This is a genomic window from Kitasatospora sp. NPDC006697, from assembly GCF_042869935.1.
In the GTDB taxonomy this organism is placed as follows: Bacteria; Actinomycetota; Actinomycetes; order Streptomycetales; family Streptomycetaceae; genus Kitasatospora.
The window spans coordinates 1-55,282 of record NZ_JBIAGU010000042.1 but is presented as its reverse complement, the minus strand read 5'-3'; the positions used below and the strand labels follow the sequence as shown (position 1 = coordinate 55,282).

Here is a 55,282-nt window from a genome sequence, read left to right as displayed (position 1 = left end):
CAGGAAGAGCGAGAAGCTCTGGTCCCGCCCGCCGCCCGCGAAGCGGCGCAACTCCGGTCCGCCGAAGGTGATCCGGCGCAGCGTCGGGCCCAGGCGCACGGCCCGCAGGACGGAGGCGCGGTAGAAGCGGTACTGGCCGTAGAGCAGATCGGTGGTGCCGGTGGTGCTCAACTGACCTTCCTCGCATTCTGGATGGCCTGGGCCAGCCGCTCCAGCAGCGGCGCCGCGCCCGCGTAGGAGAAGCGGGGGACCGAGCTCCACGGGGTGATCTGGCCGGCCCGGACGGCGGGCAGCTGGGACCAGGTCGGCTTGGCGGCCAGGTCCTTGGGCTGCAGGGCGGTGGACCGGTCGTCGAGCAGGATCAGGTCGGCGCCGTACTTGGCGGCGTTCTCCCAGCTCAGGCTCTCGAAGTAGTCGCCGGTGTCCAGCTTCTGCGGCTGGACGAACTCCACGCCCAGCTGGGCGAAGTAGATCAGGTCGGTGCTGATCTTCGGGTTGGAGACGTAGAACAGGTCGGGGCTGCCGGAGGCGGCCATCACCTTGAGCCCGCCGGCCGCCTTGGCGGCCTGGCGCACCGACTCGGCGGCGGCCTCGAACCGGGCCCTGGCGTCGGTCACCTTCTTGGCCGTCAGGTCGGCGCCGAGCGAGGCGGCCAGCGCGGCGTAGCGCTCGATCGGCTGGGTGATCGGGACCCGGGCCACCGTGATGCCCGCGACCGCGGGGTTGAGCTGGAGGATCTTCTCCTTGCTCTCCTCGGGCAGGTACCAGAAGGCGCCCGGGTCGTACATGTGGGTGACCAGCAGGTCAGGCCGCAGCGCCGCGTACTTCTCGAGGTCGAACTCGCCGTAGGCGTTGCCGATCACGGTGACCTTGTCGACGTCGAGGGCGCCCGCCTGCGGGTCGGCCTTGCCGTCGGCGGTCCTGGTCTCGCCGAAGACGCCGACGATCTGGCGGTCCAGGCCGAAGTCCACCAGGGCAGCGGCGGTGCCGGTGAAGGCGACGATCCGGCTGGGCGCGCTCGCGGCGGAGAGCTGCTTGGGCTGGTCGTCGGTGAAGGTCCACGGGCCCTTGCCCGCGGCATCGGCCGCGGCCGCGCCGCCCGTCTTCCCGGAGCTGCCGCAGGCGGTCAGCAGGGCGCCGAGGCCGACGGCGCCGCCCGCGGCGAGCAGGCCGCGGCGGGAGAGGCGGCCGGTGTTGGTGGTGTGCATGACGAAGCGTCTCTTTCGCAGAGAAAAGGGGAGGAAAAGCGGAGGCAAAGGGGGCGGTGATCAACCCGTCGCTTAGCTTAGGCTAACCTAACCTCAGTTCGAACTTAGGTAAACCTCACCTAAGTTTTCGCCCCGGGGTACCGCCCCGACGACAGCCCGGAGAGCACCCGTGTCCGTCGCCAACACCTCGCCACCGAGCGGCAGTTCACTGCCGCAGCGGCGCCGCCCGGCCGTCCCGGGCGGGCGCCCGGCCCACCGCTGGCGGGCCCCGCTGGCGGCCGCGGCGCTGCTCCTGCTGGTCGTCCTGGTGCTCAGCCTCGGCATCGGCGCCAAGGCGCTGAGCCCGGGTCAGGTCTGGCACGGGCTGTTCGACCCCGCCGCCCCCGACTACACCGTGGTGCACCGGCTGCGCCTGCCCCGCACCCTGCTCGGACTGCTGGTCGGCGCCGCCCTCGGCCTGGCCGGCGGCCTGATGCAGGCGCTCACCCGCAACCCGCTCGCCGACCCCGGCCTGCTCGGCATCAACGCGGGCGCCTCCGCCGCGGTGGTCACCGCCACCGCGCTGCTCGGCATCGGCAGCTTCGACGGCTACGTCTGGTTCGCGCTCGCCGGCGCCGCCGCCGTCGCCGTGCTGGTCTACGCCGTCGGCGGCGGCCGCACCGCCACCCCCGCCCGGCTGGCGCTGGCCGGCGCCGCGCTCAACGCCACCCTCTACTCCTACGTCAGCGCGCTGATGCTGCTCAACGCCGCCTCGCTGGAGCGGATGCGGGTCTGGACGGTCGGCTCGCTCGCCGACGCCCGGCCCGGGACGGTGCTGAAGGTGCTGCCGTTCGTGCTCGCCGGGCTGCTGGTCGCGCTCGCGCTGGCCCGGCCGCTGAACGCGCTCGCCCTCGGCGAGGAGACCGCCCGCGCCCAGGGCGCCCGGCCCGCGCGGGTCCGCGCGCTCACCGTCGTGGCCATCACCCTGCTCTGCGGCGCGGCCACCGCCGCCTGCGGACCGATCGTCTTCGTCGGCCTGATGGTGCCGCACCTGGCCCGGGCCGCCGTCGGCCCCGACCTGCGCCGGCTGCTGCCCTGCTGCGCGCTGCTCGCACCCGCGCTGCTGCTCGGCTCCGACGTGCTCGGGCGGCTGCTCGGCCGGCCGGGGGAGGTGCAGGTGGGCGTGGTGACCGCCGTGGTCGGCGGGCCGTTCTTCCTGCTGCACGCCCGGCGCGGGAAGACGGTGCGCGGATGACCGGCCTGCTGCGGGTCCGGCCGCGCGGCGCGGCCGCCGGGGCCGCCTGCGCCATGCTGGCGCTGGCCGTCGGCGTGCTGGCGCTCGGCAGCGGCAGCTACCCGATCGGCCCCGGCGAGGTGCTGCGAGTGCTCTTCGGCGGCGGCACACCCGCCGAACGGTTCGTCATCGAGCAGCTGCGGCTGCCCCGGGTGGCCACCGCCCTCGCCGTCGGCGCGGCGCTCGCGCTGGCCGGCGCGCTCTTCCAGTCGCTCACCCGCAACCCGCTCGGCAGCCCCGACATCCTCGGCTTCACCCAGGGCGCCGGCACCGGCGCGCTCGCCGTGGTGCTCGCCGGCGGCGGCAGCGCGGCGCTGGCCGGCGGAGCGCTGCTCGGCGGGGTGCTCACCGGCGCGGGCGTACTGGCGCTCACCTGGCGCGGGGGGCTGCAGAGCGGGCGCCTGGTCCTGGTCGGGATCGGCACGGCGGCGATCCTCGGCGGGGTCAACGGCTACCTGCTGACCCGCGCCCAGCTCACCGAAGCCGCCCGGGCGCTGCTCTGGCTGACGGGCAGTCTGGACGGCCGCGGCTGGGAGCAGGCGGTGCCCGTGCTGCTCGGGCTGCTGGTCATCGCCCCGCCCGTGCTGCTCGCCTGCGGCCCGGCGCTGCGCATCCTGGAGCTCGGCGACGACACCGCGGCCGGGCTCGGCGTGCGGGTCGAGCCGGTGCGGATCGCGCTGCTCGCCGCCGCCACCGTGCTGGCCGCGCTCGCCGCCTCCGCCGCCGGACCGGTCTCCTTCGTGGCGCTCACCGCGCCCCAGCTCGCCCGCCGCCTCACCCGCACCCCGGGACCCAACCTGCTCGCCGCCATGCCAGTCGGCGCCGCGTTGCTGGTGGGCGCCGACTGGCTCGCCCAGCACCTGGTGAGCGACCGCCAGCTGCCCGTCGGCGTGGTCACCGGGGTGATCGGCGGCGGCTACCTGATCTGGCTGCTGGTGACGCAACGTCGGGCGGGCCGACTTTGAGCGCCGCAGCCCCAGTCCCCACCTCCCTACGACGAGAGAGTCCCGTGTCCGAACCACGCCTCCGAGCGCGCGCCCTCACCCTCGCCTACGAGCGCCGCACCATCGCCCGCGACCTGGACGTCGACATACCCGACGCCTCGTTCACCGTCATCGTCGGCCCCAACGCCTGCGGCAAGTCCACCCTGCTGCGCGCCCTCGCCCGCACCCTGCGGCCCGCCGCCGGCGCCGTGCTGCTGGACGGCCAGGACATCGCCACCCGGCCCGCCAAGCAGCTCGCCCGCACCCTCGGACTGCTGCCGCAGGCCCCGATCGCCCCCGAGGGCATCACCGTCGCCGACCTGGTCGGCCGCGGCCGCTACCCGCACCAGGGGCTGCTGCGCCAGTGGTCCGAGCGGGACGAGCAGGTGGTCCGGGAGTCGATGGCCGCCACCGGCGTCGCCGAGCTCGCCGAGCGCACCGTCGACGAGCTCTCCGGCGGCCAGCGCCAGCGCGCCTGGATCGCCATGGCGCTCGCCCAGGAGACCCCGCTGCTGCTGCTCGACGAACCCACCACCTATCTGGACATCACCCACCAGGTGGAACTGCTCGACCTCTGCGCCCGGCTGCACGAGGAGCAGGGGCGCACCCTGGTCGCCGTGCTGCACGACCTCAACCAGGCGGCCCGCTACGCCAGTCACCTGATCGCGATGCGCGAGGGGGAGGTGGTCGCGGCCGGGCCGCCGGGTGAGGTGGTCACCGCGGAGCTGGTCGAAGAGGTCTTCCGGCTGCCCTGCCGGGTGATCGCCGACCCCGAGACCGGCACCCCGCTGGTCGTCCCCAAGGCCCGCAGGGCCCCCGAGGTGCGCGAGGCCCGCCGATGAACACCTCCCACACCCGCCGCGACTGCTGGGGCATCCCGCACCTCACCGCCGGCTCCCACCTCGAACTCGCCCGCGCCCAGGGCCGCAACGCCGCCACCGACCGCGCCTGGCAGCTCGAGGTCGAGCGCCACCGCGCCCAGGGCAGCTCCGCCGCCTTCCTCGGCCCCGACGCGCTCGACTGGGACCGCTTCGCCCGCCAGGCCCGCCTCGCCGACACCGCCCGGCGCTGCTTCGACCGCCTCGACCCGGCGACCGCCGAGTGGGTCCGCGCCTACGTCGCCGGAGTGAACGAGGCGCTGCCGCAAGCCGCCTGCGACGTAACCGAGTTCGCGGCAGTGGGGCTGGCCGCCGGGAGCTGGGAGGAGTGGACGCCGCTGGCACTCTGGCTCTCCCACCACATCCTCTTCGCCGGCTTCCCCGCCAAGCTCTGGCGCGAACGGGTCGAACACCAGCTCGGCGCGGAGGCGGTGCCGCTCTTCGCCACCGACGGGCCGGCCGGCTCGGGCAGCAACGGCTGGCTGATCACCGGCGAACGCACCGCCACCGGCGCCGCGCTGATCGCCGGAGACCCGCACCGCTTCATCGAGGACCCCGGCATCTACCAGCAGATCCGGCTCGGCTGCCCCGAGTACGAGGTGACCGGCCTCGCCGTCCCCGGCGTCCCCGGCATCGCCCACTTCGGCCACACCGGCGGTGTCGCCTGGGCCATCACCAACGCCATGGCCGACTACCAGGACCTCTACCGCGAACGCCTGCGCCGCACCCCGGAGGGCGTCGAAGCCCTCGGCCCGGACGGCTGGCAGCGCGCGCACGCGCACACCGAGCGGATCGAGGTCGCGGGCCAGCCGGCGGTCGAGATCGAGGTGATCGAGACGGCGCGCGGCCCGGTGGCGGTCGGCGGGGACCTCAGCCTGCGCTACCCGCCGCGCGTCACCGGCGAGTTGGGATTCGCCGCACTGCCCGCACTGCTGCGCGCCCGGACCGTCGCCGACATCGACGCGGCGATGGACCACTGGGCCGAACCCGTCAACGTGGTGCTCGCCGCCGACACCCACGGCGGCACCCTGCACCGCGTCGCGGGCGCCGTCCCCCGCCGGGACCGCGCCAACCTGCTGCACCCCGTGCCCGCCTGGCTCGCCGAGCACGACTGGACGGGCTGGCAGCCGATGCCCCGCGCCGAAGTGAGCGGCTACGCCGTGATGGCCAATGCCCACGGACTGGCCACCCCGCTCGGCATCGAGTTCGCCGCGCCCCACCGGGCCGGGCGGATCTCCCGGCTGCTCGCCGAACGGACCGACTGGACCGCCGAGTCGATGGCCGCGATCCACCAGGACACCCACCTCGGCTCCGCCGCCGTCCTGCTCGACCTGGCCGCCGAAGCCACCGGCCTCAGCCCGGCCGCCGACCGGCTGCGCCGCGAACTGCTCGACTGGGACCGGCGGATGGACGTCGACTCGGTCGCCGCCGGACGGTACGCGGCGCTGCGCTCCGCCGTCGTGCGGGCCGTCGCCGCGCTCCCCGTGCTCGCGCCGCTGGCCCGGCCGAGCGGCCACCCGGCGCTGTTCGCACCGTGGCTCGCGCTCACCACCCGGGTCGGGCTCGCGCTGGAACACCTGCTGGTGCCGGGGAGCCTGCCCGGACTCGACCCCGCCGGCCTGGTCCGCGACGCCCTCGAGGAGACCGCCCCGCAGCCCCCGCGGGCCTGGGGCGAGACCCACCGCCTGACACCCTGGCGGGCGTTGACCGGGCCCGACCCGGCGACCGAGCCCGCGCTCGGCGGCGACCACGACTGCGTGCTGGCCACCACCTCGCTGCCCGGCGTCACCGACCGGTGCGGCCGGGCCGGCGCCGCCCGCTACGTCTGGGACCTCGCCGACCGGACCGCCAGCCGCTGGATCGTCCCGCTCGGCGCAGGCGGCCACGACCACCGGCACGACCAACTCCCGCTCTGGGTCAGCGGACAGCTCCTCCCCACCGATCCTCCCCCGCGCACCGGAGAGACCCGATGAACCCGCACCACCGGCAGACCGTCCCCGGCTTCGGCACCCTGCTGCTGCGCCCGCTCGACCCGGCCGGCGACGCCGCCCTGCTGCACGGCTGGGTGAACGACGAACGCGCCCGATTCTGGGGCATGCTGGGCCACACCCGCGAACAGGTCCGCGACATCTACGCCCACGTCGACTCGCTGACCACCCACCACGCCTACCTGCTGCTGCGCGACGGCGAACCGGCGGCGCTGTTCCAGACCTACCAGCCCGAGCACGACCCGCTCGGCGACCACTACCCGGTCCAGCCGGGCGACGTGGGCGTACACCTGCTGGTCGCACCCGCCGCCGGCGAACCGTCGCCCCACCACACCGCCGTACTGGTCGCGGTGCTGCTCTCCGCCGTCCTCACCGACCCCGCCGTGCGCCGGATCGTCGCCGAGCCCGACACCCGCAACGCGGCGTCGATCGAGCGGCTCCGGCGCACCGGGTTCGCGTTCGGGCCGGAGGTGCAACTGGAGGACAAGCTCGCGCGGTTGATGGTCCTGGAGCGGGCGGTGGCTGAGCGGTTCTGCCGCACTGTCACTGATTGCACGTCAGGATGACTCGCCCACAGGTTTGCTGATGCAATGTCAGCCTCATAGGTCCCGCCGCGACGCGTTCCTCGCCGAACTGGAAGCCGCCGCATCCTGACCCGTCACCGCGCCAAGTCCGCGCAGACCAGCCGGAACGCCGCCGGTGGATCGGCCGCCCGGGCCACGCCGCGGCCCACCACCAGGTGCGAGGCGCCCGCCGCGAACGCGGCCTGCGGGGTGGCGGCGCGGGCGTGGTCGGTGGCCGTCACCCCGGGTTGCGCGACGCCCGGGGTGACGATCAGCGCCGCCTCGCCCAACTCCGCGCGCAGCAGCGCCGCTTCCTGCGGCGAGGCGACCACCCCGGCGCAGCCCGCGGCCCGGGCCAGGCGGGCCAGCCGCAGCACCTGGGTCTCGGTGGAGCCCGCGATCCCGAGCTCGGCGAGGTCGGCGTCCGTCATGCTGGTCACCACCGTGAGCGCGAGCACCCGCAGTTCGGGGAACTCCTTCGCCGCGCCGACCGCCGCCGCCAGGATGCCCCTGCCGCCCATCGCGTGCACGGTGACCATCGAGACGCCCAGCGCCCCGGCCGCCCGCACGGCGCCGGCCACCGAGTTCGGGATCTCGAAGAGCTTCAGATCGAGGAAGACCCGCTTCTCCCGCCCGACCAGCCACCGGACGAACTCCGGCCCGGCCGCGGTGAGGAGTTCCAGGCCGACCTTGTAGAAGCCGCACTCCCGGCCCAGGCGCTCGACGAGGGCTTCGGCAGCCGCCCGGTTGTCGAAGTCCAGCGCGACGATGACCCGTTGCGCAGCGGTCACGCCTGCTGCCCGTCGTACGGCCAGACGTCGTCCGGGAAGACCCGCGCGAACCAGTGCGGCTGCACGTCCCGCAGCCGCAGGGTCTGCCATTGGCGCGGGTCCTCCGGCAGCGGCACGCCCACCGCGACGTCCGGCCCGTAGGCGAACAGGCGCTCCTGGCAGACCCCGCAGGGCGCCAGCACCCAGTAGCCGCGGCCGCCGTCGGCCGCCGTCACGCAGACCGAGGCGACCACGCGGCGGCCGCGCTTGTAGGCCTCGCAGATCGCGCCCGTCTCGTGGCAGAGCCGCACCGCGTTGTTCGGCGGCTCGGGCGCCGTGCTCGTGAGCACCGTGCCGTCGTCCAGCCGCAGCGCCGCCGCACCGGCCCAGTCCTGCCCCGGGAAGCGGGTGCGTGCCAGCTCGATCGCGGCATCGACCAGCCCCCGGTCCACCACCTCGTGATCAGTCATGCGGTGCAGCGTACAAGCACGATAAATCCGGTGCGGATCGGACGCGGCGCCCGCAGACTGGGGGCGCAACGCAGCGATCCAGAAGGAGTTCCGTGCAGGCTGCCGTCACCGTCTCGCCGTCCGAAGTGCCCGAGCTGCTGCTCGGCCTGGCCACTGTCCGGCCGGTCTTCCTCTGGGGCGCACCCGGTATCGGAAAGTCCTCGCTGGTGCGGGAGTTCGCCGACTCCCTGGGGCTGGACTGCGTCAGCCTGATCGGCACCCAGCTGGCCCCGGAGGACTTGGTCGGCGTCCCGCAGATCACCCCCGACGGCCGCTCGCGGTTCTGCCCGCCGGAGTCCATCGCCCGGGAGAAGCCCTACTGCCTCTTCCTCGACGAGCTCAACGCCGCCACCCCGGACGTGCAGAAGGCCTTCTACTCGCTGATCCTGGACCGCCGGATCGGCTCCTACGAACTGCCGCCCGGCTCCCTCGTGATCGGCGCCGGAAACCGGGCCACCGACGGCGCGCTGGCCCGCCCAATGGCCTCCGCGCTGGTCAACCGGCTGGTCCACGTGCACCTGCGGGCCAGCAGCACCGACTGGCTCAACTGGGCAGCGGGCAAAGGCATCCACCCCTGGGTGCTGGACCACCTGACGGACCGCCCGGACCACCTCTGGTCGGCGCCGCCGAAGACCGAGGAGCCGTTCTCCACCCCGCGCGCCTGGCACATGCTCTCCGACGCGCTGCACTCCTTCGGCCCCGCGCTCACCGAGCCGACCCTCAAGGTGCTGGCGCACGGCCTGCTCACCCCGCAGCACGCGGTCGCCTTCTGCGGCTACGCCAAGATCGTCCGCAACTCCTACGGCCTGGACGCCATCCTCAAGGGCGATGCCCGCTGGCCGCACCGCATCGAGGACCGCGACCTGCTCTACTACCTCGCCGACGCCTTCCGTACCCGCCTGGCCAAGGAGCTGCCCGCCCGCAAGGAGCACGTCTCCGACGCCCGCCGGCAGACCGCCTACCGGGCCAAGAGCCTGCTGGTGCAGCTCGCCGAGATCTCCGTGGAGGTCGCCCAGACCGTGATCGCCGACGGCCCGGACGGCAATCCGGTGCTCCCCGCCTGGTTCCTGATCGAGGCGGCCCGCGACATGCCCCGGCTGGTCGAGGCCCGCCGGTGAGCGGCACCAGTGGCACCAGCGGCGCCAAGCGCGGCAACGCCGCCGCCGCCGCGGCCAAGCCCGACCCCGGCGTCGAGGCCGTGCAGGAGGGCCTGCGGCTGCTGAACCGCAACCACGCGCTGGCCGCGATCCCCGCCACCATCTGCCTGGACCGCAGGTGCGCGCCCGAGTACGGCTGGTGCACCGTCAGCTCCAACGGCACCGTGCACGCCAACACCGGCCGCCGGGCCGAACCCGCCGCCTGGGCCTGGCTGCTGGCGCACGCCCTGCTGCACCTGGGGTTCGGCCACGTGCCCGCCGGGCGCGGGCGCCGCGAGCCGCTGGACCAGTACCGGCAGGCCGCCAACTGCGCGGTGGTCAACCGCTTCCTCACCACCTTCCCGGTCGGCCGGGCCCCCGCCGAGCTGCCCGCGGACCTGCCGGGCGGCGACGAGGAGGAACTGGCCGCCCGCTGGCGCCGCGACGGCCTGCCGCGGATCCCCGGCAGCTGCGACGCCGGCGAACCCGACCAACTCGTCGTCCCCTGGGTCGGCCACCAGCAGCCCGAGGACTGGACGACGGCCTTCGCCGCCGCCCTCACCCGCACCATGTCCGCCGCCATGGACGTGGCCGGCGGCCGCCGCGACGCGCTCACCGGCGCCCGGGCCCCCGAGCGCCCCTGGACCAGGGCGCTCAACTGGTTCATCTCCAGCTACCCCCTGCTCGGCGGCATCGCGGCCGGCCTGACCCTGGTCGCCGACGCCGAACTCGCCCGCGCCCAGGGCATTTCCATCGCCGCCGTGAACACCGAGGCGGGCGAGATCTACCTCAACCCGCTGCGGCACCAGAGCGAGGAGGAGTGGCGGTTCATCCTCGGCCACGAGATGCTGCACGCCGCCCTGCGCCACGGCGAGCGCTGCGGCGCCCGCGACCCGTTCCTCTTCAACGTCGCCGCCGACTACGTGATCAACGGGTGGCTGTTGGCGATGGGCGTCGGCGAGATGCCCGAAGGGCTGCTGCACGACCCCCGGTTGGCCGACCTGTCGGCGGAGGAGGTGTACGACCGGATCGTCCGCGACCAGCGCCGGATCCGCCGGCTGGCCACCATGGCGGGCAAGGGGCGGCCCGATGTGCTCGGCGAGCCGCTGGGGCCGGCCCGCGACTACGTCGACCTGGACGACTTCTACCGCCGCGGCCTGCAGCAGGGGTTCGAGCTGTACCAGCGTGAACGCGGGCTGCTGCCCTCCGGATTGGTGGAGGAGATCCGGGCGCTCTCCCAGCCGCCGCTGCCCTGGGACGCCCGGCTCGCCCGCTGGTTCGACGAGTTCGTGCCCTCCCCGACCGACGTGCGCAGCTACGCCCGGCCGTCCCGCCGGCAGGCCGCCACCCCGTCGATCCCGCGGGCCGGCCGCTACCGCCCGCCGGAGGAGACCGCCCGGTGCACGTTCGGCGTGGTGCTGGACACCTCGGGCTCGATGAGCCGGGTGCTGCTCGGCAAGGCGCTCGGTGCGATCGCCTCCTACGCGGCGGCCCGCGAAGTCCCCGCCGCCCGGGTGGTCTACTGCGACGCGGCCGCCTACGACGCGGGCTTCCTGCCGCCCGAGCAGATCGCCGAACGGGCCCGGGTGCGCGGGCGCGGCGGCACCGTGCTGCAGCCCGGCGTCGACCTGCTGGAGCGCGCCGAGGACTTCCCGGCCACCGCGCCGATCCTGCTGATCACCGACGGCGAGTGCGACGTGCTCCGGGTCCGCCGCGAGCACGCCTACCTGGTCCCGCAGGGCGCGGGCCTGCCGTTCACGCCCCGCGGGCCGGTCTTCCGGCTGCGCTGAGCAGGCCGGGCCGCACGTCCTCGCCGGGGTCGCCGTCGCCCGGCTCGCCACTCCCCGGCGCAGGCGACCAGGCCGTACCAGGCGTGCAGGATCCCGGCAGTGCGGTCCAGCCGGTCCCGCACCGGCTACGGGGTCAGCCATGGTGGCACTGGTGCCACCATGGATGCGGGTGCCAGGCTCATGGCAGCCCGCCGTCGAGGTGTCCTAGTGTCTGATCATGATGATTCCACCCGCGCTCAGGCGCTCGGCGCTCCGGGTGCGGCGGGACACCGGCTTCCTGGCCACCGGTGTCCCGCCGCACCTGGCCCTGGTCCCCGTGTGGTCCTGGGCCGCGACGGTCCCCGCCGAGACGGGAGACTGGGCTATGGCGCTCACCGCGCCGGTCGCCCTCATCCTGCTCGCTGTCCCGGTGCTGACGGCCGTCCAGCGGTACCGCCACCGGGCGCTCCTCGGAGTGGACATCCCTCGGCCGACGCCCGCGCCGCAGGGGTGGTCGTGGGCGGCGGTCGCCCGGCGGTTCTCCTTGAGGCGGATCTGGCGCCAGCTCGGTTACCACCTCCTCCTGGGCCCGCTGGCGGCCGTGGTGGAGCTGTCGGTGCTCGCGATGGCGGCCGCCGGCCTGGCGGGCGCCACCACCCTCGGCTGGGTGTGGGCGCTGCCGGTGGAGGTCCGCCAGGACTGGTTCGACTACGCGACGCGGACGCCGTGCTACACGGTGGCCGGCATCGCCCTCCTGTGTGCCGTGCCCTGGGCGGCGGGGGCGGCGGCCCGGGCGGAGTCGCGGGTGGCGCCGGCGCTGCTCGGGCCCAGCCGGGCCCAGCGGCTCCAGGAGCGGGTGGAGTACCTGGCCGGCAGCCGCACCGACCTGATCGAGGCGGTCGACGCCGAGCGCCGCCGGATCGAGCGCGACCTGCACGACGGCACCCAGCAGCGGCTGGTCTCCCTCGCGGTCAACCTGGGCCTGGCCATGGCCACCCGACCCGACCTGCCGGGTGAAGCCCGCCAGGCGCTCGCGGAGGCGCACCTGGAGGCGAAGGAGGCGATCGCCGAGCTCAATGACCTGGTCCGCGGGTTGCACCCGGCCGTGCTCGAAGACCGAGGGCTGGACGCGGCGCTGTCCGGGTTGGCCGCCCGGGTGCCGGTGCCGGTGCGCCTGCGGGTCGATCTCGAGGAGCGGGTGGTGCCCGCCGTGGAGTCGGTCGCGTACTTCGTGATCTCCGAGGCGCTGGCCAACGTGACCAAGCACGCCGGTGCGACGCGTGCCGAGGTGACCGTCAGGCGGGTCGGGAAGGTGTTGCGGCTGAATGTCACCGACGACGGACTCGGTGGTGCCGACGCCTCCGCCGGCACGGGGCTGAGCGGGCTGGCCAAGCGGGTCGGCTCCGTCGACGGGACCTTCCGCGTCAGCAGCCCCGTCGGGGGACCGACGATCATCGCTGCGGAGCTGCCGTGCGAGCGGTGATCGCCGAGGACTCGGTGCTGTTGCGGATCGGCCTGGTCAAGGTGCTGGAGATGGGTGGTTTCCAGGTCGCCGCGGAAGTCGGTGACGGGGAGGCGCTGCTGGCGGCAGTGGAGGAGCACCGGCCCGAACTCGCCCTGGTCGACGTCCGGATGCCGCCCGGCTTCACCGACGAGGGGGTGCGCGCCGCGATGGCGATCCGTCGGCGGTGGCCGCAGACGGCGGTGGTGCTGCTCTCGCAGTACGTGGAGGAGCGGTACGCGGCCGACCTGTTGGCGACCAACACCAGCGGCGTCGGCTATCTGCTCAAGCAACGCGTCGCCGATGTGCGGGAGTTCGTGGAGGCGGTGCAGCGGGTCGCGGGCGGGGGCACGGCGCTGGATCCGCAGGTCGTCGCCCAGCTGCTGCTGCGGCGGGACAGCGACCCGCTGGACCGGCTGACCCCTCGTGAACGGGACGTGCTGGGCCTGATGGCCGAGGGGCGCTCCAACGCCGGCATCGCCGAGGCGCTGACGGTCAGCGAGAGCGCGGTGGCGAAGCACATCAACAACATCTTCGCCAAGCTCGACCTGCCGGTGACCGACACGGACCACCGCCGCGTGCTCGCCGTGCTGCGCTTCCTCGGAGCGCCCCAGGGCTGACCGGCCCCGGTGTCAGACCCCGGTGGCCGGGCCTCCGAAGTCCGGTGCCGCTACCGCCTCGATCGCGCTCTCCGCATGCGGATCCGCGGCCGGTGCCGGGTGGGTGGCCCGGATCTCGAAGCCGGCCTCGACCGCCAGCGCGCGGTACTCGGCGTCGGTGCGGTTGCGGCCCTCGACCATGGCGAGCATCAGCAGGTCGAAGACCTTGGCCGCACTCGCGCCGGGACCCTCCGGGATCACCTTCTCCAGGATCACCAGCCGCCCGCCCGGCTCCATCGCCTTGCGCACCGTCCGCAGGATCTCCAGCGCCTTGTCGTCCGCCCAGTTGTGCAGGCAGCGGGCGAGCACGTAGAGGTCGCCGCCGGTCGGTACCTGCTCGAAGAAGCTGCCCTCGACCAGCGTCGCCCGCTCCAGCACGCCCGCCTCCGCCAGGCAGCCGCGGGCCTGCTGCACCGCCTCCGGCAGCTCCAGCAGCACGCCGTGCAGCTCCGGGCGCCCGGCCAGCAGGTCGGCGAGCAGCTTGCCGTTGCCGCCGCCCACGTCGACCACCGTGCGCACGCCCGTCAGGTCGCAGGCCGAGAGGGCCTGCGGCACGGCCCGGTGGCCGCCGAGCGCCTGGTGGAAGGTGCGGGCGGTCTCCGGGTGCGCGGCCAGATAGCCGTACATCGGCTCGCCGTAGGCGTGGTCGAAGGCGGGCGTGCCGGTCCGCGCGGTGTGCAGCAGCTCGCCGAAGGAGCGGTACACCTCCTCGCCGAGCAGCACGGCGGACTGCCGCGCCGACCCGGGCACGTCCGAACGCAGCAGCGTGGCGGAGGCGTTGAGCCCGAAGACGGACTCGCCCTGCTGCTCGAACAGGCCGACGGAGGCCAGCGCGCGCAGGATCCGGTGCAGGGCATCCGGGTCGGCCTCGCAACGGGCGGCCAGCTCGGCGGAGTCGAGCGGCCCGGCGGCCAACTGGTCGGCCACGCCCAGCACGGCGACCACGTGGCAGGCCTGGGCCAGCCAGGCGCCGGACAGCAGTCCCTGCACGAGCCTGCGATCGGTCTCGGACACGAGGGTCCCTTTCTCAGCGGTTTGACGGTGCGTCAGAGGGTGGCGGTGATCGCCTCGGCGAGGGTGGCCATCATCAGGCCGTGGAACTCGGCGTTGGCGCGGCGGTCGGTGACCACCTCGACCAGCCGCGGGCCCGGCTGCTCGACGGCCGAGAGCAGCTCGGCCACGCTCCGGGCCCGGGTGTACGGCCAGCCGGAGGCGGCCGCCAGATGGGCGAAGTCGACCTGGTGCGGGGTGCCGAGGTAGAGCTCGAACCCGTCGATCGGCTCGCCCGGCGGCAGCATCGAGAAGATCCCGCCGCCGTTGTTGTTCACCAGCACCACCACCAGGTCGGGGCGCTCCGTCCCGGGCGCCCCGATCAGCCCGTTCTGGTCGTGCAGCAGCGAGAGGTCGCCGAGCAGCGCGAACGCCCGCCCGCCGCCCGCCGCCTGGTGGGCCAGCGCCGCGCCGACCGCGCTGGAGACGGCGCCGTCGATGCCGCTGAGCCCGCGGTTGGCGAGGATTCGCAGGTCCTGGCGCGGCCGCATCCGCTCGGCGTCCCGGATCGGCATGCTGGAGGCGACGAAGAGCAGCGCGCCGGCGGGCAGGGCGGCCACCAGCTCGCGGGCGACCCGGGGCTCGCTGAGCGGGCCGGTGTCGAGCAGCTGGTCCAGTGCGGTGGCGGCGGCCTTGTCGGCCTGCTGCCAGAGGGGGAGCCAGGCCGGGTCCTCGGCGGTCCTGCGCGCGGCGCCCAGCGCGGGGACGACCCGGGTCGCGGTGCGGACCGGGTCGGCCCAGTCGGGCGAGGGGTCCACCACGACCACCTCAGGCGCGTGCGCGAGGTAGTCCAGCACGGTGAGGCTGATGCCCGGCCGGCCCACGCTGACCACCAGTTCGGGGACGGCCCGCGCCCGGAACCCCGGGTGGCCGAGCAGGTCGACGTAGTTGCTCAGCACGGTGGCGCCGTAGCGCGCACCGCTCTGCGGCTCGGCGATCAGCGGCCAGCCGGCCTCCTCGGCGAAGGCCACGGCCCGGTCCGGGTCCGCGGCCCCGTCGCCCACGATGACCACTCCGCGGGCCGGCAGCTCAAGGTCGACGGGCTGCGGGGCGGGCGCCGTGACGGCCGTCCACGGGGCGCCGCCGGTCCGCGCCACCGGCTGCCAGCCCGCGGGCTCGCCGGTGACGTCCATCGGCTCGGGCAGCCCGACGTTCAGGTGCACCGGCCCGCGCGCCGCGGCCGCCACGCTGCGGGAGACCACCGAGCGCCAGTACCGCACACTCGCCGGGTCCGCCCGGGTGCCGTCGGAGTCCAACTCGGCGAAGTGGCCGACGGCGGTGCCGAAGAGCCGCACCTGGTCGGTGGCCTGGTTGGCGCCGGTGTCGCGCTGCGCGGGCAGTCGGTCGGCGGTGAGCACCAGCAGCGGGACCCGGGAGTGGTGCGCCTCCAGCACGGCCGGGTGCAGGTTGGCCGTCGCGGTGCCGGAGGTGCAGACCACGGCGGCCGGCCGCCGGCTCGCCCGGGCCAGCCCCAGCGCCAGGAACCCGGCCGACCGTTCGTCGATCCGCACGTGCAGCCGGATGCCGGGGTGCCGGTGCAGCGCGTTCGCGAGGAACGCGGAGTGCAGACCGGGGGAGACCACCACCTCGCTGACGCCGCACCGGGCGAGTTCGTCTGCGATGGTCTCGGTCAAAGGAGTTGACAGCTTCACCGCGCCGCCTTTCAGCCTCAGGAACGCCGGAATGCCTCAGGAATGGTCGGACGGAACACGCGTCACGCTACCAGGACTGTCCGAACGATCGTGCAGAAAACTTTCCCGGGCGCGGACCGCCAGGGCAAGATCGGCCAACTTCCCCGCGCGGGATCAGTCCTGACAGGCGCTCCCGGTCGCCAGCACCCGCAGCGCCCGGAGGAAGGCCGCCGCGTCCGCCTCCGGCAGCGGCGCGAGGAAGCGCCGCTCCAGCTCCTCGCGGGCCCGCTCGGCGCCGGCCAGGCAGTCGCGGCCGTGCCCGGTCAGCTGCACGGTGTTGCGCCGGCGGTCCTGCTCGCTGCGGCGGCGCTCGACCAGTCCCTTGCGCTCCAGGGTGTCGACCAGCGCCACCATGGTGGTGCGGTCGACGCCGAGCCGGCCGGCCGCCTCCAGCTGGGAGAGCGGGCGCTCGGCGGCGAGCACCGCGAGGACGGCCAGTTCGCGGCCGTCGAGCCCGAAGGGCGCCAGGGCCTGCGCGGAGGCCTCCGTCAGCCGCGCCTGTGCGTGCTTCATCAGGTAGCCCAGGCGGGCGGTCAGGGGGGCGGGTCCTTGGCCGGTCATGACCGGCATCCTATCCAGTCTCCTGATGGTCAGTCTGACTGACGATCAGTTAGGCTGACGGTTGCTGCGGCCGGGGAGGGCGGCAGTACCAACGGCAGTACCGACGGAAGTACCAACGGCAGTTCCGCAGCAGTTCCAGGGGAGGAGTGCGGCCATGACCGACCACCAGCACCATCCGGTGACCTTCGGGGTCAAGACCACGCCGATGCGGGTCGGCTACCAGGACGTCCTGCGGGTCTGGGAGGAGGCGGACGAGCTGCCCGAGATCGCCGACGCCTGGCTCTGGGACCACCTGATGCCGATCGTCGGGCCCAAGGACGGGCAGATCCTGGAGGGCTGGACCCTGCTGAGCGCACTCGCCGCCCGGACCCGCCGGCTGCGGCTCGGCCTGCTGGTCACCAGCAACCGGGTCCGCGAGCCCGCCGTGCTCGGCAAGATGGCCGGCACCGTGGACGCCGTCTCCGGCGGCCGGCTCATCATGGGCCTCGGCGTCGGCGGCACCCACCAGCCGGCCGGCGCGGGCGGCATCGCGGGCGAGAACCCGGCGCTCGCCGAGTACCAGGCCTACGGGCTGACCCTGGTCCCGCCGGCCGAGGGCATCGCCCGGCTCGCCGAGACGGTGCAGATCCTGCGGCGGATGTGGACCGAGGAGGTCTTCGATTTCCACGGCCGGTACTACCGGCTGACCGGGAACCGGAGCGAGCCCAAGCCGGCCCGGCCCGGCGGTCCGCCGCTGCTGATCGGCGGCTGGGGGAGCCGGACCCTGCGGCTGGTCGCCGAGCACGCCGACATCTGGAACATCCCCGGCCCGCCGCACCACCCGATCGCCTACCTGGCCGAGCGCTCCGCCGTGCTGGACGCGCACTGCGCGGCGATCGGGCGCGACCCGCGCAGCATCACCCGCTCCGTGCAGTACATCGTCTCGTACGAGGACCCGGCCGCCGACCGCCGGGCCGTGCTCGAGCTGGTCGCGGCCGGCTTCGGCCACATCGTGCTCAGCCTGCGCAGCCCGTACCCGCCGCAGGCGGCCCGCTGGCTGGTCGAGCGGATCATCGCCCCGGTGCGTGCGGAGCTGCCCCGCTGAGACCGGCCGACAGTGGGGTGTGCGAGAGTCGGGGCATGCTGGAGATCTCGGTGCAGACGGAGCGTCAGGAACGGCACCCGCGGGTGTCGGTGGGGGAGCTGACGGAGCTGGTGCGCCGGATCGGCGGCCGGGGCGACCGGTTCCTGGTGCTGGAGCGGCTGCCCGGCGAGCCCGAGGTCTACGCCCAGGTCTGGCACGAGGCGGGCGGCGGCTACACCGTGGAGCACCGGGAGGGCGCGGCCGACCGGCACTTCCAGGCCGAGGCCGCCGACCCGGCGGCCGTGGCCGCGGCGCTGGCCGGCTGGGCGCGGCAGGAGCCGGGCTGGGACGCGGAGTTGGCCTGGACCAGGCTGGCCCCCGACGACCCCGCCGGGGCGCCGCCGCTGGAGCTGGACCCGGCCGACCGCGCCGACCTGGAGCAGCAGCTCCGCCGCACCCTGGCCGGCGGCTACGCCTCGCGCGCCGAACTGGCCGAACTCGCCGAGGAGTACCTGGTCACCGCCGACCGCCGACCGGTCTCGCCCGCCCAGGCCGCGGCCCTGGCGGACCGGCTCTGGCAGGACCGGCTGGCCGAACAGGCCGGCTGGCGGGGCGAGACCGACCCCGAACGCCTCACCCGCGCCTTCGAGGCGCTGGAGCAGGCCGGGATCACCGCCCGGGAGCACTTCACCTGCTGCCGCGGCTGCGGCCAGGCCGAGATCGGCGACGAGGCCCGGCCCGGCGCCCGCGGCTTCGTCTACTTCCACGCCCAGTGCACCGAGGGCGCGGCCGACGGCGGCGGACTGACCCTGCTCTACGGCGGCTTCGACGGTTCGGCCGCGACCACGGCCGGGATCGGGCGCGAGGTGGTCGCCGCGCTGGCGGCGGTCGGCCTGCGCTGCAGCTGGGACGAGGACCCGGGCCGGGCGATCACCGTGACCCCGCTGGACTGGCGCCGGCGGATCGCCGGCTGACCGTCAGCAGGCCGCCCGACAGCGGGTCAGCGGGCGAGCAGCTCGTCCAGCGCCGCCTTGATCCGCTCGGCCGGCACCCGCTGCTCCACCGTCAGGTGGCCCACCAGGCTGGGCACGAACGGTGCGAGCAGCAGGTGCGCCAGCACCGGCGCGTCCGCCTCCGGGCGGGCCTGCCGCAGCAGCATCGTGACGTGGGTGTGCTGGGTGGTGTAGAAGCCGCCGCGGTAGCGCGCGGCCGGGGCGGCGGCCTCGGCGCTCGCCATCACGTCCAGCTGCCGGCCGGTGTGGTCGACCAGCGCGTGCAGGAAGGCGCGCAGCCGCTCCCCGGCCGGAGCGCCGGGCCCCAGCGGCGGCGGCCCGCTGAGGAAGGCCTGCTGGAACCGCTGCTCGGCCTCGTCCAGCAGGGCGTAGAGCAGCGCGCTGACGTCGCCGAACCGGCGGTAGACGGTGCCGACGCCCATCTCCGCCGCCGCCGCCACCGCGTTCATGGTGACCGCGCCCGGGCCCTGCTCGGCGAGCAGCCGGGCGGTGGCATCGAGGATCCGGCGCCGGTTGCGCGCCGCGTCGGCCCGCTCGGGAGGGGCCTGACCTGCGATGGGGAGTTCGTTGGTGGCCATGTCACGAGGCTAGCGGATCGCTATCCGTTTTACTCCCCGGCGATCCCTTGTGAATCGGATTCTTATCCGCTTAACTGGAGCCCGTCGAAGCGGATGACTATCCGCTTCAGTGCCGATACCCGTTCTCCACCGTTCGGAAAGGGGCTCTGCCATGGGCGCCAAGGTCGCGGTCATCTACTACTCGTCCACCGGGAACGTGCACCAGCTCGCCAATGCCGTCGCCGAAGGCGCCGAGAAGGCCGGCGCCGAGGTGCGCCTGCGCCGGGTGCCGGAGCTGGCCCCCGAGGCGGCGATCGACGCCAACCCGGCCTGGCGCGCGCACGTCGAGGAGACCAAGGACGTCGAGGTCGCCACCCTGGACGACCTCGTCTGGGCCGACGCCTACGCCCTCGGCTCGCCGACCCGGTTCGGCAACATCGCCGCCCAGCTGAAGCAGTTCATCGACACCACCGGCGGCCTCTGGGCCCAGGGCGTGATGACCGACAAGCCCGCCACCGGCTTCACCGCCTCCTCCAACGCCCACGGCGGCAACGAGTCCACCACCCTCGCCCTCTACAACACCTTCCACCACTGGGGCTCGATCATCGTCGCCCCCGGCTACAGCGACCCGGTCGTCTACGCGGCCGGCGGCAACCCCTACGGCACCTCGCACGCCGGCCGCGAGGCCGTCACCGAGGCCACCCTGGCCGCCGCCCGCTACCAGGGCGAGCGCCTGGCCGGCATCGCGGCCCGGCTGCAGGCCACCAAGTAAAGGCCGGTAGGCCACCACGCAGGGGCCGACCCCGTCAGGCGGCCGCCGGCACTCCGGCGGCCACCTGCCAGGCGGCGGTCACCGCCGCGTGCAGCACCGCCGGGTCCGCCGCGCGCACCGGCGCGCCCAGGTGCACGTGGAAGCCGGGGCGCCGCAGCGGGCCGGTGGCCAGGCCGGCCACCTGCTTGGCGGCCGAGCCGGAGCTGAGGCGGCGCGCACCGGCCTGGCCGAGCGGCAGCACCGGCGCGCCGGTGGCGGCCGCCAGCCGGGCCAGCCCGCTGCGGAACCGCTCCGGCGGCGCCTCGCCCGAGTCCCGGCGGTGCGGCAGCCCGCCCTCGCCGTAGATCAGCACCGAGCGGCCGGCCGCCAGCGCCCGCGCCGCGCCGTCCAGCGCCTCGCCCGCCCGCGCGGTGCCGCGGCGCACCGGGATGTGCCCCTCGCGCACCAGCGCCGCGCCGAGCAGCGGCACCCGCCACAGCCCGGCCGTGGCCAGCACCGCCGGGCGCAGGCCCAGCCGGTCCAGCGCGGCCAGCACGATCGCCGGATCGGCCAGCGAGGTGTGGTTGGCGGCGATGATGCTGCCCGGGGCCAGTTCGGCGGCCGGGTCGGTGGTGACGGTCAGCGGGCCGAAGGCCGGGACCAGGGCGGTGGCGAGGCGGCTGAGCATGGTGCGGCGGATCCTCCGTGCGGGGCGGGCGATGCCCTCATCGTCCCGCGCGCCGGGCGGGCCGCGCCTGAGTACCGGTACTCAACCGCCCATGAGGACCGCCGCCGCCGCGGCGCAGCTCAGCGCGGCCGGTCCGGCACCCAGGACGGGGCGGGCGCGGTCAGCGGCATGTGGCGGGCGGCGCGGGCGTCCAGCTCGGCGGCGGCCCGGTGCGGGTCGCCGCAGGCCAGCTCCACCAGGGCGTCGGCGGCCAGCCGGGCGCAGGCCAGGGCCAGCGCGACGGTGTCCCGGCGGGGGTAGTGCTCGCTGACGTAGGCCTCGCAGCGGTCCTCGATCCGCTGGTCGTGGTCCGCGTCGGCCTCCGGCGCCAGCGCCTGCACGGCGTGCCAGACCACGGCCAGCGCCACCGGCTCGGCCGGGTGCGCCTCGCCGTCCCGGCAGGCCCGCTCGCGCACCTCCGCCGAGCGCAGGCCCAGCCACTCCAGCGCCGCCGGGCCGTCCTCCCCGTGCACCCGCCAGAGCGCCTCCGCGGCCTGCCGCACCAGCGAGCGCAGCACCGGCAGCGCGGGCACCCGCAGGCCGGGCACCGGCGCGTCGCCGAAGACCAGCCAGGACTCGGCGAAGGCGCCCGCGCGCTGCCGCCAGGCCCCGGCGTTCTCGGCACCGTCGCCGTCCAGCCAGGCCGCCACGCCGTGGCGCACCAGGCCGTCGGCGACCAGCAGGACCGCGTCCTGGTCCAGCGCTGCGAGCCGTCCACTCCTCAGCACATCGCACCCCCTGTTGCGACTCACTCTTGACCGTGAGCGCACATCTCACCACACCCAGACGTGCCCGAACCAGAGCAGGGGCCGAGGTCACCCGGCGTAGTCGGGGCCCGGGGACGGCCGTCCGGGCGAGTCCGCGGCGCGCCCGCAAGGGAATGCGCGCCCGGTGGGGCTCAGCTGGAGGCCGGACGACCGAGGAGGGCGAACACGCACCGTGCGGACAACCGTCGAGGAGATTGCCGAGGGCATCCACCGGATCTCCACCGTACCGGAGATCGCGCCGCCGAACGGTTTCACCTTCAACCAGTTCCTGATCACGGGGGAGGAGCCGCTGCTCTTCCACACCGGGATGCGGGCGCTCTTCCCCGCCGTCTCCGCGGCCGTCGCCCGGGTGCTCCCGGTGGAGCGGCTGCGCTGGATCACCTTCGGCCACCTGGAGGCCGACGAGTGCGGGGCGATGAACGAGTTCCTGGCCGCCGCACCGCAGGCCCGGGTGGCGCACAACACCCTCGGCTGCCTGGTCTCGCTCGACGACCTCGCCGACCGACCGCCCCGCCCGCTGGACGACGGCGAGGTGCTGGACCTCGGCGGCAAGCAGGTCCGGCGGGCCGTGCGCAACATCAACACCCCGCACGTGCCGCACAACTGGGAGGCCCGGGTGCTCTTCGAGGAGCACACCCGGACGCTGTTCTGCGGCGACCTGTTCACCCAGCTCGGCGACGGGCCCGCCGTCACGGAGCGGGACCTGGTCGAGGCGGCCCTGGAGTCCGAGGGGCTGTTCCGGCAGACCTCCTGCCTGACCGCCGCCGTCGCCACCCTGCGCTCGCTCGCCGAGCTGGAGCCGGCCACCCTCGCCGTGATGCACGGCTCCTCCTACCGGGGCGACGGCGGGTCCGCGCTGCGGGCGCTGGCCGACGGGATGGAGCAGCGGTTCGGTCCGGAGAGCGAGTTCGCGGCCGCCCCGAGCGTGCTGGCCGGGCCGCACCCCTGAGCGACTCGCGGGCCGCACCCCTGAGCAACTCGCTGGCCGCACCCCTGAGCACGGACACGACGGGTGCCCGCCGCACCGCCGGCCGGCGGTACGGCGGGCACCCGGGCCCACCCTGAGTCAGGAGGCCAGCTTGCCCATGGCGTTGGCCTCGTCGACGACACCGGCGTCGAAGAAGCTCCACGGCAGGTTGGCGAAGCCGCCGTTGCCCCAGCTGCTGCCCCAGCTGTTCTCGATGGTCACGCCCTGCTCGTTGTAGGCCACGATGGTGATCTCGTGGCCGCCGACCACCGGGTCGCTGCCGGTGTCGCCCGGGGTGTAGCTGTAGTCCGAGGCGCTCTGCGAGTTCAGGTCCATGAAGCTCTGCTGGACCGAGAAGCCGATCGGCACCGGCTCGCCCCGGGAGATCGCGTCCTCGATCGCCGAGCGGGCCGAGGTGCCGCTGGTGGGCAGCTCGACGTAGCCGGACAGCTTGTAGTTGGCCGCGTTGGCGCTCTCGTTGGCGTCGGGCTGGGTGGTGTAGTCCTCGGTGCCCTGCCAGTAGTCGGACTGGGTGTCGATGCCCTGCTGCTGCTCCATCGGCAGCGCGACGCTGGCGTAGGTGCCGGTGTCGTTGCCCTGGGCGATCTGCGAGTAGATGAACATCGGGGCCATCGGCGCGCCGCTGATGCCCTGCTCGCTCATCAGGATGCCGTAGCCCGTGTAGCCGGTGGCCCAGGTGACGCAGGCGCCGACCTGGCCCTGGTCGCCGGGGGCCAGCGCGTAGTTGGTCAGGTCCGCGCTGGCCGGGGCGTAGCCGGCCCGGGCGACCGGGGCGATGGCGGCCAGGCGCTGGGCGGTCAGCGCGGCGGCGGCCGGGCGCGCGGCGGCCTGGTGGGCCTTGAGCGCGGCCAGGTTGAGGCCGGTCGCGTAGTGCTTGTGGTGCGCGTGGTGCCCGGCCGGGCGGGCGGTGGCGGCGGTGGCGTCGGTGGCGAGCGCCAGGCTGCCGGAGAGCGCGAGCGCGGCAGTGAGGCCGAGCGCTATGCGGGAACGCATGGATGGGCTCCTTGTGGGGGGTGGCCGGCTGTGGGAAGCCGGCACGCCGCACCGGGCCGCATGTGCGGGCGAGGCCGGTGCGGGGCGTGAAATGTGGGGGGTTGCGCCGGGTTGACGGTGGATCAGGGTGTATCGCCCCGGGGCGCTGCTCACCGTAGGGGCCGCAGACCTGGGCTGTCATGGGCAGAACATGACAATGGCGGGAAGTGGACAGCAATCTTTCAGGAATTGACAGGAAACTCACAGGAAGTCAGACTCGCGGGGCGCGCGGGAACTAGTGGTGGCAATGGGAAGCAACTCACCGGGGCGCAGGGTGGCGGGCTATGCTTCCGGGATCGGACCGGCAGGGCTCCGGTCGACGGGGAGTGGAGGAATCGTGCCGGTCACCGACGAGGCGATCGAGAAGATCAAGGCGATGATCGTCAGCGGTGAGCTGAACGCCGGCTCCAAGCTGCCGCGCGAGGCCGACCTGGCCGAACGGCTCGGCCTCTCCCGCAACTCGCTGCGCGAGGCGGTCAAGGCGCTCTCGCTGATCCGGGTGCTGGACGTGCGGCAGGGCGACGGCACCTACGTCACCAGCCTGGAGCCCGAGCTGCTGATGGAGGCGCTGGGCTTCGTCGTCGACTTCCACCGCGACGACACGGTGCTGCAGTTCCTGGAGGTCCGCCGGATCCTGGAGCCGGCCGCCACCGCGATGGCCGCGCGGACCATGAGCGACGAGGCGGTGGCCGAGCTCGGCGAGGTGCTGGCCGGGCTCGCCGAGGACGCCTCGATGGACGAACTGCTCGCCAACGACGTGGAGTTCCACCGGCGGATCGCGGCCGGTTCGGGCAACACCGTGCTCTGCTCGCTGCTCGACGGCCTGGCCGGGCCGACCGCGCGGGCTCGGCTCTGGCGCGGCCTCACCGAGGAGGGCGCGGTCGAGCGGACCCGCCAGCAGCACCGGGCGATCTACGAGGCGATCGCCTCCCGCCGCGTCGACGTGGCGCAGGCCTGGGCCACCGTGCACATCGCCGGCGTGGAGCAGTGGCTGCGCGAGCGGCTGGGCGCGGCGGGGTCCGCGCTCGGCTGACGGTCCGTCAGTTCACCTGGAAAGCCGCCAGGTTCTCCGCCGCCCAGGTCTCGAAACCGCGGGCCGGCCGGCCGGTGATCCGCTCCACCGCGTTGGTCAGCGGCGCCGGGAGGCCGGCCGCTGCCGCCTCCGCGCGCAGCAGAGCGCGCAGCACCGGCTCCGGCAGCCACGGCGGGCGCCGCTGCAGTGCCGCGTCCTCGTCCAGCCGCTCGATCGGGATCGCGCGGCCCAGCAACGTGCCGAGCACGCCGACCAGTTCGCGCTGCGAGCGGGATTCCGGGCCGGAGAGCACCAGGAGCCGGCCGCGGTGGGTCTCGCTGGTGAGCAGGTCGGCGGCCACCTCCGCGATGTCCGCCGGGTGGATCGGGCTGACCTGCGCCTCGGGGTGGACCAGCGCCACCGCGCCGGCGGCCCGCAGCTGCGGTGCCCAGTCCCGGGCGGCGTTGGTGGCCAACCAGCTCGGGTAGAGCACGGTGTGCGGCAGGCCGCTCTCCTCCACGGCGCGCTCGATCGCGCGGTGGGTCAGGCCGATCGGGCCGTCGTACTCGTGCGGCAGGTAGGAGGCGGGGGAGGAGAGCAGCACGAGGTGCTCCACCCCGGCCGCGACCGCCGCGCCGAGGAACCCGTCGATCCGGCCGCGCGCCGGATAGAGGAAGACGGTCCGCACCCCTTGCAGCGCCCGCTCGGCGGCGGCCGGGTCGGGGGCGGTGAGGTCGAGCGGGACGGTCTCGGTGCCGGGTGGCAGCCCGGGCGCCGCGGTGTCCCGGGCGGAGCCGCGCACCCGGTGGCCCGAGGCAGCGAGCCGGGCGAGCACCCGGCCGCCGATGGTGCCGCGGGCGCCGGTGACGAGGATGGCCATGCCACTCCTTGGAGGGTGGGGCGGGTATCTTTGCTCTGCTGTCAAAATATCTTTGATGTGCAACGTAAGGAGGGAGCCTGCCGGTGTCAACCGAACGCCACGCACCCGAGGCCGGTGCGGAGTCGGGCGTGGACGAGGCCGTCCGCGCACTGCTGCTGCTGATGCCCCGGCTGGTCGGCCGGGCGAAGCGGATCCCCGTCCCCGAGCCGCTGCAGTCGCTCGCCCTCGGCCCGCGCCACCTGTCACTGCTCTCCTACCTGCTCTTCGACGGCGCCCTGACGGTCAATGAGCTGGCCGCCCGCCTGGAGGTCGCGCCGACCACGGCGAGCCTGCTGATCGGCGAACTCAGCCGCAAGGGCGTGCTGGAGCGCCGCGAGGACGAGGCCGACCGCCGCCGCCGCATCGTCACCATCGCCGCATCCATGCGCCCCGCCATCGAGCAGTGGCTCTCCCGTGGAGCCGGCGCCTGGCGCGGCGCACTGCGCGACCTGACGCCGGAACAGCGGCAGCTCTTCGTCGACACCCTGCGCGCCTACGAGCGCGGGGTCGCGGGGGAGGAGCCGGAGGCGTGAACCGGCCGTCGCGCGCCGGAAAATCCCCGGCGCCGGGCACGGGTCCGGGGTAGCGTCCACCCGTGATCGAGGACCACTTCGGCGAAGCCGCGGCAGCGCGGTACGACCATTCCCACGACCCGGAGTTCGAGCCCGCGGAGATCGCCAGGACGGTCGACCTGCTGCAGCGCCTCGCCGGTGACGGGCCGGCCCTGGAGTTCGGCATCGGCACCGGCCGGATCGCCCTGCCGCTCGCCGAGCGGGGTGTGCCGGTGCACGGCATCGACCTCTCCGAGGCGATGGTGCGGCGGCTGCGCGCCAAACCCGGCGGCGACCGGATCGCCACCACCATCGGCGACTTCGCGGCGACGGCGGTGGCGGGCGAGTTCTCGCTGGTCTACCTGGTCTTCAACACCCTGATGAACCTGTCGACCCAGGACGCCCAGGTCGACTGCTTCCGCAACGCCGCCGGCCACCTCGTTCCGGGCGGCAGCTTCCTGGTCGAGGTGATGGTCCCCGAACTGCGGAAGATCCCGCTCGGCCAGAACACCGTCCAGTTCGCCGACGGGCCGGAGCACTGGGCCTACACCGTCTACGACACCGTCACCCAGGATGCCACCTGCCACTACCTCAGGATCACCGGGGACGGCCGCGGCGAGGCCCGCTCGATCCCGTTCCGCTACGTCTGGCCCGCCGAACTCGACCTGATGGCCCGGCTGGCCGGCCTGCGGCTGCGGCACCGCTGGGCCGACTGGACCGGGGCGCCGTTCACCGAGCTGAGCACCCGGCACGTCTCGGTCTGGGAACGACCGATGGGCTGACGGTCCGGCGGATACCCTGGCGGCGAGCCCGATCGATCGGCCCTGAGGAGCGACCCGTGAGCTGGTTCGGCCTGATGAGCGTCACCCCGATGGCGCCCGAGGTGCTGGAGGTGCACCGGCCCCGGCTGCAGCGCGCCGTCGAGCAGTTCCAGGCCATCCCCGCCAACGACGAGACCCTGCGGTTCTGGCGGGCCGGCGGCTTCACCGAGTTCGAGGGCTTCGCCGAGGAGACCGGACCGAGCGCGCTGGACGCCCACATCGAGACCGTCTACCAGGCCTGGAACGCCGGCCGGATCGCCACCCAGCCCTACCTCGCGGTGCTGGCCCGCAAGTCCTACCCGGCCTCCGCCCTGGCCTGGGCCGTCGGCCCCGACCGCTTCGTGCTGCCGGGCTGGTTCGGCGACTTCGTGCTCACCCCGGAGCAGGTCCGGGACACCCTGCCGCAGGTGGAGCACGCCTTCAGCTGGCCCACCGCGACCGAGTACGGCGCGGCCGAACGGGCCGAGGCCGAGCGGCGGCTGCGGATCGCGCTCGGCGGCGAGGAAGAGGAGGAGGACGTCAAGGCGCTGCTCGACGGCCTCCCCGAGGTCTGGCGCGCCGCCGCCGCCAACGGCCTGGCGCTGCTCGGCGCCCATCTGCTGCCCTCCTGACTCCGGCGGTCCGGCAGAATGTCGGGATGACCGTCCTCAGCTGCGCCGCCTGCGGCCACCGCCTGACCGGGGAGCTCCTGGAACGCCGCCACGGGGCCGGCACCTTCCGGCGTGGTCCCGACGGCTACCAGTTGGACCCCGCCGACCACCCCGGCACCGCCCCGCACCCCTCCAGCAGCCGCCGCAACGGCTGCTGCGGACTGGACGGGATGGACGGCCCGAACCTGGTCTGCGGCGGCTGCGGCGCCGAGGTCGGCACCGAGCAGTCCGACTGCTGGACCGGCCGCTCGACCGTGCTGAGCGCCACCGCCACCACCCCGCTGGGAGCGTGACCCCCGTGACCGAGCCGGAGATCCGGATCACCGCCGAGCTGGTCCGCGACCTGCTGCGGGACCAGCACCCCGACCTCGCCGGGCTCCCCATCAGCGAGGTGGACGGCGGCTGGGACAACCAGCAGTGGCGCCTCGGCGAGGAGTTGGCCGTGCGGATGCCGCGCACCGAGGGTGCCCCGGGGCTGCTGCTCCGGGAGCGCCGGTGGCTGCCCGAGCTGGCCCCGCGCCTGCCGCTGCCCGTCCCCGTGCCCGTCCGCCACGGCCAGCCCTCCGAGCGCTTCCCGAAGCCCTGGACCGTGATGAGCTGGGTCCCCGGCCGCCCGCTGGACCACGCGCCGCTCACCCGCGGCGAGCACGCCGCCGTCGCCCTGGCCGGCTTCCTCCGGGCCCTGCACCGGCCGGCCCCCGCCGAGGCACCGGTCGGCACCGACCGCGGCGGGCACCCCGCGGAGAGCACGGCCGGCTTCGAATACTTCCTCCGCCGCCTCGACCCCGCCGCGCTCGCCGGCGACACCGAAGCGGTCCGCGCGGTCTGGGCCGAGGCCGTCGCGACCCCCGCCTGGGCGGGCCCGCCGCTCTGGGTGCACGGCGACCTGCACCCCGCCAACGCGGTGGGCGCGGACGGCACGCTCACCGGCGTGATCGACTTCGGCGACGTGTCCGCCGGCGACCCGGCCTGGGACCTCGCCGCCGCCTGGGTCCTGCTCCCGCCCGGCGCCGCCGCCCCGTTCTTCGACGCCTACGCGATCGCCGACCGGGCGACGGTCCGCCGCGCCCGCGGCCTGGCGGCGCTGAAGTGCCTCTTCCTGCTGCAGATGGGCCAGAACGGCGACCGCGGCCTGCCCGGCGGCAAGCCGGGCTGGGGCCCGGCCGGCCGGGCAGCGCTCGACCGGGTGCTGAACGGCTGACCGGACGACGGCGGCCGGGGCGCCTTGCCTGGAGCGCGCAACCCACCTCCTGGCAAACGGCCAGGCCGCCGTGCTGACCGAACTGCCCGACGGTGCGTGCCCGTCGAGCAGGACTGCTGACGGACCGTCAGGGCTGGCTCAGCAGCGCCGCGGTGACCACCGAGGGGCGGGCGGTCGGGCTGGTCGGGATCGGGGTGAAGGTGACCTGGGCGGTCCCCGTGCAGGGCAGCACCAGGGAGGTCGGGATCGCCAGCGGGGCGAAGAAGCTGCCCAGCTTGCCGACCAGCTGGATGCTGCCGGCGCTGGAGGTGGTGATGGTGACCTCGATGGCGGTGCCCGCGCTGCCGGTGTAGCCGGCCACGGTGGAGACCGGGGTGACGGCGTCGGCCTCGACGGTCTGGCCGGCCAGCGGGTGGCCGGTCTGGCCCGGGGTGATCGGGCCGAAGCAGCCCAGCTGGATGGCGGCGTTGGCGGCCGCGCCGTTGACCAGGCCCTGGAAGGCGGTGTCGGGGCGGACCGGGATCGGGTCCTGGACGGGGGACTGCGCGGCGGCGGCCGGCGCCAGGGCGGCGGCGGACGCCAGCAGGCCGGTGAGCGCGAGGCCCGGCACGGAACGACGGAGGTTGGCCATGGGACTCTCCTTGCACGGCGGAAAGGTCGGGGGAAGCGCCCGGGGACGGGCGTGGAGCGCGTGCGGTGGGGCCGTGGCGGTGCAGCGGGAAAGCTACTGCTCAGCAGGCCGCCGGGCAAGGTGCGGGCCGTGAACGGGGCGCGAACGCGGGCGGCGGGATTCGTGCCGCCCCGCTGCGCCCACCAACGACCCCTGCGGCACGGGCCCGGCGTCCGCGAAGATCACCGGCACGGCAGACTGGGCACCATGACGACCCAACACATCACCGCCCTCGCCGACGGCGTCTACCTGCGCCGGCCCGTCCCCGCCCAGGGCTGGGGCCTGGCCAACGGCGGCCTGATCGTCTCCCGCAGCGGGCCCGCCGCCTGGATCGACGCCCCCTACGACCGCCGGATGGCCCAGCAGTTCCTGGACGACAGCCGGGAGTTGCTGGCACCGGGCGGCGGCGTGGAGGCGGTCTTCGTCACCCACGCCAACGGCGACCACCTGTGGGGCGCGGGCGTGCTGCCCGACGCGGAGATCATCGCCACCGAGGAGGCGCTGGACCACATCGCCTACGAGCCGGAGCCGGCCGCCCTGCACGCCCTGGTGCACAGCGGCGCCGACTCGCCGACCGTCCGCTACCTGCACGAGCACTTCGGCCGCTTCGACTGGAGCGACGCCGCCCCGGTGCGCCCGACCCGCACCTTCACCGGCGCGCTCGACCTCCAGGTCGGCGAGATCCCGGTGGAGCTGCGCACCGTGGGACCCGCCCACACCAGCGGCGACCTGATCGTGCGGCTGCCGGAGGCCGGGGTGGTCTTCGCCGGCGACGTGATCTTCTCCTCCACCGAGGAGGAGCCCGGCGACCACGCGGTGCACTGGGCCGGTCCGCTGGCCAGCGTGGTGCGGGCCTGCCAGGAGATCCTGGACAGCGGCGCGCACACCGTGGTGCCCGGCCACGGCCCGGTGCTGGACCGCGCCGGGGTCCGGCAGCACATGGACTACCTGGAGCACCTGGCCGAGCGGGCCGCGGCGCTGCACCAGCAGGGCCTGACCGCGCTGGAGGCTGCGCACCGGATCGCCGCCGAGCGCCGCTACCCCGCCCTCGGCCTGCCGGAGCGGATGGCCGTCACCATCACCAGCGAGTACCGCCACCTGGACGGCGGCGGCGAGCCGACCTCGGCGGTGGAGATCGTCGGCCAGATGGCCGCCCTCGCCGACCGCCTGGCGGCGGAGGCGCACTGACGGACCGGGCCCGGGCGGCCCCCCCCCGGGGGGGGGGGGGGGGCGGGGGGGCGGGCCGGGGGGGGGGGGGGGGGCCCCCCCGCCCCCCGCCCCCCCCCCCCGGCGCGGGGGGGGCGCCCGGGCCGGGGAAGCCGTCAGGCGGCCGGGGGCGCGCCCAGCCGGAAGCACTCCAGCTCCAGCCCGTACCAGCGGTCGGTCAGCCCCTGGTGCGTCATGCCGAGCCGGCGGCAGACGGCCATCGACGGCCCGTTGCCCGGCCGCACCACGGCGAAGACCTCCGGCAGGCCAGCGGCGAAGCCGTGGGCGAGCACGGCGCGGGCCGCCTCGGTGGCGTAGCCGTGCCCCCAGGAGTCCGGGTGGAGGTGCCAGCCGACCTCCACCTCGCCCGCGCCGCCGGCCAGCGGGAGCAGCAGCACGCTGCCCAGCGCGACACCGGTCTCCTTGTGCTCCAGGGCCCAGAGGCCGAACCGGGGATCGTCGGAGAGGCCGCGCCAGCGCTCGATCCGGGCCTCGGCCGCCGCGAGGTCCGCCAGCGCGGCGGGCGCACTGCCCAGCCAGCGGGCGACCTCCCAGCGCGAGTAGATGTCCAGCACGCGCTCGCGGTCGCTCTGCCGCCACTGCCGCACGACCAGCCGTTCGGTGTCGAACACCGCCGTCCCCCCGGTCCGTTCGCCCGGCCGACAGCGCCCCGGACGATAGCCATGATCGATAGGATGATCAGATGACCATGGACGAGCGAGTCGAGCAAGCCGATTTCCTCTACCAGCGCGCGGTCTTCGGCGGCGACGCCGAGGCCCCGGCCGCCGCCGACCGCCTGCTGGACGCCGCCGAGGCGGATCTGGCGCTGGTCCGCGGCCGGGTGGCGCACGCCCGCTTCCTCGCCGAACGGGTGGCGGACGCCGAGGAGTTGGCGCTCTTCGAGCGTGCGGCGCAGCTCTACCGGCGGCTCGGCGACGGGCGCGGCGAGGGCGAGGCGCTGTTCTGGATCGGCGCCTTCCACCAGGTGGTCCGGGACGACACCGAGCAGGCCCTGCCCCCGTTCACCCGCTCGCTGGAGCTGGCCACCGCCGCGGGCGACGGGCTGACCGCCTCCTACGCGCTGCGGCACCTCGCCTTCGCGGACCACATGGCGGGCCGGCTGGAGCAGGCCCGCACGCGGTTCGAGGAGTCCACCCGGCTCCGGCGCGAGCTGGGCTTCCTGCCGGGAGTGGCGGCCAACCTGGTCGGACTCGCCTACCTCGCCGCTCAGCAGGACCGGCGCACGGACGCGGCGGCCCTGCTCGCCGAGGCCACCGAACTCGCGGACACCGCCGGGGCGCACGGCGTGCTCGGCTGGGTGGCCGAGGCCCGCGAGGAGCTCGCCCTCAGCTCCTGAGCCCCGCGATCGCCTCCGCCTCCGGCGCCCGGCGTGCCTCCAGCAGCGTCGGGAAGGTGCCGACCGCGTCCAGCGCCATCGCCAGCTCCGCCACGATCTTCGGGTTGTCCAGCGGCCCGCGCAGGTGCTCCTCGATCCGGTGCATCCGGTACCGGACCGTGTTCTGGTGGCAGAACAGCTGCCGGGCCGCCTCCGCCGCCGAGCCGTTGGCCTCCAGCCAGGCCCGGGCGGTGGCGAGCAGTGTGGTCCGGTCGTCCTCCGGGAGCGAGAGCAGGCCGCCGAGGATGCGGTTGACGGCCCGCCGGGTGGTCTCCAGGTTGGTCATCACCATCTCGGTCAGCGGCGTGTCGTCCAGCTGGCGCACCGTCACGCTCCCCGCCGGCAGCGACTCCAGCGCCACCTGGGCGTAACGCAGCGCCCGCGGGGTCTGGTCCAGCCGTTCGAAGGCCGGGCTGACGCCCACCCGCCCGGTCGCGCAGGCCCGCACCGTCTCCAGTACCAGCTCCACCGCCCGGCGCCCCGGGCAGGAGAGCACGCCCAGCTCGTTGCCGGGCTGCGCCCGCCAGGCCGAACCGACCTCCAGCGCCCGGCACCTGGCCTCCAGCCCCGGCAGCGGCGCCGCCCCGCCGGCGGCCTCCGCGTTCACCACCAGGAAGGTGCCCTGGTAGGGGAAGTCGAGCAGCTGCGCGATCTCCCAGGCCGTGTCGTCACCCGGCGGCGGCCCGTCGACCAGGGCCGCCACCAGCGCCGAGCGCCGACGGTCGGTCTCCAGCAGCCGCTCCGCCACGGCGTCCCGGTAGGCGGCGGTCAGCGCCTGGGAGTAGGTGTCGGAGGCCTCCCAGATGCTGGTCGCCGCCCGCAGCAGCGCGCCCTGCGCCGACGGGCCCGAGCGGTCCGCCTCCGCCAGCAGGTGCTCCCAGAGCGTGGTGAAGCCGAGCCGGTAGGCGCGCAGCACCTCCGGCAGCGGCACGCCCTGCCCCGCCCGCAGCCGGCCGGTCGCGGTCGGCGCCGAGAGGTCCAGCGGCACGTCCCCGGCCGCCAGGTGGGCGAGCGTGAAGCGGGTGTTGCCGTGCAGCGAGGTGTGCAGGTCCCGCGGCTGCACGTCCGCGTTCCGGTAGTACTCGATCTCCGTGACGATCCGTTCGGCCATGGCGGCGACGAGCCCGTCGAGCCTGGCCGTCACGGCCTCCACGATGCCGACGACGATGGGGTCCGCGACTGCCTCGTTCACAACCTGTGCCTCACGTGAATCCACGACCTGGGTCGGGCGGCCTCGGCGGGCCGCCGCGGAAGGCAGTCTGCTACACCGCCGCGCCCGGGCACCGCGACAACGCCGAACTGTCATGCTTCCGGGGCATGTTCCGATCCCCTGCACGAGTCCGCGGGGCCCGACGGCCGGTCAGGGGAGGCCCGGCCCGGGCGGATTGTCGCGGCGCACAACGAACCCGCGGGCAACACTGTCGGTGAGAACATGGGCGCCGAAGGTCACCATGGGTGATGATCGATCCGATCGGAAGAACCCGGCCGACCCCGCAGCAGGAGCGCAGATGGGCAACCTCGCCACCAACCTCAAGGACGCCGCCAGGCAGTACCCGCAGCGCCCGGCGGTGATACTGCGCGGATCGGTGCTCGGCTACGCGGACCTGGACGAGCTCAGCGCCCGGGTGGCCGGCGCGCTGCTGGCGCACGGCGTGCGGCCGGGGGAGCGGGTCGGCCTCGCTCTCGCCGAGCCGGACGCGCCCGCCTTCGCGGTGCTCTACTACGGCGCGCTGCGCACCGGCGCGGTGGTGGCCGTGGCCGACCCCCGGCTGGGCGGGCAGGGTGCGCGGCGCTGCTTCGAGGCGCCCGGCACCCGGATCGTCTTCGCCACCGCCGGGTTCCCGGTGCCGCCGGCGAGCGAGCCGGACGCCGCCTGGGTCCCGGTCGGCCCCGGACTGCTGGACCAGCTGGCGCACTGGCCGCAGCACCACGAGATCGTCTACCGCCCGGACGAGGCCGTCGCCGTCGCCTACTACGGACCCGGCACGGCCGACCGGCTGCACGGCGCCGAGCTGACCCACGGCGAGATGCGCGCCCACGCCTTCGCCGCCGCCACCGAACCGCCGGTGCTGGAACCGGACGACCTGGTGCTGTGCCGGCTGCCGCTCTGCCACCCGGCCGGGCAGACCTGGGGGTTGAACGCGGCCGTGCTGGCCGGGGCCTGCCTGGCGGTGGCCCCCGACGCCGCGACCGGCTGCACCCCGCGCCGCCCCCGCCTGCGCCGCGGCGCCACCGGCGCGCACCGGCTGACGCCGGGCCACCGCGGCCCGAACCCGGCGCTGGGGCGGCGGCCGTGACCGAGCGCGAACCCGCCCCGGCGCCGGCCCGGCCCGCGCCCTCCTGCGCCATGGTGCTGCTGCTGGAGGTGGTCGGCGCCGGCGGCCTCACCGTGCCCGTGCCGGCCACCCTGGCCTACCGCAGCGCCGAGCCGTACGCCGTCCGGCTGGAGCTGAGCGTCGGCGCGGGCGAGCCGGTGCGCTGGGTCTTCGCCCGCGAGCTGCTGCGCACCGGCCTGCGCCGGGCGGTCGGCGACGGCGACGTCAGCGTGCGGCCGGGCACCGGCGAGCTGGCCGACCGGGTGGTGCTGACGCTGGTCGGCGAGGACTCCACCGGCCGGCTCCGGGTCGGCCGCGCCGACCTGCGGCGCTTCCTGCGGCGGACCGAGGAGCTGGTGCCGGCCGGGCGCGAGCACGAGCACCTGGACCTGGACGCGCTGATCGGCCGGCTGCTCGCCGGACCGACCGGGCGGCCCTGAGGCCACCGGTCCGGAGGTTCGCCTGCGTCCGGTCTTAAGATCCGGGAAAGGCTTCCCCCCGGCTAGGTGAAGCTTGGGCGATCACCAGCTGCGAAACGTGCGGAATCGCGCAAATGAGGAGCGGCGCGCTGGTAGGTTCGCGCCAGTCGGAGCCAGGGGGGCCGTTCACGCGCGGAACACCGCCACCCCGGGCCCGCTCCCGGCCCACCGCCCGGCGCCAGCGCCCGCGGCCGCCCGCCCGGGGATCCACAGCCTCGCCGGAGCACACTGGGACGAGGGGGACCATGGGCGGCCCGGTGATCCGGACCCACCGAACCGACCCGTGTCCGAGGAGGACGACAGATGCGTACCGGAACCAGCCGCAAGCGGTGGCTCCGCGCCGGCGCGGCCATAGGCACCGCAGGGATGGCCGCCCTCACCGCCCTGACCGCGGCTGCTCCGCCGGCTCTGGCAGCCGACGGCCCGTCAACTGCCACGCCGATCAAGCACCTGGTGGTGATCTTCCAGGAGAACGTCTCCTTCGACCACTACTTCGGCACCTACCCGAAGGCGGCCAACGGCGCGGACGACAAGGCCAAGTTCACCGCCAAGCCGGGCACCCCGCAGGTGGACGGGCTCACCCCCGACCTGCTGCAGCACAACCCGAACAAGGCCAACCCGCAGCGCCTGACCCCCGCCCAGGCGGTCACCTGCGACCAGGACCACACCTACAAGGACGAGCAGCTCGCCTTCGACGGCGGCAAGATGGACCAGTTCGTCGAGCACACCGACGTCGAGAGCTGCAAGGCCCCGATGTACACGGCCCCCGGCCTGGTGATGGACTACTACGACGGCAACACCGTCACCGGCCTGTGGAACTACGCCCAGCAGTTCGCGATGAGCGACAACTCCTACGGCACGGTCTTCGGCCCCTCCACCCCGGGCGCGCTCAACCTGATCTCGGGCCAGACCCACGGCGGCTACGCGGTCGACCCGACGGGCAAGAAGACCACCGACGCCTACGTGGTCTCCTCCCCGGACGCCAACGGCGTCGGCACGGTCATCAACGACCCCGACCCGGCCTTCGACGACTGCGCCAACACCAAGAACCACCTGCAGATGAACGGCAGGAACATCGGCGACCTGCTGAACGCCAAGGGCGTCAGCTGGGGCTGGTTCCAGGGCGGCTTCCGGCCCACCACCGCGGCGGCCGACGGCAAGCCGGCGGTGTGCGGCACCTCCCACACCAACGTGGCCGGCGGCAGCTCGGTCGACTACAGCCCGCACCACGAGCCGTTCGAGTACTACCAGTCGACGGCCAACCCGCACCACACCGCGCCCGCCTCGGTCGGCGAGATCGGCCACGACGGCGCGGCCAACCACCAGTACGACCTGACCGACTTCGACGCGGCGCTGGGCAACGGCAGCCTCCCGGCGGTCAGCTACCTCAAGGCCGGCAGCTACCAGGACGGCCACGCCGGCTACTCGGACCCGCTGGACGAGCAGCGGTTCCTCGCCGAGACCCTCAACAAGCTGCAGCAGTCCAAGGACTGGGCCTCCACCGCGGTGGTCATCGCCTACGACGACTCCGACGGCTGGTACGACCACAAGTTCGCCGCCCCGGTCAACGGCTCGCAGGACGCGGCCAACGACGGCCTGAGCGGCACCGGCGCCTGCGGCACCGCCGCGGCCTGGGGCGGCTACCAGGACCGCTGCGGCCACGGCCCGCGCCTGCCGCTGCTGGTGCTCTCGCCCTTCGCCAAGCAGAACTACGTGGACCACACGCTGACCGACCAGTCCTCCGTCCTGAAGTTCGTCGAGGACAACTGGCACACCGGCACCATCGGTGACGCCTCCTACGACGAGCACGCCGGCTCCATCGAGGGCATGTTCGACTTCGGCCACCCGCAGTCCGCCACCCTGATCCTGGACCCGGCCACCGGCCAGCCGGCCGGCAGCGCCACCCCGAGCGCCAGTGCCGCGAGCAGCAGCACCCCGACCGCCGCCGGCAGCACCGCCCCGGCCGCCGCGGGCTCCGCCACGCCGTCCGGTTCCACCTCCGCCTCGGCCGCGGCCCCCGCGTCGGCCTCCGCCACTCCCACCGCCGGCGGGGCGAGTTCGCTGGCCTTCACCGGCAGCAACACCGTCCCGCTGACGGTCGGCGCGGCCGCGCTCTGCGCGGTCGGCGGCGGCGTGGTCTACACGATGCGCCGCAAGGGCCGCCGCCGGGCCTGACCCCGCAGCAACCCCAGGGGGCCGCACCCGTACCGGGTGCGGCCCCCTTCCGGCAGGCGGAGGGACGGGTCCGGGCGGCCCGTCCCTCCCGCGCGTTCAGGACACGACGGCCGGGGTGGCCAGGATCCCTTCCAGGATCAGGTCCAGCGTGGTCAGCAGCTCGGCCGTGAGCTGTTCGGTGTCACCGTCCGGTGCGCCGCACCAGCGGTAGAGGGTGCCCAGGTACAGGTCGCGCAGCGCGTTGCCGATCTGCCGCGCGGTGAACCGGTTGCCGAACTCGCCGCGCTGGATGCCCTCGGCGGCGATCCGGGCCAGCAGGTCGGCCAGGTACGGCGCCTCCAGCAGCGGGCGGCCGGCCCGCACCCAGGCCATCAGCAGCGCCGCGGTCTCCTGCTGCTGGCCCTCGTTCATCCGGCCCAGCGCCGCCATCGAGTAGCGCAGCCGGCCGACCGCGGAGTCGGCCGTGTCGTGCTCCACGCCGAGGGTGGCCAGCAGCGAGTCGCGCCGCTTCTCGCCCCAGGCGCCGAGCAGGTCCTCCTTGCGCTGGAAGTAGTTGAAGAAGGTGCCGCGGGCGACGTCGGCGCGCTCGGCGATCTCGTCGATCGAGGTCTCGTTGTAGCCCTGCTCGGCGAAGAGGGTCATCGCCGCGTCGTAGAGGCGCTCCTTGACCTTGAGCTTGTTGCGCTCCCTCCGTCCCAGGGGGGCCGCCGCCTGGTCCGCGGCTGTGTCTGTAGGGCTCACCGGTACTCCGATCTGCAATCGCTCGACGGCCGACCGCGAAGGACCCCCGCGCCCCTTCAGGGTTGCCATTCCGGTCGATATGTTGCACTACAGTTTAACTATGATGTGCAGTCAGAGTTAGTAGGGCACCTGGATTTGCGTGACACTTGACCGGATCGACAGCTGCCGTTCGCTTGCCGGCGCTCCGTCAGGCCCTGCGCCGCGGCCCGCCCGGCCGGTTCGCGGGCATGCCGGACCCGCCGCCCGCCAGGCCCGATGCGGGCCGGCGGACGACAGGTCCGGGGGTGGCGGCTACGCGATGGTCGCCAGGATGCGGTGGAAGCTCTCCGGCCCCAGCAGCCGCCCGGCGGCCAGGTCGAGACCCCAGCCCGAGCGCAGCTCGGTGCGCAGCTGGCTGGCCATCAGCGAGTCCAGGCCAAGGTCGCGCAGCGGCCTGCGGTGGTCCAGCCGGTCCTCCGGGATCTCCAGCAGGTGCGCCACCCGCCGCACCAGGGCCTGCGCCGCGGTCCCGGCCGAGACCTCCGCCGCCGGGGCCGGCGGCTCGGCCGGCACCAGCACCTCGGCCCGGTGCACCCGCTGCCCGGGCGGCCGCGGCACCTGGTGCCGGGCGCGCACGTGCAGCCGGGAGACCAGCGCCGCCATCTGCCCGGCGCCGAAGGAGGCCAGCAGGCCGGCGTGCCGGTGCGGCAGCAGGTGCAGCTCGATCGCCAGGAACTCCGCCAGCACGAAGCCGTCCGAGTCGAGCAGCAGCACGTCGCCGCGCCCGCCGGTGGCCGAGGGCCGTACCCGGCAGAGCGCCCAGAACTCGGCGGGCAGCTCGCCGTGCACCCGGATGGAGCCGAAGCCGGTCGGCACCTGGGCGGTGCCGGGCCGGTAGGCCGCGAGCAGCGCCAGCAGCCCGGACTCCCAGGCCGCGCTCCGCCCGGCGCCGCCGACCGGACGGATCTGCGCCACCGCCCGGCCGTCCCCGCGCCAGACGTGCTGCACCCCGCACAGCTCCTCGTCGATGCCGAAGCCCGCCTGCTCGGCCAGCCCCTGGAACCCGGGCGCCGACAGGTGCTCCAGCCGGCGGGCCAGCGTGCGGTCGAGCAGGTCGCGGCGGTCCACCGGCCGCGCCTGCGGGTCCGGCACGGCGGTGCCCTGCGCGCAGAGCACCGGCTCGCCCTCCGGGCCGTGCCGCAGCTCGGCCCGGACCTGCCGCAGCCCGTCCGCGCCGGGCGCCGAGACCGTCACCCGCAGCCGCACCACGGCCGGGTCTCCGGTGAACTGGGCCGCGCCGAGCCGCACTTCGAGCAGCGCGACCGGTCCGCCCGCCGCCGTGCGGGCGGTGGTCAGCATCGCCTCCAGGTAGACCGAGGGCAGCAGCGGCCGGGCCCCGCGCACCGACACCCCGGTCGCCCAGCCGGCCGCGCCCCACTCGGCCAGCGGCGCCTCCCGCACGTGCGGCGGCAGGGCCCGCGGCGCGGCGGCCGGGCGGACGGCCGGGACGGGGTGCCGCAGCACCTCGCGGTCCCAGGCGTAGGTGGGCAGGCCCTCCAGCACCGGGGTGGCCCGGCCGTACCAGCGGCTCCAGTCGACCCGGGCGCCGTTGGCGTAGGCCCGGCCCAGCGTCTCCAGCAGGGCGTCCGCCTCCTCGCAGTCGCGGCGCAGCGAGCCCAGCGCCGCGCCCTCGGCCTGCACCGAGCGGCGGGTGTCGTCCACCGCGGCGGCCAGCACCGGGTGCGGGCTCACCTCCAGGAAGACCGTCTCCTGGGCGCAGAGCGCGCGCACCGCCTCGGTGAAGCGGACCGGCCGGCGCAGGTTCTCCTGCCAGTAGCGCGGGACCAGCTCCTCCCCGCGCAGCGGCTCGGCCAGCACGCTGGAGAAGAGCCCGACCTCGGCCCGACGGGGCGTCAGATCGACGAGCGCGGAGACCAGTTCGTCGCTGATCAGCTCCATCGCGGGGGAGTGCGAGGCCACCTCCACCGGCACGATGCGGTGGAACACGCCGCGCTGCTCCAGCAGTCCGGCCAGCACTCCCAGCGGCTCGGCCGGCCCGGCCAGCACGGTGGCGCTCGGCGAGTTCTCCACGGCCACGCAGAGATCCGCGAACTCCGGCCGCTCGGCCAGCAGTTCCCGGGAGGCCTCGGCCGAGAGCTCGACCGCGAGCATCGCGCCCAGCCCGGCCAGCCGGCGCATCAGCCGGCTGCGCCGGCAGATCACCGCGCAGGCGTCGCGCAGGCTCAGCGCGCCGGAGACGTAGGCGGCGGCGGCCTCGCCCATGCTGTGGCCCAGGCAGACGTCCGGATCGAGGCCGGCCGCCCGCAGCGCCTCGGCCAGCGAGACCGCCACCGCCCACAGGGCGGGCTGCACCTGGTCGATCGCGGTCGGCAGCTCCTCGGCGCCGGTGAGCAGTTCGATGACGGACCAGCCGAGTTCGGCCTGAATCGCGCGGTCGCAGTCGGCCAGGGTGGCGCGGAAGGCCGGCGAGGACTCCAGCAGCCCGCGGCCCATGCCCAGCCACTGCGAGCCCTGCCCGGAGAAGACGAAGGCGGTGCGCCGGGGCGGGCCGAACCCGGCCTCGGCGGTGCCGCCGCCGGCGATCGGCTCGCCGGCCGCCAGCTCCCGCAGCCGGGCGGCCACCGCCTCGTGGGTGGCGCCGCGGACCCAGAGCCGGTGCGGGTGGTCGTCCCGGCGCAGCGCGGCCGCCGCGCAGAGCCGGTGCAGCGGGTGGCTGCGGCCCGGACCCTCCAGGAACCCGGCCCAGGAGGAGGCCAGTTCGCTCAGCGAGTGGGCCGAGCGCGCGCTCAGCACCAGCAGCTGCTCCCCGCCGGCCGCCCCCGCCGCGGTCGGGAGGTCTTCCGGGGCCCCGGCGGGCTCCGGCTGCTGGTAGGCGCCCACCACCACATGGGCGTTGGTGCCGGAGATGCCGAAGGAGCTGACCCCGATCCGGGCCGCCCGGCCGGCGTCGGGCAGCGGGGTGTTGCGGGTCACCACCGAGACGGCCAGGCCCTCCTCGGCGATCACCGGGTTGGGCTCGGCGCAGTGCAGCGAGGCGGGCACCAGACCGTGTCTGGCGATCAGGATCGCCTTGATCAGGCCGGCGATCCCGGCGGCGGACTCGGCGTGGCCGATGTTGCTCTTCACCGAGCCGGTGAGCAGCGGCCGTTCGGCCGGCCGGCCGGTGGCCTGGGCCAGCGCCCGCAGCTCCACGGCGTCGCCGACCGCGGTGCCGGTGCCGTGCGACTCCACGTAGTCCAGCTGGTCCGGGGTGATCCCGGCGGAGCGGCAGGCGGCCCGGAGCATCGCGACCTGGCCGCTGACCGCCGGCTGCAGCAGCAGCCCGCTGCCCCGGCCGTCGTTGGTGACGGCGCTGCCCAGCAGGGTGGCCAGGATCAGGTCGCCGTCGCGCTCGGCGTCGGCCAGCCGCTTGAGCACCACCACGCCCACGCCGTCGCTGCGGACGAACCCGTTGGCGTCGGCCGCGCCGAACCGGCAGCGGCCCTCGGGGGAGAGCATCGAGCCCTGGGAGTAGGCGATCGCGTCGTGGCTGGAGAGCACCACGTTGACCCCGGCGGCGACCGCCAGGTCGCACTCGCCGGTGAGCAGGCTCTGCCGGGCGGTGTGCACGGCGACCAGGGAGGAGGAGCAGGCGGTGTCCAGCACTACGCTGGGCCCGAGCAGGTCGAGCGCGTAGGAGATCCGGCCGGCGGTCACGGCGCGCAGCCGACTGCCCGCCATGGCGCGGATGTTGGGACCGTCCGGGTCGGCCGTCACCTCCGAGTACTCGGCGGTGGCCTGGCCGACGAAGACGCCGGTGTGGGTGCCGGCGAGGCTGGAGGGACGGATGCCGGCCTGCTCCAGCGCCTCCCAGGTGGCGTGCAGCAGCAGCCGCTGCTGCGGGTCCACGGCCTTCGCCTCCGCGGGGGAGATGCCGAAGAAGGCGTGGTCGAAGGCGAAGACGTCGGAGATGAACCCGCCGTGGCGGGACGCGGTCTTGCCGGGGACTCCGGAGGAGGGCGCGTAGTCGGCCGCGATGTCGAAGCGGTCGGCGGGCACCGGGGTGACGGAGTCCGTGTTGGCCAGCAGGTTGTGCCAGAACTGTGTCGGGCCGTCCGCCCCGGGGAACTGACAGCCGAGACCGATGACGGCGACCGTGGTGGCAGGGGCGTGTTGGGTGTACTCCATGGGAGGGGTCAACCTCTTCTAGATCCGACGATGAGGACGGTGTCAGTCGTGCCGTTGGACTAGCGAGATGCAAACTTACACTGAGACCCAAGTTTGACCCTAGTGTTTCCGGAAGCTGGCTGACTCTTTCTCATGAGCTGAGATCCACCCGAGGACGATCGATCTCCCGGCCGAACGGGCAAGGGACTGGCTGGAGGTGACGTCGCGTCAGCTGTCGGCTCTAGGGGCGGCCGGGGTGCGGGGCAGGCCGGGGGTCAGCTCAGGGCCACCGCGGGCGGCGGGACCAGGCCCTGCATGAGCAGCGTCAGACCCAGCTGGAGCTCGGGATCGAGCCGCGGCCGGGGGCCCTCCCCGGCGGGCAGGCTCCAACGGTAGAGGGTGCCGAAGTAGAGGTCGTGCAGGGTCTCGCCGATCCTTCCGGAGTCCACCGCGCTGCGGATCTCGCCGCGGGCCCGGCCCTGCTCCACGATGTCAGCGAAGAGTAGCCGCAGGTACGGACAGTGGCGCAGCGGGTGGCCGGTCTGCAGCCAGGCGACCAGCATCGCCGCGCTCAGGTCCGGCTCCTCCTCGTTGAGCGTGCTCAGGGTGGACATGCAGGTACGCAGCGCCTCGGCGGTGCCGTCGGCCTCCGCGAGCAGCGGATCCAGGCGGGTGGCCAGCCGGTTGAGCCGGTCCCGGCGCCAGAGCGTGACCAGGCAGTCCTTGCTGCGGAAGTAGTTGAAGAAGGTGCCGCGCCCGATGCCCGCCAGCTCCGCGATCTCCGCGATCGAGGTGTCGGCGTAGCCCTTGCGCCTGAACAGCACGACGGCGGCGTCGTAGACCTGCTCCCGTGCGCTGGCCCGGTCGCGCCGGCGCCGTCGGGGAGCCGGGGTGCCGTCGTCCAATGGGTGTCGCACGTGCCCTCCAGGGTGCTCGGCGTACAAGTGGCCTCGTTGGCCGGTCCATTGATGGTTCATCATACAAACTTGGATCGAAGTACACACATCACCGGGGCGGTGAGCTGACAGAAGCTCAGATCCATCCAAGTTCATGGACTCTGATACATCTTTAGTCTGTAGATGGGGAGGAGACTTGCGTGTATCTTTGCATCAGAGGTCATCTTCGAGGGGCGCGCGGCCCGGCCATGCCCGTTCCGGCGTGCGCCCCCGGCTCGCGCCGGTACCGACCCTTCCCGACAGCGCACCGATCCCTCCCGGCAGTTCCGTGACATCCCACTCACGGCCCCCGGCCGCCGGACCCCGTCCGGACGGCCCGGGCGGCCGCGCTCCGAACCGCGAGCCGGCCCCGGCACACCCGTGACCCACCGGCATACGAACGGGGAAGCAATGACGATTCAGATGACGGCGCGCAGAATCCCCGCCGTGATCCGCCCGGCCACCGCTGCACCGGCGGCCATCGCACCGGCCGTCGCACCTGCCACGGCCACCGGGCCGGCCGCCGCCGGTCCCCCCACCGCCGGGCCGGCCGCCGCCCAGGAGACCTCCGTGCTGGTGGTCGAGGGCACCGCCGCCACCGCCGGGGCACGGGTGCGCGAACTGCTGCGGCAGGGCTACGCCGCGAGCGCCGTCGCCACCGGAACCGAGGCGCTGGCCGCCCACCAGCAGGCCGACCTGGTCCTGCTCGACCTGGACCTGCCCGACATCGACGGCCTGGAGGTCTGCCGGCTGATCCGCCGCAGCGGTGACAAGCCGGTCATCTCGATCAGCGGCCGGGACACCGAACTCGACCGGGTGCTGGCCCTGCAGGCCGGCGCCGACGACTGCGTGGTGGCCTCCTGCGGCACCCGCGAGCTGCTGGCCCGGATCCAGGCCGTGCTGCGCCGGGCCCACCCCCGGGCGCCCGCCCCGCCGACCATCTCGCTCACCCCGCTGCAGATCGACGCCGGCACCCGCGAGGTCCGCCTGCACGGCAACCAGGTCACCCTCACGGCCAAGGAGTTCGACCTGCTGCACACCCTGGCGGCCGAGCCCGGCAACGTGCTCTCCCGCAAGGAGCTGATGGCCAGGATCTGGGGCACCACCTGGGCCGCCGCCTCCAGCCGCGCCATCGACACCCATGTCAGCAACCTGCGGGCGAAACTCGGCGAGAAATGGATCATCACCGTGCACGGGGTCGGATACCGACTGGGCCGGGGCTGAACCGGTGAGGGCCCGGACGATGGTCGGGGGCGGCTCGTTCGCATGCCCCGAGAATACCCGCCGGGCGGCTGCCGACCGGCATTCCGGGAATGCCTTGTCGGCAACCCCGCGAATACTTGCGGGCGCTCACCGGAGATGACGTCTCCCTTGCACTCCTTGACAATTTCCGACACGTCGGGCATTGCCTGGCCAGGGCCTCGGTCGCAAGGATGTTCCACAGAGCGCACCGCACCGAAAGCGCTGTGGCAAGACCCGTAACCCGCACCACGGGAACGGGAATTCAGTCCAGAGCCCGACCGGGGAGGAATCCCCGGACACCGGAGGAGGGAAACGCACAATGCCAGTCGCAAGGCACGACGAAAGCCTCCCGAGTTTGCCGCTCATATCCGACGCGACGCTGCGGGACTCGGCCCACATGGCGGGCGTGGAATTCGCCCCCAAGCACGCCGCCGTGATCGCCGACCTGCTGGTCAAGACCGGCGTGTCGCTGGTCGAGGTGGGCATGGTGGCCGGCCCCGCGTCCAAGGACGCCGACCTGGTCCTCGCCACCCATGAGGCCGTCGGCCCCGAGCGCAGCATGACCCTGGTCGTGGTCCGCGACCGCCAGCAGGTGGCCACCGCCCTCGACGAGGCCGAGCGCCTCGGCGTGCGCCACATCATGTACTCCATCCCGACCTCGGAGCAGCACGCCGCGCTGAAGCTCGGCTCGCCCAGCGCCAAGTTCCTGCAGACGCTGGCCAAGTCGGCGATCGTCCAGGCCAAGGACCGCGGCTTCCACGTCACCTTCAGCGGCGAGGACGCGGCCCGCACCCCGGCCGAGCGCCTGGTGCCGTACGTCACCGCCGGCTTCGAGGCCGGCGCCGACCGGTTCCGGCTCGCCGAGACCGTCGCCTACCTGTCGCCCTGGCAGATGCAGGACGTGATCGCCGACCTGACCGCGATCGACGGCTCCGAGATCGAGATCCACTCGCACAACATGCTCGGCATGGCGGTGGCCAACTCGCTCGCCGCCGTCCGGGCCGGCGCCAAGTGGATCTCCGCCACCGTCGGCGGCATCGGCGAGCGCGGCGGCAACGCCCCGCTGGCCGAGCTGCTCACCTCGCTGCGGGTCATCCACCAGGACACCCGCTTCGACCTGACCCACCTCACCGAGCTGTCCCGGGTCGCCCTGGAGGGCGCCGGCCTCGGCGAGGCGTTCCAGTCCGGGCCCACCTCCTCGCACTCCTTCGCCTACGAGCTGCCCGGCCAGCTGACCCACCCCGAGGCGTACGAGACGCTGCCCGCCGAGCTGGTCGGCAACTCCCGCGAGCTGCTGGTCCGCACCCGCCTCACCCCGCCGCTGGTCAAGTGGGCGCTCGACGACTCCGGCGTCTCCGTCGACGTCGACGCCTTCACCGACTGGCTGATCGACCGTCAGGAGCGCGCCGGCGGGCCGCTGCTGGACCGCGACGGCATCCGCAAGGCCGCGATCGAGTTCCAGGCCGCCTGATCCCACCAGGCGTGAGCGGCGGAGCCGGCGACCCCACACGCCGTCCCGCCACCCGACCGACCGACCGAACAGACCACGAACCGGAGCTGACACATGTCCACCGCCACCACCCTGACCGGCACCTGCCCCGAGTGCGAGACCGACCTGACCGTCCCGCCGATGGCCGTCGGCGAGACCCTCTCCTGCCCCGAGTGCATGCTGACCCTGCGGATCGAGGCGATCAGCGAGGGCCGGCTGACCCTCGAGATGATCCAGGTCTCGCTGCGCGACTGGGGCCAGTGAGATGCCCCTCAACGTCGCCATCGTGGCCGACCGGATCGCCTGGGAGGAGCGCCAGCTCCTCCAGGCGGCCCCGGCCCTCGGCCTGAACATCGACTGGGTCAACGACGAGTCGCTCTGCCTCGGCGCCGTCGGTGCGCCCGCCCTGCAGGAGTACGACGCCGTGCTGGTGCGCAGCCGCAGCTACACCCGCGGCGGCCTGGTCGCGACCCTGGCCGAGGCGGCCGGCGTCGCGGCCGTCAACACCGCGCGGGCGATCAACGCCTGCGAGAACAAGGCCGTGCTGCGCACCGTGCTGCGCAGCGCCGGCGTGCCGGTGCCCGACTACCGGCTGGTGCTCTCCCGCAAGGACTTCGAGAAGGCCGTCGAGGAGATCGGCGTCCCCGTGGTGCTCAAGCCGATCTACGGCGGCATGGGCAAGCGGGTCACCCTGATCCGGCACAGCGACACCGCCCACTCCGTCTACGACTACGTCGAGGACCTCGGCCACGCCTTCGAGCAGGCCTGCCTGGTCGAGCCGTTCCTGGCCGGCGGCTCCTCGGTGCGCTGCCTGGTGGTGGGCCGGGAGATCATCGGCGCAGCCGAGTTCGTCAGCGCCGGCACCGACTGGCGCAACAACGCCGCGCTCGGCAACCACACCAGCGCCATCGGGCACGACCCCGACGTGGTCAAGATCGTCGACGCCGTGATCGCCGAACTCGGCGCCGGTATCTACGGGGTGGACCTGTTCCGCACCGACGACGGCTTCGTGGTCAACGAGGTCAACCACGCGCCCGGCTTCCGGGCGGTGGCCACCACCACCGGGGTCGACGTCACCGCGGCGATCGGCGCCTACCTCCAGGAGCAGTTCTCATGATCCGCGCAGGAGTCGTCGGCGCCTCCGGGCTGGCCGGCGGCGATCTGATCCGCCTGCTCAGCCAGCACCCCGACATGGAACTGACCTTCCTGGGCGGTTCCTCCAACATCGGCCGCCGCCCGGCCGAACTCCACCCCAACCTGCGGGTCGACCTCGGCCTGACCGTGCAGCCGGTCACCGAGGCGGTCGCCGACCAGGTCGACGTGCTCTTCCTGGCCACCCCCGCCGGCGCCTCCGGCGAGCTCGCCGAACTGCTGGCGGACAAGGTCGAGTCGATCGTCGACCTCAGCGGCGCCTTCCGGATCCGCACCCCCGAGCTTCATGACCGCTGGTACCCCAAGGTCAAGCGGCGCACCGAGCTCGCCGACCGCTTCGTCTACGGCGTGCCCGAGCTGGTCGCCGACCAGCTGGTCGGCGCCCCGCTGATCTCGCTGGCCGGCTGCTACGCCACCGCCCTCACGCTCAGCCTGGCGCCGCTCACCATGGGCCTCGGACTGGACCTGAAGACCGTGGTGGTGGACGGCAAGAGCGGGTCCAGCGGCGGCGGGCTCACGCTGCGCACCACCGACCTGCACCCGCTGCGCAACGGCGCCATCGCCCCCTACGCGCCCACCGGCCACCGGCACGCCGGCGAGGTCGGCGACTTCCTGGCCCGGGCCAAGAAGGGCAGCATCGGCTCGCTGTCGATGTCCGCCTACGGCGTCTCGCACGTGCGCGGCCTGCTCACCAGCGCGTACGTCTTCACCGACGCGCCGGTCGACCAGCGCGAACTGCAGCGCGCCTACACCCGGTTCTACAAGGGCAAGCCGTTCGTCCGGGTCCGCCGGCACGACGAGACGCTGATCCCGGTGCCGGACCCGCAGGCCGTGCTCGGCTCCAACTACTGCGACGTGACCGTCCTGCACGACCCCGAGGGCGGCCGGATCGTGGCGCTCGGCGCGCTCGACAACCTGGTCAAGGGCGCGGCCGGCCAGGCCGTGCAGGCGGCCAACATCCGCTTCGGCCTCCCCGAGGAGACCGGCCTGACCATGCACCCGGTGATGCCGGCATGACCGGCAGCGGCGGCAACCCCGCCCCCACCGTGGTCAAGCTCGGCGGCAGCTGCCTGGACGACCTGGACGGCACCTGGTGGGACGACCTGGCCGCACACGGCCGGCAGCGCCCGCTGGTCCTGGTGCACGGCTGGTCCAAGCCGCTCAAGCGGCTCAACCCGCGCTACACCGAGCCCTCGGCGATCCTTCGGGACCGCTACGGCAACCAGAGCCGCTGGACCACCCCCGAGGTCATCGCCGACATCAAGACCGTCAGCGCCGCGATGGCCGAGGACGTGCTGGGCCGGCTGGACAGCCGCGGCATCACCGCCGAGTGGCTGCTCGGCAGCGACGGCCTGGTCCAGGCCGGCGAGGGCGAGCGCTGGTGGTGGCAGAACAAGCAGCTGGTCGAGCTGGAGAACCTGGTCGGCCCGATCACCGGCGTCGACCCGGCCCCGCTGAAGAACCTCCAGCCCGGCCACGCCTACCTGGTCACCCCGCTGGCCCGCAACGCGGCCGGCCAGGAGGTCAACAACGACGCCGACCGGGCGGCCGCGGCGATCGCCGCGGCGGTCGGCGCCACCGACCTGGTCCTGGTCACCGACGTGGCCCACCTGCTGATCGACGGTCAGCCGGTGCCCCGGATCAGCGCCCAGGACGCGGCCGCCTTCCGCGACCAGGGCGCCACCGGCGGGATGCGCAAGAAGCTGCGCGCCGCGGGCGAGGCACTGGACGGCGGCGTCCCGCGGGTCGTCATCGGCAGCGCCTCGGTCACCGACCTGCTCGACGGCCGCACCGGCACCCTGATCACCCCAGCCTGAGGAGCGAACACGTGGCCACATCGCGCGTCCTGGTCGTCAACAACGGCACCCTGTCGCTCAAGCAGCTCCGCGCCCGGTTCGAGACCCTGGGCTCGGAGACCGAGGTGACCGACGCCGCCTCGGTGCCCGCCAAGCTCAACGGCCGCTACCAGGCGATCGTGCTCAGCGGCACCAAGGTCCGCGCCTACGACCAGGCGTTCTACAAACCCCTGGTCGACCTGGTGATGACCGCCGGCGTCCCGGTCTTCGGGATCTGCGGCGGCATGCAGCTGATCGCCGTCTCGGCCGGCGGCGAACTCGCCCCCGGAGAGCAGCGGGTCGGCGGCTACGAGGTCCAGGTCGACAAGGAGGAGCCGATCTTCTCCCACGTCAAGCCGACCGTCACGGTCTTCCACCGGCACACCCTCTACCTCCAGGCGGCCCCGGCCGGCTTCCGGTCGATCGGCCGGTCGGAGCACGCGCCGGTGGAGTTCATCCGCTCGGAGGACGGCCGGATCTTCGGCGCCCAGGCCCATCTGGAGTTCCGCAACGACGGCCTGGAGATCCTCCGGGGCTTCGCGGAGATCTACCAGCAGTGACGGCCCGCCCTGCGCGCCGGCTCTCCCCGGCGCGCAGGGTCCCCGACTTCAGCCACACACGCAGAGGACTTACGACAATGAGTGAACTGGACAACCGCCAGGATCCCGCCCTCACCGTCCACCTGAACGGCGCCGGCGGCGAGATCAAGGGCTGGGTGGTCATCGACTCGCTGTACAACGGCCTGGCCATGGGCGGCACCCGGATGACCCCCGGGGTCACCGAGGAGGAGGTGGCCGGCCTCGCCCGCGACATGACCCACAAGTTCATCCTGGCCGGCCTGCCGATCGGCGGCGCCAAGGCCGGCATCGTCTCCGACGGCAGCGACCGCGAGCAGACCTTCCGCACCTTCGGACGGACCGTCAAGCCGCTGCTGCACGGCGGCATCCACCTCGGCATCGACATGGGCGTCACCCCCGCCGACCGGGCCACCTTCTTCGACGAGGCCGGCTACGACCCGCGGTTCCGGCTCGGCGCCCCCGACATGCCGATCGACTGGCGCACCTACTACGAGCCGCTGATCGACGCCACCGGCCACGGCGTCGGCGTCGCCGCCGTCACCGCCCTGGAGGCGGCCGGCCGCACCGGCTCCGCCCGGGTGGTCATCCAGGGCTTCGGCGCGGTCGGCCGGGCCGTCGCCGAGTTCCTGGAGGAGCGCGGCCACGTCATCGTCGGCGTCGCCGACATCGACGGCACGATCAGCGCCGACCGCCTGCCGGTCGCCGACCTGATCGCCATCACCGACGAGTTCGGCCGGATCGACCGCAGCCGGCTGCCGCAGAGCGTCACCACCAGCAACACCCCCGACGCCTGGCTCGACGTCGACGCCGACCTGCTCATCCTGGCCGCCCAGAAGCACGCCCTCAACGACACCAACGCCCATCGGGTCCGCTCCCAGCTGGTCGTCGAGGGCGGCAACATCTGCTCCACCGAGGACGCCCGGGAGAAGCTGCGCGCCGCCGGCGGCCTGCTGGTGCCCGGCGTGATCAGCAACATCGGCGGGGCCGGCTCCGCCGCGCTGGCCGTCACCCGGGTGGTGCCGTTCGAGCTCGAGGCCGAGGCCCGCAAGGCCTGGGTCTTCGACTGGGTCGCCAACACCGTGCAGCGCAACACCCGCGACCTGCTGGCCATCGCCGACTCCCGGGCCGGCGACCCGCTGCCGGAGCTGCTGGCCGACCGCGCTGCGGCCCGCCGATGAGCGCGCCCTCCTCGGTCGCCGACCGACTGACCGAGTTCCGCCGGCGCGGCTGGTGGCGGGACGAGACCTTCCTCGACGACCTGCGCCGCCAGGCCGCCGAGCGGCCGCGCAAGCTGGCGATCGCCGGCCGCCGGCTGGACGAGGCCCGCACCGACACCCTGGACTACGCCGAACTCTCCCGGCTCACCGACCGGTTCGCCGGCGCCCTGCTGGAGCTGGGGGTGGAGCGCGGCGACGTGGTCGCCGTCCAGCTGCCCAACCGCTGGGAGATGGTCCCGCTGATGTTCGCCTGCATGGCGGCCGGCGCGGTCATCTGCCCGATCGCGCCGGTCTGCCAGGAGGAGGAGCTGCGCCACCGGCTCACCCTCACCGAGGCCCGGGTCTTCATCACCGTCGCCGAGTACGACGGCTACCCGCTGGCCACCACGGTCCGCGACCTCAGGGACCAGCTGGCCGTGGACCACGTGGTGGTGGTCGACGGCCACGCCCCCGAGGGCACCGTCGACTTCCACGACCTGTTCGTCGCCCGGCACTGGGAGAAGGAGCGGATGGGGCAGCTGGAGGGCCGGGCACTGCGCCCGGACGAGCCCTTCGTGGTGCTCTTCACCTCCGGCACCACCGGCTTCTCCAAGGGCGTGGTGCACAGTCAGAACACCGTCCACTCCGGCGTGCGCGGCTACGTGGACACCTTCCTGCTCCGCGACGACCTGGTCGCCGTGGTCACCACCCCGATGGTGCACTACTCCGGCTTCGGCCAGGGCATCCTGGCGGGGGTCATCCTCGGCGGCACCTCGGTCTTCCAGGACGGGCCCGACCACGCGGGCCTGCTCGACCTGATCGAGCGCTACCACGGCACCCTGCTCTACGGCCCGCCGCCCACCCTGTCCGGCGTGGCCCGGGTGCAGCAGTCCGACCCGCACGACATCTCCAGCCTGCGCCACACCATCACCGGCGCCGCGCCGGTGCTCCAGGGGCTGGTCGACGAACTGCGCGACACCCTGGGCGCCCGCACCTACTCGGTGTGGGGCATGTCCGAGTTCGGCCCGGTCACCATCAGCCGGCTGGACTACAACCAGAACTGGTCCGCGCACAGCCACGGCCGGCCGATCGACTCCATGGAGATCCGGATCGACGCCTGCCAGGACCCGACCCAGCGGGCCTCGGTCGGCCGGCTGCGGGTGCGCGGCGCCTCCCAGGCGCTGGGCTACTTCAAGCAGCAGGACGTGTTCGACGCCGAGCTGAGCGACGACGGCTGGTTCGACACCGGCGACGTGGCCCGCGAGGACGGGCGCGGCGGCATCCGGGTGCTCGGCCGGGCCAAGGACGCCATCATGCGCGACGGGATCGTGCTGCCGATGGCCGAGCTGGAGTCGGTCATCGCGCACCACCCGCGGGTCGCCGAGGCGGCGATCGTCGGCCCGACCGGGCACATCGACGACACCATCCTGGTGGTCCTGGTCGCCCGCGGCGAGCCCGCGCCGACGCTGGAGGAGATCCGCTCCCACCTGCGCGGCGCCGGCCAGGACGCCCGGTTCCTGCCGGAGCGCCTGGAGGTCATGGACGCCCTGCCCAAGACCCTCACCGGCAAGGTCCGCAAGGTCGAACTCCGCAAGCTCTTCGCCGGCTGACGCACCCGGTCGCGGGGGGGGGGCGCGCGCGCCGGCCGCGGCCCCCCCCCGCCCGGGCCCCCCCCCCCCCCCCCCCCCCCCCCCCCCCCCCCCCCCCCCCCGGCCGGGCCGCACCACCCCGCCGCCTCGGCACCCGAGGCCCGATCCGTTGGAGCAACGCCATGCCCGAACCCGTACCGGTGACCAAGTCGGCGACGCTGGCCGCCGACGAGGCGCTGGAACGTCGCCGCCGAGCCGGCGAGCAGGTCATCTCCCTGGCCAGCGGTGAGATCGGCCTCCCCGTCCTGCCCGCCCTGCGGGCCAGGCTCGCCGGGGCGGCGGGCCGCAACGCCTACGGCCCGGTGGCCGGCAGCCCGGCGCTGCGCGCCGCCGCCGCCGGCTACTGGGGCCGCCGCGGCCTGCCCACCGACCCCGAGCTGGTGCACTGCGCCCCCGGCAGCAAGCCGATGCTCTTCGCCCTGATGCTCGCCATCGGCGGCGACGTGGTGGTGCCGGTCCCCAGCTGGGTCAGCTACGCCGCCCAGGCCCGGCTGGCCGGCGGCACACCGATCGAGGTCCGCACCCGGCCCGGCCAGGGCGGCGTGCCCGACCCCGTCCTGCTGCGCGCCGCCGTCACCGCCGCCCGCGCGGCCGGACGGGACCCGCGCTGCGTCATCGTCACCCTGCCCGACAACCCCACCGGCACCATCGCCGAACCCGGCACCCTCGCCGAACTGGCCGCGGTCGCCCGCGAACTGGACCTGGTCATCGTCTCCGACGAGATCTACTGCGACCTGGTCTTCGAGGGCGCCGACCGGGCGCTCTCGCCCGCCGTCTTCGCCCCCGAGCGGACGGTGGTCACCACCGGGCTGACCAAGAACCTGGCCGTCGGCGGCTGGCGGATGGGCGTCGCCCGGCTGCCCGAGGGCCCGCTCGGCCGGGCCCTGCACCAGCGGCTGGAGGCCGTGGCCAGCCAGACCTGGTCCACCACCGCCGCCCCCGTCCAGGAGGCCGCCGTCTTCGCCCTGGACGAACCCGCCGAGGTGGTGGAGTACGTCGCCGCCGCCCGGCGGCTGCACGAGACCGTGGTCCGCGCCGTCGCCGCCATGTTCACCGCGATCGGCGCCGACCTGGAGCCCGTCCGCTCCACCTGCTACCTCTACCCGAGCTTCGAACCGCTGCGCGCCCACCTGCTGGCCGCGCACCAGGTCACCGGAGCCGACCAGCTGGCCGCCCTCTTCGCCCAGCGCTACGGCGTGGGCCTGCTCCCCGGCACGGCGTTCGGCGAACCCGCCGGCACGCTGCGGATCCGGATCGCGACCAGCCGGCTGTACGGCGAGCACGACGCCGAGCGATCGGCGGCGATGACCGCCCAGGCCCCCCTCGAACTCCCCTGGATCAAGGCGTCCCTGGACCGCGTCGGCGACGTCCTGGAGGACCTCGTCCGGTCGTCCGACCGCAGTCCGGCCGCCGCCTGACCCGGCACCACGCTCCGCCCACACGACTTCCCGGAGGTTCAGAAGCCATGTCCATCGTCAGCGAATACGAGTACCGGGGCCGGCGGTACCTCAGCCTGGGCATCGCCGCCGCCGGCGAGCCGCAGACCCTGCACCTGCTCCCCGAGGGCGGTCTGCGCGCCGCGCTGCTCTCGGACGACGCCCCCGCCGCGCTCGCCGCCGCCACCGCGGCCGCCCCGAGCCTGACCGTGACCGCCGGCGACCCCGAGCTGCGCCCGCTGCCGCCGCTGCTGCCGGCCGACAGCGGCACCGCCCTGGTCAGCGGCTTCCTCGGCACCCACAAGTCCAAGGAGGCGGCGATCGTCTCCTACGACGGGAAGCCGCCGGTGCCGAAGTGGTTCTTCAAGGGCATCGGCTCCTGGCTGCGCACCCCGGGCACGCCGCTGGTGGTCCCCGCCGAGCCGATCTGGCTGATCGAGGAGGCGGAGATGCTGCTGGTCTACGTCAACGACGAGCAGGGCGTCCCGCACTACGTCGGCTACAGCTTCGGCAACGACCTGTGCGACATCGGCCTGCACCGGATCGACCCGAGCTACACCCCGTCCGGCAAGCTCTGCGACACCGCCGTCTCGCCCTACCTCTTCCTCGGTGAGCCGCCGAAGGCCGCCACCGGCAAGGTCACCATCGAGCGCGGCGGCGCGGCGGCCTGGGAGGGCAAGTTCGACTGCGGCGCGGACGCGCTCTGGTTCAAGGTCGAGGACCTGGCCGCGCGGGCCTTCTCCTTCCCCGCGCTCTGCCGCCCCGGGCTGGTCAACTACCTGCTCACCGGGGCCGACCTGAGCAGCTTCCACGACGGCTTCCAGCTGCAGGACGGCGACCGCCTGGTCATCGAGGTCACCAGCCACGGCGCGGTCCTCTCCAACACCGTGCAGTACGGCGGTACGGCTTCGGCGGCCTGACGGGCCGCCGGGAGCGGGGGCCGCGGCCGGAAAATCCGGCCGCGGTTCCCGCGGTTCATGGAAAAGTAGAAACAACTGTGTTGACGAACAATCCGATTGACGGAGGAACAGATATGAGCAGCAACGAGCTGGCCGGCAAGGTGGCGCTGGTGACCGGCGGCAGCCGGGGGATCGGCGCGGAGGTGGCGCGCAAGCTGGCCGGCGCCGGTGCGGCGGTGGCGATCACGTATGTGCAGGCCGCCGACCAGGCGGGTGCCGTGGTCAAGCAGATCGAGGCGGCCGGTGGTACCGCGATCGCGATCCGGGCGGACCTGGCGGCGTCGGGGGACGCCGAGGCGGCGGTGGCGCGGACCATCGGTGAGCTGGGCCGGCTGGACGTCCTGGTGAACAACGCGGGCCACTTCACCTACGGTGCGCTGCACGAGGTGACCACCGAGGAGCTGGACCGGGTGCTGGCGATCGACGTCCGCTCGGTCTTCCTCGCGGCCCAGGCCGCGGCCCGGCAGATGGCCGACGGCGGCCGGATCATCAGCATCGGCTCCTGCTTCAACGGCCGGGTGCCCGGCGACAGCCTGGTGCTGCAGGCGACGGCCAAGGCCGCGCTGATCGGTCTGACCAAGGGCCTGGCCCGGGAGCTGGGCTCGCGCGGGATCACCTCCAACGTCGTGGACCCGGGTCCGATCGACACCGACATGAACCCGGCCGACGGTGAGACGGCCGACTTCCAGGCCGGTCTGACCGCGCTGGGCCGCTACGGCAAGGTCGAGGACATCGCCGACACCGTGCTCTTCCTGGCGGGCCCGACCGGCAACTTCATCACCGGCGCGGCGATCCCCGTCGACGGCGGCTACACCGTCTGACGCGAGCTCCGCGCCGAGCGAGCCCCCTGCCCCGTCACCGCGACGGGGCAGGGGGCTTCGGCGTGCCTGGCGTGGCTGGCGTGGCTGTCGGGTGCGGTGCCCGACGTACTGTCAGCCTGTCAGCCGCAGGGTGCGCGGACGCGGGAGGGGGCCCCCCCCCCCCCGGGGGGCCGCCCGGGGGGGGGGGGGGGGCGGCGGCGCCCCGCCCCCCCCCCGGCCGGGCCCCCCGCGGGGGGGGCGCCCCCCCCCCCCCCCCCCCCCCCCCCCCCCC

At 74.4% G+C, this 55,282-nt stretch carries 54 protein-coding genes (1 of these 54 cut by a window edge); 36 read left to right on the top strand and 18 right to left on the bottom strand.

Annotated features, from left to right (window positions below):
* Positions 1–171, bottom strand: the 5' portion of a protein-coding gene (locus ACFYNO_RS37545; RefSeq protein WP_388022300.1) for a siderophore-interacting protein. 663 nt of this gene lie to the left of the window's left edge; only the first 171 of its 834 coding nucleotides appear in the window; its start codon is at positions 169–171; its stop codon lies off the left edge, out of view.
* On the bottom strand, positions 168–1,208 hold the full coding sequence (locus ACFYNO_RS37540; RefSeq protein ID WP_388022297.1) for an ABC transporter substrate-binding protein: 1,041 nt from the start codon (positions 1,206–1,208) through the stop codon (positions 168–170). The genes ACFYNO_RS37545 and ACFYNO_RS37540 overlap by 4 nt, the downstream gene beginning before the upstream one ends.
* A 208-nt stretch (positions 1,209–1,416) precedes the next feature.
* On the opposite strand from ACFYNO_RS37540, the gene ACFYNO_RS37535 reads away from it, so the two are divergent.
* Genes ACFYNO_RS37535 through ACFYNO_RS37515 form a run of 5 tightly spaced genes read left to right on the top strand, consistent with a single transcriptional unit; the run spans position 1,417 to position 6,896 of the window.
* Positions 1,417–2,442, top strand: a complete 1,026-nt coding sequence (locus ACFYNO_RS37535; protein WP_388022344.1) for an iron chelate uptake ABC transporter family permease subunit — start codon at positions 1,417–1,419, stop codon at positions 2,440–2,442.
* On the top strand, positions 2,439–3,446 hold the full coding sequence (locus ACFYNO_RS37530; protein ID WP_388022295.1) for a FecCD family ABC transporter permease: 1,008 nt from the start codon (positions 2,439–2,441) through the stop codon (positions 3,444–3,446). The genes ACFYNO_RS37535 and ACFYNO_RS37530 overlap by 4 nt, the downstream gene beginning before the upstream one ends.
* Complete coding sequence (locus ACFYNO_RS37525) at positions 3,443–4,306, top strand: ABC transporter ATP-binding protein (protein WP_388022292.1); 864 nt, start codon at positions 3,443–3,445, stop codon at positions 4,304–4,306. Before ACFYNO_RS37530 ends, ACFYNO_RS37525 begins: the two co-directional genes overlap by 4 nt.
* Complete coding sequence (locus tag ACFYNO_RS37520; protein WP_388022290.1) at positions 4,303–6,315, top strand: penicillin acylase family protein; 2,013 nt, start codon at positions 4,303–4,305, stop codon at positions 6,313–6,315. Before ACFYNO_RS37525 ends, ACFYNO_RS37520 begins: the two co-directional genes overlap by 4 nt.
* Positions 6,312–6,896 carry a GNAT family N-acetyltransferase gene (locus ACFYNO_RS37515; protein WP_388022287.1) on the top strand — a complete coding sequence of 195 codons (585 nt, stop codon included), beginning with the start codon at positions 6,312–6,314 and terminating at the stop codon, positions 6,894–6,896. Before ACFYNO_RS37520 ends, ACFYNO_RS37515 begins: the two co-directional genes overlap by 4 nt.
* A gap of 92 nt (positions 6,897–6,988) precedes the next feature.
* On the opposite strand, the gene pyrF is transcribed toward ACFYNO_RS37515, so the two are convergent.
* Together pyrF and ACFYNO_RS37505 are read right to left on the bottom strand one after the other, a co-directional pair.
* Positions 6,989–7,684 carry an orotidine-5'-phosphate decarboxylase gene (pyrF, locus tag ACFYNO_RS37510; RefSeq protein WP_388022284.1) on the bottom strand — a complete coding sequence of 232 codons (696 nt, stop codon included), beginning with the start codon at positions 7,682–7,684 and terminating at the stop codon, positions 6,989–6,991.
* Positions 7,681–8,133 (bottom strand): cytidine deaminase, encoded by a 453-nt coding sequence (locus ACFYNO_RS37505; protein ID WP_388022281.1) that lies wholly within the window; start codon positions 8,131–8,133, stop codon positions 7,681–7,683. Before ACFYNO_RS37505 ends, pyrF begins: the two co-directional genes overlap by 4 nt.
* 92 nt (positions 8,134–8,225) lie before the next feature.
* Here ACFYNO_RS37505 and ACFYNO_RS37500 point away from each other — a divergent pair, with 92 nt between their 5' ends.
* The 4 genes from ACFYNO_RS37500 to ACFYNO_RS37485 all read left to right on the top strand — a co-directional run bounded on the left by ACFYNO_RS37500 (position 8,226) and on the right by ACFYNO_RS37485 (position 13,198).
* Positions 8,226–9,290 (top strand): ATP-binding protein, encoded by a 1,065-nt coding sequence (locus ACFYNO_RS37500; RefSeq protein WP_388022280.1) that lies wholly within the window; start codon positions 8,226–8,228, stop codon positions 9,288–9,290.
* Positions 9,287–11,098, top strand: a complete 1,812-nt coding sequence (locus ACFYNO_RS37495; protein ID WP_388022279.1) for a hypothetical protein — start codon at positions 9,287–9,289, stop codon at positions 11,096–11,098. The genes ACFYNO_RS37500 and ACFYNO_RS37495 overlap by 4 nt, the downstream gene beginning before the upstream one ends.
* Positions 11,099–11,315: 217 nt before the next feature.
* On the top strand, positions 11,316–12,560 hold the full coding sequence (locus ACFYNO_RS37490; protein ID WP_388022276.1) for a histidine kinase: 1,245 nt from the start codon (positions 11,316–11,318) through the stop codon (positions 12,558–12,560).
* The gene (locus ACFYNO_RS37485) at positions 12,548–13,198 is read left to right on the top strand and encodes a response regulator (protein ID WP_388022274.1); all 651 of its coding nucleotides are present in this window, start codon (positions 12,548–12,550) and stop codon (positions 13,196–13,198) included. The genes ACFYNO_RS37490 and ACFYNO_RS37485 overlap by 13 nt, the downstream gene beginning before the upstream one ends.
* Before the next feature lie 12 nt (positions 13,199–13,210).
* Here ACFYNO_RS37485 and ACFYNO_RS37480 read toward each other — a convergent pair whose 3' ends face one another.
* The 3 genes from ACFYNO_RS37480 to ACFYNO_RS37470 form a co-directional block, all read right to left on the bottom strand.
* Positions 13,211–14,251: a methyltransferase gene (locus ACFYNO_RS37480; protein WP_388022271.1), complete on the bottom strand. Its 1,041-nt coding sequence runs from the start codon at positions 14,249–14,251 to the stop codon at positions 13,211–13,213.
* Positions 14,252–14,283: 32 nt separating this feature from the next.
* Complete coding sequence (gene menD / locus ACFYNO_RS37475; RefSeq protein ID WP_388022268.1) at positions 14,284–15,921, bottom strand: 2-succinyl-5-enolpyruvyl-6-hydroxy-3-cyclohexene-1-carboxylic-acid synthase; 1,638 nt, start codon at positions 15,919–15,921, stop codon at positions 14,284–14,286.
* Positions 15,922–16,092: 171 nt separating this feature from the next.
* Positions 16,093–16,539 carry a MarR family winged helix-turn-helix transcriptional regulator gene (locus tag ACFYNO_RS37470; RefSeq protein WP_388022265.1) on the bottom strand — a complete coding sequence of 149 codons (447 nt, stop codon included), beginning with the start codon at positions 16,537–16,539 and terminating at the stop codon, positions 16,093–16,095.
* Positions 16,540–16,693: 154 nt separating this feature from the next.
* Here ACFYNO_RS37470 and ACFYNO_RS37465 point away from each other — a divergent pair, with 154 nt between their 5' ends.
* Positions 16,694–17,623, top strand: a complete 930-nt coding sequence (locus ACFYNO_RS37465) for an LLM class flavin-dependent oxidoreductase (protein WP_388022264.1) — start codon at positions 16,694–16,696, stop codon at positions 17,621–17,623.
* A 35-nt stretch (positions 17,624–17,658) separates the two neighbouring features.
* Positions 17,659–18,576, top strand: coding sequence for a DUF6891 domain-containing protein (locus tag ACFYNO_RS37460; RefSeq protein ID WP_388022261.1), 918 nt, complete (start codon positions 17,659–17,661; stop codon positions 18,574–18,576).
* A gap of 26 nt (positions 18,577–18,602) precedes the next feature.
* Here the strand turns inward: ACFYNO_RS37460 and ACFYNO_RS37455 are convergent, their stop codons facing one another.
* On the bottom strand, positions 18,603–19,193 hold the full coding sequence (locus ACFYNO_RS37455; RefSeq protein WP_388022259.1) for a TetR/AcrR family transcriptional regulator: 591 nt from the start codon (positions 19,191–19,193) through the stop codon (positions 18,603–18,605).
* A 151-nt stretch (positions 19,194–19,344) separates the two neighbouring features.
* Here ACFYNO_RS37455 and wrbA point away from each other — a divergent pair, with 151 nt between their 5' ends.
* The gene (gene wrbA, locus ACFYNO_RS37450) at positions 19,345–19,944 is read left to right on the top strand and encodes an NAD(P)H:quinone oxidoreductase (RefSeq protein ID WP_388022257.1); all 600 of its coding nucleotides are present in this window, start codon (positions 19,345–19,347) and stop codon (positions 19,942–19,944) included.
* A gap of 34 nt (positions 19,945–19,978) precedes the next feature.
* Here wrbA and ACFYNO_RS37445 read toward each other — a convergent pair whose 3' ends face one another.
* Positions 19,979–20,611 (bottom strand): lysophospholipid acyltransferase family protein, encoded by a 633-nt coding sequence (locus ACFYNO_RS37445; RefSeq protein ID WP_388022256.1) that lies wholly within the window; start codon positions 20,609–20,611, stop codon positions 19,979–19,981.
* A gap of 119 nt (positions 20,612–20,730) precedes the next feature.
* Positions 20,731–21,378: a hypothetical protein gene (locus ACFYNO_RS37440; RefSeq protein ID WP_388022254.1), complete on the bottom strand. Its 648-nt coding sequence runs from the start codon at positions 21,376–21,378 to the stop codon at positions 20,731–20,733.
* A gap of 211 nt (positions 21,379–21,589) precedes the next feature.
* Between ACFYNO_RS37440 and ACFYNO_RS37435 the strand changes: the two genes are divergently transcribed.
* Positions 21,590–22,366, top strand: a complete 777-nt coding sequence (locus tag ACFYNO_RS37435; RefSeq protein WP_388022251.1) for an MBL fold metallo-hydrolase — start codon at positions 21,590–21,592, stop codon at positions 22,364–22,366.
* Positions 22,367–22,483: 117 nt separating this feature from the next.
* Here ACFYNO_RS37435 and ACFYNO_RS37430 read toward each other — a convergent pair whose 3' ends face one another.
* Entirely contained in the window at positions 22,484–23,398 is a 915-nt protein-coding gene (locus ACFYNO_RS37430; protein ID WP_388022249.1) for a C1 family peptidase, read from the bottom strand.
* Positions 23,399–23,774: 376 nt separating this feature from the next.
* On the opposite strand from ACFYNO_RS37430, the gene ACFYNO_RS37425 reads away from it, so the two are divergent.
* Positions 23,775–24,470 carry a FadR/GntR family transcriptional regulator gene (locus tag ACFYNO_RS37425; RefSeq protein ID WP_388022247.1) on the top strand — a complete coding sequence of 232 codons (696 nt, stop codon included), beginning with the start codon at positions 23,775–23,777 and terminating at the stop codon, positions 24,468–24,470.
* Positions 24,471–24,477: 7 nt separating this feature from the next.
* Here ACFYNO_RS37425 and ACFYNO_RS37420 read toward each other — a convergent pair whose 3' ends face one another.
* Positions 24,478–25,329: an SDR family oxidoreductase gene (locus tag ACFYNO_RS37420; RefSeq protein ID WP_388022244.1), complete on the bottom strand. Its 852-nt coding sequence runs from the start codon at positions 25,327–25,329 to the stop codon at positions 24,478–24,480.
* A 161-nt stretch (positions 25,330–25,490) separates the two neighbouring features.
* Between ACFYNO_RS37420 and ACFYNO_RS37415 the strand changes: the two genes are divergently transcribed.
* The 5 genes from ACFYNO_RS37415 to ACFYNO_RS37395 all read left to right on the top strand — a co-directional run bounded on the left by ACFYNO_RS37415 (position 25,491) and on the right by ACFYNO_RS37395 (position 28,591).
* Positions 25,491–25,901, top strand: coding sequence for a MarR family transcriptional regulator (locus ACFYNO_RS37415; protein ID WP_388022342.1), 411 nt, complete (start codon positions 25,491–25,493; stop codon positions 25,899–25,901).
* Positions 25,902–25,963: 62 nt separating this feature from the next.
* Positions 25,964–26,701: a class I SAM-dependent DNA methyltransferase gene (locus ACFYNO_RS37410; protein ID WP_388022242.1), complete on the top strand. Its 738-nt coding sequence runs from the start codon at positions 25,964–25,966 to the stop codon at positions 26,699–26,701.
* Between the two features lie 56 nt (positions 26,702–26,757).
* On the top strand, positions 26,758–27,351 hold the full coding sequence (locus ACFYNO_RS37405) for a hypothetical protein (protein WP_388022241.1): 594 nt from the start codon (positions 26,758–26,760) through the stop codon (positions 27,349–27,351).
* A 26-nt stretch (positions 27,352–27,377) separates the two neighbouring features.
* The gene (locus ACFYNO_RS37400; RefSeq protein ID WP_388022240.1) at positions 27,378–27,683 is read left to right on the top strand and encodes a hypothetical protein; all 306 of its coding nucleotides are present in this window, start codon (positions 27,378–27,380) and stop codon (positions 27,681–27,683) included.
* A gap of 5 nt (positions 27,684–27,688) precedes the next feature.
* Entirely contained in the window at positions 27,689–28,591 is a 903-nt protein-coding gene (locus tag ACFYNO_RS37395) for an aminoglycoside phosphotransferase family protein (protein WP_388022239.1), read from the top strand.
* A gap of 127 nt (positions 28,592–28,718) precedes the next feature.
* Here ACFYNO_RS37395 and ACFYNO_RS37390 read toward each other — a convergent pair whose 3' ends face one another.
* A complete protein-coding gene (locus ACFYNO_RS37390; RefSeq protein ID WP_388022238.1) occupies positions 28,719–29,222 on the bottom strand; it encodes a hypothetical protein in 504 nt (167 codons plus the stop codon).
* A 246-nt stretch (positions 29,223–29,468) separates the two neighbouring features.
* Here ACFYNO_RS37390 and ACFYNO_RS37385 point away from each other — a divergent pair, with 246 nt between their 5' ends.
* Positions 29,469–30,449 carry an MBL fold metallo-hydrolase gene (locus ACFYNO_RS37385; RefSeq protein WP_388022237.1) on the top strand — a complete coding sequence of 327 codons (981 nt, stop codon included), beginning with the start codon at positions 29,469–29,471 and terminating at the stop codon, positions 30,447–30,449.
* Positions 30,450–30,583: 134 nt separating this feature from the next.
* Here ACFYNO_RS37385 and ACFYNO_RS37380 read toward each other — a convergent pair whose 3' ends face one another.
* On the bottom strand, positions 30,584–31,099 hold the full coding sequence (locus ACFYNO_RS37380) for a GNAT family N-acetyltransferase (protein WP_388022235.1): 516 nt from the start codon (positions 31,097–31,099) through the stop codon (positions 30,584–30,586).
* A 71-nt stretch (positions 31,100–31,170) separates the two neighbouring features.
* Here ACFYNO_RS37380 and ACFYNO_RS37375 point away from each other — a divergent pair, with 71 nt between their 5' ends.
* Positions 31,171–31,824, top strand: coding sequence for a tetratricopeptide repeat protein (locus tag ACFYNO_RS37375; protein ID WP_388022232.1), 654 nt, complete (start codon positions 31,171–31,173; stop codon positions 31,822–31,824).
* Here ACFYNO_RS37375 and ACFYNO_RS37370 read toward each other — a convergent pair.
* Positions 31,814–33,055 carry a PucR family transcriptional regulator gene (locus ACFYNO_RS37370; RefSeq protein ID WP_388022230.1) on the bottom strand — a complete coding sequence of 414 codons (1,242 nt, stop codon included), beginning with the start codon at positions 33,053–33,055 and terminating at the stop codon, positions 31,814–31,816. The two genes, ACFYNO_RS37375 and ACFYNO_RS37370, sit on opposite strands and share 11 nt — an antisense overlap.
* Before the next feature lie 316 nt (positions 33,056–33,371).
* Between ACFYNO_RS37370 and ACFYNO_RS37365 the strand changes: the two genes are divergently transcribed.
* The 3 genes from ACFYNO_RS37365 (at position 33,372) to ACFYNO_RS37355 (ending at position 36,832) form a co-directional block, all read left to right on the top strand.
* Positions 33,372–34,160, top strand: coding sequence for an AMP-binding protein (locus ACFYNO_RS37365; RefSeq protein WP_388022227.1), 789 nt, complete (start codon positions 33,372–33,374; stop codon positions 34,158–34,160).
* Entirely contained in the window at positions 34,157–34,618 is a 462-nt protein-coding gene (locus ACFYNO_RS37360; RefSeq protein WP_388022225.1) for an SsgA family sporulation/cell division regulator, read from the top strand. The genes ACFYNO_RS37365 and ACFYNO_RS37360 overlap by 4 nt, the downstream gene beginning before the upstream one ends.
* 342 nt (positions 34,619–34,960) lie before the next feature.
* Positions 34,961–36,832, top strand: coding sequence for a phospholipase C (locus ACFYNO_RS37355; RefSeq protein ID WP_388022222.1), 1,872 nt, complete (start codon positions 34,961–34,963; stop codon positions 36,830–36,832).
* Positions 36,833–36,928: 96 nt separating this feature from the next.
* On the opposite strand, the gene ACFYNO_RS37350 is transcribed toward ACFYNO_RS37355, so the two are convergent.
* The 3 genes from ACFYNO_RS37350 to ACFYNO_RS37340 all read right to left on the bottom strand — a co-directional run bounded on the left by ACFYNO_RS37350 (position 36,929) and on the right by ACFYNO_RS37340 (position 42,636).
* A complete protein-coding gene (locus ACFYNO_RS37350) occupies positions 36,929–37,573 on the bottom strand; it encodes a TetR/AcrR family transcriptional regulator (RefSeq protein WP_388022220.1) in 645 nt (214 codons plus the stop codon).
* A 291-nt stretch (positions 37,574–37,864) separates the two neighbouring features.
* Entirely contained in the window at positions 37,865–41,740 is a 3,876-nt protein-coding gene (locus tag ACFYNO_RS37345; protein ID WP_388022217.1) for a type I polyketide synthase, read from the bottom strand.
* 254 nt (positions 41,741–41,994) lie between these two features.
* The gene (locus ACFYNO_RS37340) at positions 41,995–42,636 is read right to left on the bottom strand and encodes a TetR/AcrR family transcriptional regulator (protein ID WP_388022216.1); all 642 of its coding nucleotides are present in this window, start codon (positions 42,634–42,636) and stop codon (positions 41,995–41,997) included.
* A gap of 441 nt (positions 42,637–43,077) precedes the next feature.
* Here ACFYNO_RS37340 and ACFYNO_RS37335 point away from each other — a divergent pair, with 441 nt between their 5' ends.
* The 12 genes from ACFYNO_RS37335 (at position 43,078) to ACFYNO_RS37280 (ending at position 55,011) form a co-directional block, all read left to right on the top strand.
* Positions 43,078–43,878 (top strand): response regulator transcription factor, encoded by an 801-nt coding sequence (locus tag ACFYNO_RS37335; protein ID WP_388022214.1) that lies wholly within the window; start codon positions 43,078–43,080, stop codon positions 43,876–43,878.
* A gap of 337 nt (positions 43,879–44,215) precedes the next feature.
* A complete protein-coding gene (locus ACFYNO_RS37330) occupies positions 44,216–45,367 on the top strand; it encodes an isopropylmalate synthase (RefSeq protein ID WP_388022212.1) in 1,152 nt (383 codons plus the stop codon).
* A gap of 93 nt (positions 45,368–45,460) precedes the next feature.
* On the top strand, positions 45,461–45,649 hold the full coding sequence (locus ACFYNO_RS37325; protein ID WP_388022211.1) for a lysine biosynthesis protein LysW: 189 nt from the start codon (positions 45,461–45,463) through the stop codon (positions 45,647–45,649).
* A gap of 1 nt (position 45,650) precedes the next feature.
* Positions 45,651–46,502 (top strand): RimK family alpha-L-glutamate ligase, encoded by an 852-nt coding sequence (locus ACFYNO_RS37320; RefSeq protein ID WP_388022209.1) that lies wholly within the window; start codon positions 45,651–45,653, stop codon positions 46,500–46,502.
* A complete protein-coding gene (gene argC, locus ACFYNO_RS37315; protein WP_388022207.1) occupies positions 46,499–47,554 on the top strand; it encodes an N-acetyl-gamma-glutamyl-phosphate reductase in 1,056 nt (351 codons plus the stop codon). Before ACFYNO_RS37320 ends, argC begins: the two co-directional genes overlap by 4 nt.
* Positions 47,551–48,354: an acetylglutamate kinase gene (locus ACFYNO_RS37310; protein WP_388022205.1), complete on the top strand. Its 804-nt coding sequence runs from the start codon at positions 47,551–47,553 to the stop codon at positions 48,352–48,354. The genes argC and ACFYNO_RS37310 overlap by 4 nt, the downstream gene beginning before the upstream one ends.
* 11 nt (positions 48,355–48,365) lie before the next feature.
* Complete coding sequence (locus ACFYNO_RS37305) at positions 48,366–48,932, top strand: type 1 glutamine amidotransferase (protein WP_388022203.1); 567 nt, start codon at positions 48,366–48,368, stop codon at positions 48,930–48,932.
* A 77-nt stretch (positions 48,933–49,009) separates the two neighbouring features.
* Positions 49,010–50,128 carry a Glu/Leu/Phe/Val dehydrogenase dimerization domain-containing protein gene (locus ACFYNO_RS37300; RefSeq protein WP_388022201.1) on the top strand — a complete coding sequence of 373 codons (1,119 nt, stop codon included), beginning with the start codon at positions 49,010–49,012 and terminating at the stop codon, positions 50,126–50,128.
* On the top strand, positions 50,125–51,756 hold the full coding sequence (locus tag ACFYNO_RS37295) for an AMP-binding protein (RefSeq protein ID WP_388022199.1): 1,632 nt from the start codon (positions 50,125–50,127) through the stop codon (positions 51,754–51,756). The genes ACFYNO_RS37300 and ACFYNO_RS37295 overlap by 4 nt, the downstream gene beginning before the upstream one ends.
* Positions 51,757–51,917: 161 nt before the next feature.
* A complete protein-coding gene (locus ACFYNO_RS37290; RefSeq protein WP_388022198.1) occupies positions 51,918–53,213 on the top strand; it encodes a pyridoxal phosphate-dependent aminotransferase in 1,296 nt (431 codons plus the stop codon).
* Positions 53,214–53,260: 47 nt separating this feature from the next.
* Positions 53,261–54,151, top strand: coding sequence for a fumarylacetoacetate (FAA) hydrolase (locus ACFYNO_RS37285; protein WP_388022196.1), 891 nt, complete (start codon positions 53,261–53,263; stop codon positions 54,149–54,151).
* Positions 54,152–54,264: 113 nt separating this feature from the next.
* Positions 54,265–55,011: an SDR family oxidoreductase gene (locus tag ACFYNO_RS37280; protein WP_388022195.1), complete on the top strand. Its 747-nt coding sequence runs from the start codon at positions 54,265–54,267 to the stop codon at positions 55,009–55,011.
* Positions 55,012–55,282 lie beyond the last annotated feature (271 nt).

What these genes read in the sequence shown, in the direction of transcription:
- ACFYNO_RS37540 (WP_388022297.1), bottom strand. Translation starts at nt 1,208, where the DNA reads ATGCACACCACCAACACCGGCCGCCTCTCCCGCCGCGGCCTGCTCGCC.
- ACFYNO_RS37530 (WP_388022295.1), top strand. Translation starts at nt 2,439, where the DNA reads ATGACCGGCCTGCTGCGGGTCCGGCCGCGCGGCGCGGCCGCCGGGGCC.
- ACFYNO_RS37520 (WP_388022290.1), top strand. Translation starts at nt 4,303, where the DNA reads ATGAACACCTCCCACACCCGCCGCGACTGCTGGGGCATCCCGCACCTC.
- ACFYNO_RS37515 (WP_388022287.1), top strand. Translation starts at nt 6,312, where the DNA reads ATGAACCCGCACCACCGGCAGACCGTCCCCGGCTTCGGCACCCTGCTG.
- ACFYNO_RS37505 (WP_388022281.1), bottom strand. Translation starts at nt 8,133, where the DNA reads ATGACTGATCACGAGGTGGTGGACCGGGGGCTGGTCGATGCCGCGATC.
- ACFYNO_RS37490 (WP_388022276.1), top strand. Translation starts at nt 11,316, where the DNA reads ATGATGATTCCACCCGCGCTCAGGCGCTCGGCGCTCCGGGTGCGGCGG.
- ACFYNO_RS37470 (WP_388022265.1), bottom strand. Translation starts at nt 16,539, where the DNA reads ATGACCGGCCAAGGACCCGCCCCCCTGACCGCCCGCCTGGGCTACCTG.
- ACFYNO_RS37465 (WP_388022264.1), top strand. Translation starts at nt 16,694, where the DNA reads ATGACCGACCACCAGCACCATCCGGTGACCTTCGGGGTCAAGACCACG.
- ACFYNO_RS37460 (WP_388022261.1), top strand. Translation starts at nt 17,659, where the DNA reads ATGCTGGAGATCTCGGTGCAGACGGAGCGTCAGGAACGGCACCCGCGG.
- ACFYNO_RS37455 (WP_388022259.1), bottom strand. Translation starts at nt 19,193, where the DNA reads ATGGCCACCAACGAACTCCCCATCGCAGGTCAGGCCCCTCCCGAGCGG.
- wrbA (WP_388022257.1), top strand. Translation starts at nt 19,345, where the DNA reads ATGGGCGCCAAGGTCGCGGTCATCTACTACTCGTCCACCGGGAACGTG.
- ACFYNO_RS37445 (WP_388022256.1), bottom strand. Translation starts at nt 20,611, where the DNA reads ATGCTCAGCCGCCTCGCCACCGCCCTGGTCCCGGCCTTCGGCCCGCTG.
- ACFYNO_RS37430 (WP_388022249.1), bottom strand. Translation starts at nt 23,398, where the DNA reads ATGCGTTCCCGCATAGCGCTCGGCCTCACTGCCGCGCTCGCGCTCTCC.
- ACFYNO_RS37420 (WP_388022244.1), bottom strand. Translation starts at nt 25,329, where the DNA reads ATGGCCATCCTCGTCACCGGCGCCCGCGGCACCATCGGCGGCCGGGTG.
- ACFYNO_RS37415 (WP_388022342.1), top strand. Translation starts at nt 25,491, where the DNA reads ATGCCCCGGCTGGTCGGCCGGGCGAAGCGGATCCCCGTCCCCGAGCCG.
- ACFYNO_RS37400 (WP_388022240.1), top strand. Translation starts at nt 27,378, where the DNA reads ATGACCGTCCTCAGCTGCGCCGCCTGCGGCCACCGCCTGACCGGGGAG.
- ACFYNO_RS37390 (WP_388022238.1), bottom strand. Translation starts at nt 29,222, where the DNA reads ATGGCCAACCTCCGTCGTTCCGTGCCGGGCCTCGCGCTCACCGGCCTG.
- ACFYNO_RS37385 (WP_388022237.1), top strand. Translation starts at nt 29,469, where the DNA reads ATGACGACCCAACACATCACCGCCCTCGCCGACGGCGTCTACCTGCGC.
- ACFYNO_RS37375 (WP_388022232.1), top strand. Translation starts at nt 31,171, where the DNA reads ATGACCATGGACGAGCGAGTCGAGCAAGCCGATTTCCTCTACCAGCGC.
- ACFYNO_RS37365 (WP_388022227.1), top strand. Translation starts at nt 33,372, where the DNA reads ATGGGCAACCTCGCCACCAACCTCAAGGACGCCGCCAGGCAGTACCCG.
- ACFYNO_RS37355 (WP_388022222.1), top strand. Translation starts at nt 34,961, where the DNA reads ATGCGTACCGGAACCAGCCGCAAGCGGTGGCTCCGCGCCGGCGCGGCC.
- ACFYNO_RS37345 (WP_388022217.1), bottom strand. Translation starts at nt 41,740, where the DNA reads ATGGAGTACACCCAACACGCCCCTGCCACCACGGTCGCCGTCATCGGT.
- ACFYNO_RS37335 (WP_388022214.1), top strand. Translation starts at nt 43,078, where the DNA reads ATGACGGCGCGCAGAATCCCCGCCGTGATCCGCCCGGCCACCGCTGCA.
- ACFYNO_RS37330 (WP_388022212.1), top strand. Translation starts at nt 44,216, where the DNA reads ATGCCAGTCGCAAGGCACGACGAAAGCCTCCCGAGTTTGCCGCTCATA.
- ACFYNO_RS37325 (WP_388022211.1), top strand. Translation starts at nt 45,461, where the DNA reads ATGTCCACCGCCACCACCCTGACCGGCACCTGCCCCGAGTGCGAGACC.
- ACFYNO_RS37320 (WP_388022209.1), top strand. Translation starts at nt 45,651, where the DNA reads ATGCCCCTCAACGTCGCCATCGTGGCCGACCGGATCGCCTGGGAGGAG.
- argC (WP_388022207.1), top strand. Translation starts at nt 46,499, where the DNA reads ATGATCCGCGCAGGAGTCGTCGGCGCCTCCGGGCTGGCCGGCGGCGAT.
- ACFYNO_RS37310 (WP_388022205.1), top strand. Translation starts at nt 47,551, where the DNA reads ATGACCGGCAGCGGCGGCAACCCCGCCCCCACCGTGGTCAAGCTCGGC.
- ACFYNO_RS37300 (WP_388022201.1), top strand. Translation starts at nt 49,010, where the DNA reads ATGAGTGAACTGGACAACCGCCAGGATCCCGCCCTCACCGTCCACCTG.
- ACFYNO_RS37295 (WP_388022199.1), top strand. Translation starts at nt 50,125, where the DNA reads ATGAGCGCGCCCTCCTCGGTCGCCGACCGACTGACCGAGTTCCGCCGG.
- ACFYNO_RS37290 (WP_388022198.1), top strand. Translation starts at nt 51,918, where the DNA reads ATGCCCGAACCCGTACCGGTGACCAAGTCGGCGACGCTGGCCGCCGAC.
- ACFYNO_RS37285 (WP_388022196.1), top strand. Translation starts at nt 53,261, where the DNA reads ATGTCCATCGTCAGCGAATACGAGTACCGGGGCCGGCGGTACCTCAGC.
- ACFYNO_RS37280 (WP_388022195.1), top strand. Translation starts at nt 54,265, where the DNA reads ATGAGCAGCAACGAGCTGGCCGGCAAGGTGGCGCTGGTGACCGGCGGC.